Annotated in this window: 57 protein-coding genes and 10 pseudogenes (1 of these 67 only partly in view); 34 read left to right on the top strand and 33 right to left on the bottom strand. The window is 49.0% G+C overall.

Annotated features, from left to right (window positions below; genetic code table 11):
- Positions 1–798 (bottom strand): ArdC family protein (locus SPG90_RS20665; RefSeq protein WP_322408296.1); only part of this gene is annotated, 798 nt, incomplete at its 3' end.
- A gap of 444 nt (positions 799–1,242) precedes the next feature.
- Between SPG90_RS20665 and SPG90_RS20670 the strand changes: the two genes are divergently transcribed.
- The 7 genes from SPG90_RS20670 (at position 1,243) to SPG90_RS20700 (ending at position 6,225) form a co-directional block, all read left to right on the top strand.
- Entirely contained in the window at positions 1,243–1,512 is a 270-nt protein-coding gene (locus SPG90_RS20670) for a hypothetical protein (protein WP_322408297.1), read from the top strand.
- Positions 1,513–1,542: 30 nt separating this feature from the next.
- Complete coding sequence (locus SPG90_RS20675) at positions 1,543–1,824, top strand: type II toxin-antitoxin system RelE/ParE family toxin (protein WP_047626394.1); 282 nt, start codon at positions 1,543–1,545, stop codon at positions 1,822–1,824.
- A complete protein-coding gene (locus SPG90_RS20680; RefSeq protein WP_047626395.1) occupies positions 1,824–2,126 on the top strand; it encodes a HigA family addiction module antitoxin in 303 nt (100 codons plus the stop codon). Before SPG90_RS20675 ends, SPG90_RS20680 begins: the two co-directional genes overlap by 1 nt.
- Before the next feature lie 1,664 nt (positions 2,127–3,790).
- Complete coding sequence (gene parM / locus SPG90_RS20685) at positions 3,791–4,750, top strand: plasmid segregation protein ParM domain-containing protein (RefSeq protein ID WP_047626439.1); 960 nt, start codon at positions 3,791–3,793, stop codon at positions 4,748–4,750.
- 43 nt (positions 4,751–4,793) lie between these two features.
- Positions 4,794–5,180 (top strand): plasmid partitioning/stability family protein, encoded by a 387-nt coding sequence (locus tag SPG90_RS20690; RefSeq protein ID WP_049001901.1) that lies wholly within the window; start codon positions 4,794–4,796, stop codon positions 5,178–5,180.
- A gap of 206 nt (positions 5,181–5,386) precedes the next feature.
- Entirely contained in the window at positions 5,387–6,010 is a 624-nt protein-coding gene (gene parA, locus SPG90_RS20695) for a ParA family partition ATPase (RefSeq protein ID WP_322408298.1), read from the top strand.
- Positions 6,007–6,225, top strand: coding sequence for a plasmid partition protein ParG (locus SPG90_RS20700; RefSeq protein WP_232101232.1), 219 nt, complete (start codon positions 6,007–6,009; stop codon positions 6,223–6,225). Before parA ends, SPG90_RS20700 begins: the two co-directional genes overlap by 4 nt.
- A 221-nt stretch (positions 6,226–6,446) precedes the next feature.
- Here SPG90_RS20700 and SPG90_RS20705 read toward each other — a convergent pair whose 3' ends face one another.
- The 3 genes from SPG90_RS20705 to SPG90_RS20715 all read right to left on the bottom strand — a co-directional run bounded on the left by SPG90_RS20705 (position 6,447) and on the right by SPG90_RS20715 (position 8,786).
- A complete protein-coding gene (locus SPG90_RS20705) occupies positions 6,447–6,977 on the bottom strand; it encodes a GNAT family N-acetyltransferase (protein WP_268206397.1) in 531 nt (176 codons plus the stop codon).
- Positions 6,978–6,981: 4 nt separating this feature from the next.
- Positions 6,982–7,251 carry a DUF1778 domain-containing protein gene (locus SPG90_RS20710; protein ID WP_064790902.1) on the bottom strand — a complete coding sequence of 90 codons (270 nt, stop codon included), beginning with the start codon at positions 7,249–7,251 and terminating at the stop codon, positions 6,982–6,984.
- Between the two features lie 617 nt (positions 7,252–7,868).
- A complete protein-coding gene (locus SPG90_RS20715) occupies positions 7,869–8,786 on the bottom strand; it encodes a RepB family plasmid replication initiator protein (protein WP_050511221.1) in 918 nt (305 codons plus the stop codon).
- A 705-nt stretch (positions 8,787–9,491) separates the two neighbouring features.
- Here SPG90_RS20715 and SPG90_RS20720 point away from each other — a divergent pair.
- Positions 9,492–9,884, top strand: coding sequence for a hypothetical protein (locus SPG90_RS20720; RefSeq protein ID WP_322408299.1), 393 nt, complete (start codon positions 9,492–9,494; stop codon positions 9,882–9,884).
- Between the two features lie 24 nt (positions 9,885–9,908).
- Positions 9,909–10,307, top strand: coding sequence for a hypothetical protein (locus tag SPG90_RS20725; protein WP_322408300.1), 399 nt, complete (start codon positions 9,909–9,911; stop codon positions 10,305–10,307).
- Positions 10,308–10,383: 76 nt separating this feature from the next.
- On the opposite strand, the gene SPG90_RS20730 is transcribed toward SPG90_RS20725, so the two are convergent.
- The 7 genes from SPG90_RS20730 to SPG90_RS20760 form a co-directional block, all read right to left on the bottom strand.
- Positions 10,384–11,304, bottom strand: a complete 921-nt coding sequence (locus SPG90_RS20730) for a hypothetical protein (protein WP_322408301.1) — start codon at positions 11,302–11,304, stop codon at positions 10,384–10,386.
- Between the two features lie 44 nt (positions 11,305–11,348).
- Positions 11,349–11,966: a hypothetical protein gene (locus tag SPG90_RS20735; protein ID WP_322408302.1), complete on the bottom strand. Its 618-nt coding sequence runs from the start codon at positions 11,964–11,966 to the stop codon at positions 11,349–11,351.
- 70 nt (positions 11,967–12,036) lie between these two features.
- The gene (locus SPG90_RS20740; protein ID WP_268206402.1) at positions 12,037–12,522 is read right to left on the bottom strand and encodes an ImmA/IrrE family metallo-endopeptidase; all 486 of its coding nucleotides are present in this window, start codon (positions 12,520–12,522) and stop codon (positions 12,037–12,039) included.
- A 235-nt stretch (positions 12,523–12,757) separates the two neighbouring features.
- The gene (locus SPG90_RS20745) at positions 12,758–13,606 is read right to left on the bottom strand and encodes a Replication protein repL (protein ID WP_322408303.1); all 849 of its coding nucleotides are present in this window, start codon (positions 13,604–13,606) and stop codon (positions 12,758–12,760) included.
- A gap of 5 nt (positions 13,607–13,611) precedes the next feature.
- Entirely contained in the window at positions 13,612–13,845 is a 234-nt protein-coding gene (locus SPG90_RS20750) for a hypothetical protein (protein ID WP_322408304.1), read from the bottom strand.
- Positions 13,842–14,045 carry a host cell division inhibitor Icd-like protein gene (locus tag SPG90_RS20755; protein WP_322408305.1) on the bottom strand — a complete coding sequence of 68 codons (204 nt, stop codon included), beginning with the start codon at positions 14,043–14,045 and terminating at the stop codon, positions 13,842–13,844. The genes SPG90_RS20750 and SPG90_RS20755 overlap by 4 nt, the downstream gene beginning before the upstream one ends.
- Before the next feature lie 435 nt (positions 14,046–14,480).
- Complete coding sequence (locus SPG90_RS20760; protein ID WP_156118182.1) at positions 14,481–14,666, bottom strand: hypothetical protein; 186 nt, start codon at positions 14,664–14,666, stop codon at positions 14,481–14,483.
- 640 nt (positions 14,667–15,306) lie between these two features.
- Here SPG90_RS20760 and pifC point away from each other — a divergent pair.
- Together pifC and SPG90_RS20770 are read left to right on the top strand one after the other, a co-directional pair.
- Entirely contained in the window at positions 15,307–16,395 is a 1,089-nt protein-coding gene (gene pifC, locus SPG90_RS20765; protein ID WP_322408345.1) for a transcriptional repressor PifC, read from the top strand.
- A gap of 1 nt (position 16,396) precedes the next feature.
- Positions 16,397–18,622 carry a KAP family P-loop NTPase fold protein gene (locus SPG90_RS20770; protein ID WP_322408306.1) on the top strand — a complete coding sequence of 742 codons (2,226 nt, stop codon included), beginning with the start codon at positions 16,397–16,399 and terminating at the stop codon, positions 18,620–18,622.
- Between the two features lie 49 nt (positions 18,623–18,671).
- Here SPG90_RS20770 and SPG90_RS20775 read toward each other — a convergent pair whose 3' ends face one another.
- The 3 genes and pseudogenes from SPG90_RS20775 to SPG90_RS22395 all read right to left on the bottom strand — a co-directional run.
- Positions 18,672–19,571, bottom strand: a complete 900-nt coding sequence (locus SPG90_RS20775; protein WP_322408307.1) for a nucleotide-binding protein — start codon at positions 19,569–19,571, stop codon at positions 18,672–18,674.
- The gene (locus tag SPG90_RS20780; protein ID WP_032650491.1) at positions 19,561–19,851 is read right to left on the bottom strand and encodes a hypothetical protein; all 291 of its coding nucleotides are present in this window, start codon (positions 19,849–19,851) and stop codon (positions 19,561–19,563) included. The genes SPG90_RS20775 and SPG90_RS20780 overlap by 11 nt, the downstream gene beginning before the upstream one ends.
- A 128-nt stretch (positions 19,852–19,979) precedes the next feature.
- A pseudogene (locus tag SPG90_RS22395) lies at positions 19,980–20,117 on the bottom strand (hypothetical protein); the annotation flags it as partial.
- Positions 20,118–20,189: 72 nt separating this feature from the next.
- On the opposite strand from SPG90_RS22395, the gene vapB (SPG90_RS20785) reads away from it, so the two are divergent.
- The 3 genes and pseudogenes from vapB (SPG90_RS20785) to SPG90_RS20795 all read left to right on the top strand — a co-directional run.
- Positions 20,190–20,420, top strand: coding sequence for a type II toxin-antitoxin system VapB family antitoxin (vapB, locus tag SPG90_RS20785; protein ID WP_039032651.1), 231 nt, complete (start codon positions 20,190–20,192; stop codon positions 20,418–20,420).
- The gene (locus SPG90_RS20790) at positions 20,417–20,848 is read left to right on the top strand and encodes a type II toxin-antitoxin system VapC family toxin (protein WP_322408308.1); all 432 of its coding nucleotides are present in this window, start codon (positions 20,417–20,419) and stop codon (positions 20,846–20,848) included. The genes vapB (SPG90_RS20785) and SPG90_RS20790 overlap by 4 nt, the downstream gene beginning before the upstream one ends.
- Before the next feature lie 78 nt (positions 20,849–20,926).
- Positions 20,927–21,067, top strand: a pseudogene (locus tag SPG90_RS20795) (integrase core domain-containing protein); the annotation flags it as partial.
- A gap of 194 nt (positions 21,068–21,261) precedes the next feature.
- Here SPG90_RS20795 and nikR read toward each other — a convergent pair.
- From nikR to nikA, 6 genes are read right to left on the bottom strand one after another with little or no spacing between them, the layout of a single operon-like run.
- Positions 21,262–21,663, bottom strand: a complete 402-nt coding sequence (nikR, locus tag SPG90_RS20800; RefSeq protein WP_322408309.1) for a nickel-responsive transcriptional regulator NikR — start codon at positions 21,661–21,663, stop codon at positions 21,262–21,264.
- Between the two features lie 11 nt (positions 21,664–21,674).
- The gene (gene nikE / locus SPG90_RS20805) at positions 21,675–22,475 is read right to left on the bottom strand and encodes a nickel import ATP-binding protein NikE (protein WP_252009714.1); all 801 of its coding nucleotides are present in this window, start codon (positions 22,473–22,475) and stop codon (positions 21,675–21,677) included.
- Positions 22,472–23,236: a nickel import ATP-binding protein NikD gene (gene nikD, locus SPG90_RS20810; RefSeq protein ID WP_252009717.1), complete on the bottom strand. Its 765-nt coding sequence runs from the start codon at positions 23,234–23,236 to the stop codon at positions 22,472–22,474. Before nikD ends, nikE begins: the two co-directional genes overlap by 4 nt.
- Positions 23,236–24,069, bottom strand: coding sequence for a nickel ABC transporter permease subunit NikC (nikC, locus tag SPG90_RS20815; RefSeq protein ID WP_322408310.1), 834 nt, complete (start codon positions 24,067–24,069; stop codon positions 23,236–23,238). The genes nikD and nikC overlap by 1 nt, the downstream gene beginning before the upstream one ends.
- Positions 24,066–25,010 (bottom strand): nickel ABC transporter permease subunit NikB, encoded by a 945-nt coding sequence (nikB, locus tag SPG90_RS20820; RefSeq protein ID WP_322408311.1) that lies wholly within the window; start codon positions 25,008–25,010, stop codon positions 24,066–24,068. The genes nikC and nikB overlap by 4 nt, the downstream gene beginning before the upstream one ends.
- Positions 25,010–26,581: a nickel ABC transporter substrate-binding protein gene (gene nikA / locus SPG90_RS20825; RefSeq protein ID WP_416208405.1), complete on the bottom strand. Its 1,572-nt coding sequence runs from the start codon at positions 26,579–26,581 to the stop codon at positions 25,010–25,012. Before nikA ends, nikB begins: the two co-directional genes overlap by 1 nt.
- A 239-nt stretch (positions 26,582–26,820) precedes the next feature.
- On the opposite strand from nikA, the gene SPG90_RS20830 reads away from it, so the two are divergent.
- Entirely contained in the window at positions 26,821–27,489 is a 669-nt protein-coding gene (locus SPG90_RS20830) for an epoxyqueuosine reductase QueH (RefSeq protein WP_252009723.1), read from the top strand.
- 444 nt (positions 27,490–27,933) lie between these two features.
- On the opposite strand, the gene zigA is transcribed toward SPG90_RS20830, so the two are convergent.
- From zigA to SPG90_RS20850, 4 genes and pseudogenes are all read right to left on the bottom strand, one after another.
- Entirely contained in the window at positions 27,934–29,157 is a 1,224-nt protein-coding gene (zigA, locus tag SPG90_RS20835) for a zinc metallochaperone GTPase ZigA (RefSeq protein ID WP_322408312.1), read from the bottom strand.
- A 425-nt stretch (positions 29,158–29,582) separates the two neighbouring features.
- Entirely contained in the window at positions 29,583–29,813 is a 231-nt protein-coding gene (locus SPG90_RS20840) for a hypothetical protein (RefSeq protein WP_322408313.1), read from the bottom strand.
- Between the two features lie 187 nt (positions 29,814–30,000).
- Positions 30,001–30,369, bottom strand: a pseudogene (locus tag SPG90_RS20845) (ABC transporter permease subunit); the annotation flags it as partial.
- Positions 30,362–30,562, bottom strand: a pseudogene (locus tag SPG90_RS20850) (DUF4225 domain-containing protein); the annotation flags it as partial. The pseudogenes SPG90_RS20845 and SPG90_RS20850, both read right to left, overlap by 8 nt.
- Positions 30,563–30,687: 125 nt before the next feature.
- Here SPG90_RS20850 and vapB (SPG90_RS20855) point away from each other — a divergent pair.
- The 3 genes and pseudogenes from vapB (SPG90_RS20855) to SPG90_RS20870 form a co-directional block, all read left to right on the top strand.
- Complete coding sequence (gene vapB, locus SPG90_RS20855) at positions 30,688–30,918, top strand: type II toxin-antitoxin system VapB family antitoxin (protein WP_322408314.1); 231 nt, start codon at positions 30,688–30,690, stop codon at positions 30,916–30,918.
- Positions 30,915–31,042 (top strand): annotated as a pseudogene (locus SPG90_RS20860) (VapC toxin family PIN domain ribonuclease); the annotation flags it as partial. The gene vapB (SPG90_RS20855) and the pseudogene SPG90_RS20860, both read left to right, overlap by 4 nt.
- 1,179 nt (positions 31,043–32,221) lie before the next feature.
- Positions 32,222–32,376, top strand: a pseudogene (locus tag SPG90_RS20870) (IS3 family transposase); the annotation flags it as partial.
- Between the two features lie 52 nt (positions 32,377–32,428).
- On the opposite strand, the pseudogene SPG90_RS20875 reads toward SPG90_RS20870, so the two are convergent.
- Positions 32,429–32,655 (bottom strand): annotated as a pseudogene (locus SPG90_RS20875) (LysR family transcriptional regulator); the annotation flags it as partial.
- A gap of 1,243 nt (positions 32,656–33,898) precedes the next feature.
- Here SPG90_RS20875 and SPG90_RS20880 point away from each other — a divergent pair.
- The gene (locus tag SPG90_RS20880; protein ID WP_111966120.1) at positions 33,899–34,282 is read left to right on the top strand and encodes a VOC family protein; all 384 of its coding nucleotides are present in this window, start codon (positions 33,899–33,901) and stop codon (positions 34,280–34,282) included.
- 61 nt (positions 34,283–34,343) lie between these two features.
- Here the strand turns inward: SPG90_RS20880 and SPG90_RS20885 are convergent, their stop codons facing one another.
- Positions 34,344–35,057, bottom strand: coding sequence for a biotin--[acetyl-CoA-carboxylase] ligase (locus tag SPG90_RS20885; protein ID WP_322408315.1), 714 nt, complete (start codon positions 35,055–35,057; stop codon positions 34,344–34,346).
- Positions 35,058–35,418: 361 nt separating this feature from the next.
- Between SPG90_RS20885 and SPG90_RS20890 the strand changes: the two genes are divergently transcribed.
- The 3 genes and pseudogenes from SPG90_RS20890 to SPG90_RS20900 all read left to right on the top strand — a co-directional run bounded on the left by SPG90_RS20890 (position 35,419) and on the right by SPG90_RS20900 (position 36,713).
- Entirely contained in the window at positions 35,419–35,754 is a 336-nt protein-coding gene (locus tag SPG90_RS20890; RefSeq protein ID WP_248163003.1) for a hypothetical protein, read from the top strand.
- 79 nt (positions 35,755–35,833) lie between these two features.
- Positions 35,834–36,351: pseudogene (locus SPG90_RS20895) on the top strand (helix-turn-helix domain-containing protein); the annotation flags it as partial.
- Positions 36,352–36,494: 143 nt separating this feature from the next.
- Positions 36,495–36,713, top strand: a complete 219-nt coding sequence (locus tag SPG90_RS20900) for a hypothetical protein (RefSeq protein ID WP_042718081.1) — start codon at positions 36,495–36,497, stop codon at positions 36,711–36,713.
- Positions 36,714–37,006: 293 nt separating this feature from the next.
- Here SPG90_RS20900 and SPG90_RS20905 read toward each other — a convergent pair whose 3' ends face one another.
- The 4 genes from SPG90_RS20905 to SPG90_RS22400 form a co-directional block, all read right to left on the bottom strand.
- Positions 37,007–37,483 carry a GNAT family N-acetyltransferase gene (locus SPG90_RS20905; protein WP_322408316.1) on the bottom strand — a complete coding sequence of 159 codons (477 nt, stop codon included), beginning with the start codon at positions 37,481–37,483 and terminating at the stop codon, positions 37,007–37,009.
- Positions 37,484–37,891: 408 nt separating this feature from the next.
- Positions 37,892–38,800, bottom strand: coding sequence for a kdo(2)-lipid IV(A) palmitoleoyltransferase (lpxP, locus tag SPG90_RS20910; protein WP_322408317.1), 909 nt, complete (start codon positions 38,798–38,800; stop codon positions 37,892–37,894).
- Positions 38,801–39,000: 200 nt separating this feature from the next.
- Positions 39,001–39,273 carry a hypothetical protein gene (locus tag SPG90_RS20915; protein WP_322408318.1) on the bottom strand — a complete coding sequence of 91 codons (273 nt, stop codon included), beginning with the start codon at positions 39,271–39,273 and terminating at the stop codon, positions 39,001–39,003.
- Positions 39,274–39,352: 79 nt separating this feature from the next.
- On the bottom strand, positions 39,353–39,589 hold the full coding sequence (locus SPG90_RS22400; RefSeq protein WP_416208406.1) for a YnfU family zinc-binding protein: 237 nt from the start codon (positions 39,587–39,589) through the stop codon (positions 39,353–39,355).
- Positions 39,590–39,682: 93 nt separating this feature from the next.
- On the opposite strand from SPG90_RS22400, the gene SPG90_RS20920 reads away from it, so the two are divergent.
- Positions 39,683–39,916, top strand: coding sequence for a hypothetical protein (locus SPG90_RS20920; RefSeq protein ID WP_004132711.1), 234 nt, complete (start codon positions 39,683–39,685; stop codon positions 39,914–39,916).
- Between the two features lie 19 nt (positions 39,917–39,935).
- On the opposite strand, the gene SPG90_RS20925 is transcribed toward SPG90_RS20920, so the two are convergent.
- The 3 genes from SPG90_RS20925 to cspF all read right to left on the bottom strand — a co-directional run bounded on the left by SPG90_RS20925 (position 39,936) and on the right by cspF (position 49,132).
- Positions 39,936–48,518 (bottom strand): GH36-type glycosyl hydrolase domain-containing protein, encoded by an 8,583-nt coding sequence (locus tag SPG90_RS20925; protein ID WP_322408319.1) that lies wholly within the window; start codon positions 48,516–48,518, stop codon positions 39,936–39,938.
- A 155-nt stretch (positions 48,519–48,673) separates the two neighbouring features.
- Positions 48,674–48,844 (bottom strand): YnfU family zinc-binding protein, encoded by a 171-nt coding sequence (locus SPG90_RS20930; RefSeq protein ID WP_305955329.1) that lies wholly within the window; start codon positions 48,842–48,844, stop codon positions 48,674–48,676.
- Between the two features lie 75 nt (positions 48,845–48,919).
- A complete protein-coding gene (gene cspF, locus SPG90_RS20935; protein ID WP_001446195.1) occupies positions 48,920–49,132 on the bottom strand; it encodes a cold shock-like protein CspF in 213 nt (70 codons plus the stop codon).
- A 292-nt stretch (positions 49,133–49,424) separates the two neighbouring features.
- Between cspF and SPG90_RS20940 the strand changes: the two genes are divergently transcribed.
- The 11 genes and pseudogenes from SPG90_RS20940 to SPG90_RS20990 form a co-directional block, all read left to right on the top strand.
- Entirely contained in the window at positions 49,425–49,643 is a 219-nt protein-coding gene (locus SPG90_RS20940; protein WP_012543040.1) for a cold shock domain-containing protein, read from the top strand.
- 300 nt (positions 49,644–49,943) lie between these two features.
- Entirely contained in the window at positions 49,944–50,171 is a 228-nt protein-coding gene (locus SPG90_RS20945) for a hypothetical protein (RefSeq protein ID WP_182947006.1), read from the top strand.
- Between the two features lie 572 nt (positions 50,172–50,743).
- Positions 50,744–51,148 carry an H-NS family nucleoid-associated regulatory protein gene (locus tag SPG90_RS20950; RefSeq protein ID WP_182947058.1) on the top strand — a complete coding sequence of 135 codons (405 nt, stop codon included), beginning with the start codon at positions 50,744–50,746 and terminating at the stop codon, positions 51,146–51,148.
- Positions 51,149–51,227: 79 nt separating this feature from the next.
- A pseudogene (locus SPG90_RS20955) lies at positions 51,228–51,362 on the top strand (arsenical resistance protein ArsH); the annotation flags it as partial.
- 163 nt (positions 51,363–51,525) lie between these two features.
- Positions 51,526–51,765 carry a type II toxin-antitoxin system antitoxin RelB gene (gene relB, locus SPG90_RS20960; protein WP_182947005.1) on the top strand — a complete coding sequence of 80 codons (240 nt, stop codon included), beginning with the start codon at positions 51,526–51,528 and terminating at the stop codon, positions 51,763–51,765.
- 242 nt (positions 51,766–52,007) lie between these two features.
- A complete protein-coding gene (locus SPG90_RS20965) occupies positions 52,008–52,274 on the top strand; it encodes a DUF1778 domain-containing protein (protein WP_014172304.1) in 267 nt (88 codons plus the stop codon).
- Complete coding sequence (locus SPG90_RS20970) at positions 52,262–52,747, top strand: GNAT family N-acetyltransferase (protein WP_182947004.1); 486 nt, start codon at positions 52,262–52,264, stop codon at positions 52,745–52,747. Before SPG90_RS20965 ends, SPG90_RS20970 begins: the two co-directional genes overlap by 13 nt.
- Before the next feature lie 183 nt (positions 52,748–52,930).
- A pseudogene (locus SPG90_RS20975) lies at positions 52,931–53,097 on the top strand (ISNCY family transposase); the annotation flags it as partial.
- A 242-nt stretch (positions 53,098–53,339) separates the two neighbouring features.
- On the top strand, positions 53,340–54,527 hold the full coding sequence (locus SPG90_RS20980; RefSeq protein WP_322408320.1) for an ABC-three component system protein: 1,188 nt from the start codon (positions 53,340–53,342) through the stop codon (positions 54,525–54,527).
- Positions 54,528–54,529: 2 nt separating this feature from the next.
- On the top strand, positions 54,530–55,030 hold the full coding sequence (locus SPG90_RS20985) for a three component ABC system middle component (RefSeq protein ID WP_322408321.1): 501 nt from the start codon (positions 54,530–54,532) through the stop codon (positions 55,028–55,030).
- On the top strand, positions 55,027–56,619 hold the 5' portion of the coding sequence (locus SPG90_RS20990) for a DUF3732 domain-containing protein (RefSeq protein ID WP_322408322.1). It continues 354 nt past the right edge of the window; only the first 1,593 of its 1,947 coding nucleotides appear in the window; it begins with the start codon at positions 55,027–55,029; its stop codon lies beyond the right edge, outside the window. Before SPG90_RS20985 ends, SPG90_RS20990 begins: the two co-directional genes overlap by 4 nt.

Genomic DNA, 56,619 nt, shown 5'->3' on the forward strand with positions numbered 1-56,619 from the left:
CTCCGCGATCAGCTCCTCAAACGCATACGCCTCAGAGCCAAACTTATTGCCTTTTTCGCGATTGAGGCGGGACGCGGCCCCCGTCCAGTGAACCAGCTCATGCAGGCCGGTCGCGTAGAAGTTCGCCGCGTCCGCAAAGCGGAACCGCTCCGGCAGGATGATTTCATCAGTGGCCGGACGATAGAACGCCTTTACGCCCTGCTCGGTGATTTTTGCCCCGCTCCGGGTTATCAGGGCTTCCGCCTGCGGCAGCGGGTCAAATTCCGTCACCGGCTGCGGCACGCTCTTAATGGCCAGCCCGTCGATCTGCTCCACATTAAACACGGTAAAGCTTTTCAGCATCGGGATTTTTTCGATTTCCCCGTCCTCGTCCTCTTTCTCCAGTGTCTTGAAAAAAATGGCCGTCGTGCCGTGCTCACCCTTGCGAACCTGACCGCCCAGCTCCTGCGCCTGTTTGTAGGTCAGCCAGCGAGAGTCCTGGAATCCCTGTTTGGCCGCACTGCACCACAGCAGCATGATATTAATCCCGCTGTAGGCCGTGCCGGTGCTGAAGTTGGCCGGTAATCCCGCCGCTTCGCCGTTGCGAACCCACGGGCACACCCACGGCTTAACACCGCTTTCTAGGGCGGCAATGATGCCATCCGTGACGGTCTGGTACAGGTCTGTTTTTACCGCGCCCGCGCGTGCTTTGCCCCTGGAAAATTTCGTTTTTGAGGAGCCTGACTGCTCCAGCGGGGATACGCTGGTCGCCTGTGCAGCTTTAGGGGCTGTTGTCTGGGTGTGCAGGTTCATCGTCATGGCTGTTTCTCCGTCAGTGTGAATTTCGTCTTCGTATCGCCTGACGGTTCGGCCTGCCCGGAGTCGTTCTGGTCAGCAGGGGCGCGCAGCGTGCCATTTACCCTTGCTGACCAGGTTGTGACGGGGGACGATTACCGGAAGCTGATGCGCAGGAGAAAGTCTTCACAGGAGAGAATGACGATGTGCACACCCGGACTTACAGCCCCTTTAGCTGCACGGGTGAAACTGCCCTTCAGCTCAGGGAGTACGGGTAAAAAAGCACTGACGACATCAGTGCTGCCTTTGTACGCGTGGTGTTACACTACCGCTGCCGGTCAGTACGCCCTTCCTGAAACCGGGGGCGGTTTGTTTTCGGGGACGTTCTGACCGGCACTCCCCCATCACTTGCAGTAGTTTCACCGTCCTTTATGCCGTATATATACACAGCATAAGGAGGTGAATCTGATGCCACGACGCTATGAAATTGACGCTGCCTGGCGTGCGGCCATCACCCGCGAACAGGATGGCCGTCAGACCGTCACAACCGCTGCCTTTGTCCAAGACCTGCACAAGTTCAACTGGCACTGGACGCCCCGCCGGGCGAACCAGCGGATAGAAACGTATGTGTCGGTCTACATATCTTTTAAGTACATTTTTTCTTTTGGCTTTGCACCTTCCTCAGTATCACAAGTTATTTTCAGAAAAGTGTTTCTCAAAGAGAAACATGTGCTATAATGTTTCCTGTCGAGAAACAGGGAATCAATAATGATAAAAAGTTTCAAGCACAAAGGGCTACAAAAGCTCTTTGAGAACGACGATCCGAGCGGAGTACAGGCAAAGGATGTGGAGAGAATAAAAATCCGTCTCCTGATGTTAGACGAAGCGACGACAACAGAAGATTTCCGCGCCTATCCAGGGTTCAAATTTCACCCACTGAAAGGCGATAAGAAGAATCTTTATGCGATCACCGTTCGGGCGAACTGGCGAATCACCTTTGAGTTTATCGATGGTGATGCCTACATACTGAATCTGGAGGACTACCATTAATGACGATGTTCAACCCCCCACACCCAGGGGGATTGATTACCGAATACCTGGAGGATAACGAAATCAGCTTACGCGCCCTTGCCCGTAACCTCGACGTTTCCCCTTCTGCGCTGAGTAAAGTCTCGGCTGGTAAAGCGGCGATCAGTCCTGAAATGGCACTGAAACTTGAGGCCGGTTTAGGCATTGCAGCTCGACTCTGGCTGGCAATGCAAGCGACCTATGACCTTAGCCGCGCCCGTAAGGAGATCGACCTCTCCCATGTGGTGCCGGTTACAGTTAAAAGTGACGTAGCCGTACACTAATATAAGCCCTTATTAGAGCTTCATCACTGCTCATAGAGGAAGCTCCGCTAAAGCGGGGCTTTTTTATTCACGCAAAAGATTGGTTCATTGCTGAGGCTTTGGATTTTGGCTGGTCGAATGCTTTAGAAACCGGCGATGATCTTGGAATTTTGCTTCACTTAAATGTGAGCGTTCCTCAGTTCGCACCGCAGGGTCAGCTCCCACCAAGTATGTAAGATTGCGTCAAATATTCGAAGCCGCAGCAGCAGTTTTTTGTAAAAAAACGCTCTATTTAACATATTGTACGTTGCGAGAACCTGTGGTTTTTCCCAGATAAATGCATTTCACCCGTTTGAGAAAGTCGATATCCATAGCGCTGGCAGTCTCTGCAACGGTGTAGTTATGGCCAGGGCCACTTAAACGGATTCGCGTTTAAATGATGCATTGAAACTTCTTCTTTTCATTGAGGCTACTGTCATGTCCAGAGATGAGCATATTACCTTTGTTAAGGTGGCCAAATTATGTGGATCACTAAAGTTAGGCGCCAAAAAATTCTCGATGCCGATACGTCCCTCCCCTTCTCCGCGATTCTTAAAATGCTCAGATGACTAAGCAGAGGGCCCTCAAGAAAGTGCCAATTGCGGTAACGGCAACATTCCTCATTACGGAGAAATGTGCGTACCCGATCAACAGGACATTGCAACGGGAAAATGAATGAAGGTGTGCGATAGCTCATTATTGAATCAGATATCGAGAAACTAGATGTTGCTTATAAACTCAAATCATCTCGTACTCACAGGCTCCTTTGCTTACGTGATTTCACGATTCTATAATCATATAATCTCATACTCATTTAATCACAGAATCATTTACTGCAGCCTACACTTCGTAACGGACACAAGCTTGTTTGCCAATTACACTGATCGACCATAATAAACAAGTATGTTGGGTATTCTTTCATTTACACATGCGTGTTTTAGTCGACCGCGCAAGGCATAACGTCAGTAGGGTCTCGATTCGGTAATAAAAAGCATCGTTTCTGTGATGCGAGCAATCTCTGAAATGTATTACCCTAAAGAATAGTGACGCGCTCACATAATCATATGATTATGTGAGCATATCAACAATGCCTTCTGATGCACTGACAGATGTAATGCTGTAAGTCACAGAATTAGTCATAACCAGGCCGGATGTATTGAGGATAGCCGCCCATAGCTCTAACTAAACCACAGAGCATGGTATCACCAACTCAGACTCCCCCTTGACCACTTATTCAGAACCATGCCCTTGTGGCATAGCAACTCAACGTTATGCAAAGTTGCCGTAGTTGTGCTCAGGTAATTTATTCCCAAACACTAAGATTGGCTTTTAACCACGGGATAACCTACGCAACATGTAGCGGCAGAAAACTACCGTGGCCAGAGCAAATCAAATCTTTTGATGCTATTGCATCCGAACAGCTTCCTACATATTCCCGCCATCTCATAGAGTAAGTGATTTACAACACAATCACTTTTACGCCGCAGATATGCCGCATGAAGTGGGTTCAAGAAAGAACCAATCCGCAAATATGACGCAAGAACAGATGTACAGCACTGGTAATGTTTGCTAAATTACAAATCATACTCAAAATTGCCGCACATATGACGCAAATGTGCGTATGTAAAATTTTCGGGAGTGAAACGATGAAGATTTTTATGGATGATGGCTCTACCAACATCAAAATGCTTTGGACTGATTCTGACGGCACCGAACGCCGACACATTAGCCCTAATAGTTTCAAACGAGGCTGGTCTGCAAGTTTCGGTTCAGGGAAGGTTTATAACTACGTTCTTGATGGCGAGAAATACTCTTATGACTTGGTTAGCCCTTCAGCTCTTGAAACGAACAATGTCTCGTGGCAGTACAGTCCTTTAAACGTTATTGCTGTGCATCATGCGCTTCATACCAGTGGCATTGCTCCTCAGCCAGTTGAAATCGTAGTGACTCTGCCACTAGCAGAATTTTTCGATACAGATGCGCAACCGAATATGGATAACATCAACCGCAAAAAAGAAAGCCTGATGCGCGCGGTTGAGCTTAATAAGCAAGCAGGTTTTATAATAGAAAAAGTAACGGTTCGCCCTGAGTCTATCCCAGCAGGTGTTGGTCTGGCAGACGAACTAAGCACATCTCATTCTATGCTTATCATCGACCTTGGCGGCACGACACTGGATGTGTCATTGGTTGTGGGCAAAATGACGGGAATCTCTCGTGTCTATGGTAACTCGGAACTGGGTGTGTCACTGGTAACATCAGCCGTTAAACAGGCTTTGGCTAGCGCAGAGACAAAAACATCCAGCTTTAACGTCGATAATCTGATCATTAATCGTCATGATGATGCTTATCTATCCGATAATATCAACGAGATTGAAGCTCTCGATGATGTCAAAAAGGCCATGACTCAAGCCATCTCTCGCCTGCAGCGCCGCGTCCTTGACGTTGTAGCAGACTTTGATGGTTATACACATATTATGGTCATTGGCGGCGGAGCACCGTTAATTGCGGACGCAATTCGCGATAACACTTCTATCCGGCAGGATCGCTTCTTCGTTTCGAACGACCCGCAGTTTGACTTGGTCACCGGGCTGAAGGCTATAGGATAAGAAATGAGGGGCTAAAAGCCCCCCTTTTTTAGAGGAGGTCAACTTGACGGATAAAACTGAGCGTAAGGCTCCTGGACGTAAAAACACGTCTGCAGCAGAAGTACGTAAAGACATTCGTTTCTACCTTCGCCCGACAAAAGCTGTTAATGAGCAATACGCCGCTGACAAACTCAGCGAGTTGCCGGGTGAAACCCAAGATCACATGCGACAGTTTTCTCTTGCAGGTCTGGCGCTCGCTGAAGTCGATAGCCGACTGCCAGCAGTTTTGGCTTCAATGCTCAAGCCGGGAGTAACTGGTACAGAGATTGAAGCGGTTCTTAGAGCTTTCCTCAGCATGGACCTATCGCTACAGCCACAAGTAGTAAAATCCGAAGAGTCTTCCAAAACGATCGGCTCTGCCAGGAACCTACGCAACTTGCTCCCAGACTAACCTCCAGCAGCTCGTCCAAGGGATGCCCCCTATGAGTAAAAGATTATATGATTACAAAATCATATAATCTTTTTATTCCATGCACACATGATTCCATGTTGCTTTGCTCATGCTCGCCGATTAATATTCACACACACAGTGTGATTATGTATGCAAACACTCAAATGATTACATAATCATATAGTCAAACAATCATGTGAGGGTGTATGGCTAAGATTATCGCGATTCTGAATGGGAAGGGCGGTGTAGGTAAAACGACGTCGACTATCAACATTGCTACGGCTATCCAGCGCAAAGGGTTCTCTGTTGCCGTCGTAGATACTGATCCCCAGGGGAGCATCAGTAACTGGTTCGATGAAGAGAAGTGTGCATTTGACCTGACCGAAGCGGCCAGTGAGAAAGAGGTCTACCAGGTACGCAAATCCTTAAAATCATATGATTATGTAATCATTGACGGTGCAGCCGCTATCTCCGCCATTTCTTCTGCAGCGGTAATGGTTTCCGATTTGGTCGTTATCCCTGTGACCCCATCGCCACTGGACTTTGCTGCATGCGGTGCAATTCTGGCAGTTATTGAGGCTCGTCAGGACTTACAACCGGTGGAAGCTCGCTTCCTCATCACCAAGAAAATTCCGCACAGCAAAATGCTTTCTGTCCTTAAAGACTCGATCGAAGACACTGGCGTCCCAGCCTTCAGAACGTCTATCTCTCAGCGTCAGGCTTACGTAAAAGTTATGCTCGATGGCAGTACCGTATTCGATACGGATGACGGCGCAGCAAAAGGTGAGATTGATGTACTGACGAACGAAATTCTGGAGATTACTGCATGAGCAAGCCCGCTATGAAAATGAAACTTGGCCAGAACCGTGCCACGCCAGCCGCCGTTGACGCCGTAATGAAGCCGTCAGTCATCACTAAACGACTGCAGATGAACATCCCTGAAGATCTCCATAAGGAGTTCAAGAAGGCTTGCGTCGATGATGACGTTGAAATGACTGACGTTGTCACTCAACTGGTAAGGGACTGGCTAAAGGGCAGGGCATAAACATATGCTCACATGAGTACATGAGTATTTAATCATAGAATTCTATGGTGTTATGACTTTGAAATGACGGACGTCGTAACTAAGTTGGTAAGGGACTGGCTGAAAGGCAGGGCATAAAACATAATCTCACAAACACATAATCATATGATTATTGGATTATAGAATTCCTGAATCTTATGCTGTTAAGATAAAACAAAAGCCCCGACTAGCGGGGCTTCTGTTTATTCGTCTTGGGCTTCGAATAATTCTTCTATCGATTTGGTTGGATAGAAGAGGGCGTTACTATTTTCGCGCTTGAGCAGGATGAAGCCAAGGCCAAGGTAGAATTTTTTGGCGTCGTCGCTGAGAGCTTCAACAAACATTCCATGTATTCCTACTGCCTGGGATGCGTGATACACAACCTTCATGGCATGTGTTACAAGCGTTTCTCCATACCCTTGACGTTGAATGCTACTGTCAATTGCCAAACGCGCCAGCGTTACACTGGGAACGTTTTTATAGGGCACACGTTTTTGCTGAGTCTTGCTCGGGAAATACTCTTTTTCGAAGCAGCTCCCAGACAATGTGTAGTACCCCAAAACCCGAGGTTTTTCCTCTCTCGTGACGAGCACATAACCATGCAAAAACTTGCCAATGTGTTGGCGTTTCAGATGGTCTGTGAGAAAAGTATTAAGATACTCTTCACCGCAATCGAAGTTGCTTACATCATACTCAACTTCCTCAGAAAAAATTTCTACCTTTAAACCTCGCATGTTATCACTCCAAATTCTGGAGACGCTTAGCAGCTTTTTTCAGTCGGTCGTTCGGTGCTGGCGGGTTACTGATCGCTTCCATAACCGCGTTCCATGACTCCTCGTTGAGGGTCAGGCGGCGGTGCTGGTTAATAATTACCGCTGCACGTTCAGAGGCAGTGCTAACCATGAACTGTGAAATTGACTGGTTAGTCATTGCCGCGGCTTCTTCGATCATGCTCTTATCGTCTTCATTTAATCTAAGATCGATGCGCTGTTTCTTCAGTGCTGACATGGTCATTCTCCTCGAACACCCGTGATGTAAAAAGGGCGGTCAACTCCTTTTTACGTGCGAGCCGATTGCTCTTAAATTTGTCTAGGCTTATCACCTGTAAATTGCCAGAAATCAAAATATGTACGGCATTTTACCGTACATAGATAATAAGGGCGGTAAATGGAACTATCAACTACAAGTTGTATTCAAAGGCAGCTATCGTACGAAATGTTGTAGTTGCTGTGACCAGATCCCCGTTGAAGTAAATACCCAAAAAACCTCATTAGAACCTTAATGAACTGGAGATTTAATGGGATGTGTGATTTACGAAGGTGCTCGCAAGTTTTTTCGGAGTTGAAGTGTGTTTGTAAAGCGGTTGTGTTTGTAATCCGGATCACAGAGAGGCATGGAGCAGAAGTGTGTTTATAAATCGGATCGTGTTTATAAAGCGGATCGATAAACACAAACGTTGAGCGTGCTTATAAACCGGATTTTCAGACAGCGGGGGGAGAGCTAAAGAGATGGATATCACTGCATTCGTGTTTATAAAGCGGATGACAAGGCTATTTGAAGGGCTTAAAAACCCTCCCTACTAAGCCAAAACGTGAGGTCATCCGCCTTATAAACACATGTTTGGGTTACTCGTCTTCGTCTTGGTTTTTCTTATCCGCTTTATAACCACCTGGCACTGTCTTGATATCCGGGCGTGGCGTCCGGCTAGCTATGAGTAAGTGCCATTCACCGTCACGCTTCACAACATCACCATCAAGGTAGCCAACAGCTTTCAACTCATCTATCGCCTTGTTAATAACCCGGTTCTGCTGGTTATTAGGTGAAGTAAGCATCAGACGCCGCTTTATACGAGCAAACGAAAGAGGAATCGGCTTCTCGGGCAAACTTTCCAGGAACGTATAAAGAGCCTGTGCAGTACCTTTGTTGGCCAACTGCCGGAGTATAAACATCTGAATAAGAACCTGCCGATCAAACTGGTAGAGCTCCCAAAGCGACTCATCCGCAATGAGTACCATCGTGTCTTTTACTTCATCCCACTTACCACGACTTAACAAACCGGACACGACACCTTGTTTATCACTCTCGGACGATAAGCGGATCGTCGTCCCACGCAAGCGGGCCAGAGAGTCCGCCAGACGCGTTCTAAGGCTTTTATCCTTGTCCTTGGGGAGATAACCGCAAAAGGTCGCGAACTCGCTAAATGGAAGCTCTACAGTGTTTCCATTGAGGCCATATTTAGAGAACGCGAGGATAATCCCAACCCAAACCTTAAAATCAGTCTCCATAGACAGACGTGGGCCACTGATCCGAATGTCGGTATAACCTTCAGCCCGGGCCAGCTCCAGGCTTTGAAGTTCTTTGCTGGCATCAATGTTGATATTACCGGTATCCTTACCCTTGCGTTTCAAAGAGGGTAAGAATAGCCCGAGGCGCATCAAAGCAACTGGTTGGACGGTAGCGTTTTTTGTGGGGATGAGTTTCTTATTTTCCCCAATGACCTCTAACACTGTTTCGAGAGAAAGTTCCTGTTCTTTCTTAGACATAGAGCGTATATCCACAGGTGCGAGCGGCTACGATCTTGTTTCAGCCACGGATCCGGTTTGTAAACACAGTAAAACCGATTTATAAACACGTTCACCCGCTTTGTAAACACATTAATCCGGTTTACAAACATATTTATCCGCTTTATAAACACGTTTATCCGGATTACAAACACAAAAAATGGCTCTCAGACCAGAGCTGGCGCGGCTCTCAGCGTACCGGGATCTATTTGGTACTATTAGGATCAATTTAGGATCTTTAAGGGATCTGATTATTGGATCTACATTGTGGATAATGTGAATAACTACAACGTAACCATAGGAAACATCTAAGAATGTTCTGCATACCTAACCGATCTCCCTCATCACGCCAACTGGCTAACAGTGCTCTCTTCATTAAACGTAACTGAAACGAAGCCAATTTTCCTTAGGGAAAGCGCCTGCTTTAGGTTACAAATTGACCCATCTAATTTTTTGACCGTTCATCTTTGTTAGAATTCCTTGGCTTTTATTTTTAATGTTTTTCAACCACAAACAACTACTTCTGGGCGCTGTAGCTTTAGCCTTACCAATCTCCTAAGCTCTATCAGCACCACTCCCCCTCGACATCAGAGCTGGACAAAGAGTGGCGAGCTATTTTCCATCTCAACTTGAACTGGCTGAAGGAATGCAACCCTACTGCCAGAAACAGAAAATAGATGGTGACCTTTGTCTTCTTGGATACACCTCAACCTTAACGGCGAAAGCAATGCAAAGAGCTGGATACTCTGCAATATAGACACGCTCGCTCTAATTGCTAACAACGGATATGGACTTTTCGAGGCTTACGAAAGGCCAGGGATGGGTGAAATCCTAATGCCGCTTACAAGTCTTTATACGATAGATGGAGGACAAGAATTTCATATCAATCATGGGTTGACCACAAAGAAAGATACATCTGCGTTCGCAAAGCTTTATGCAAAAGAATACGTAAAAAAGCCAAAAGCCATCGACAAAACCTGTGTCCAAAAGATGATCCCGCACTTCCGCAAACAGGCTGACTCTCATGGGGCCTACATGGCCGATGATATCTTCGCTGTCCAGACTGAAATTGGTTCCTAAAAAATGGTTAAGGAGAATCAAAAGATGGAAAAAGTAGCAGTTTTAACAGTGTTATTGAGTTCCTTTGTAGCGGTTTCTTCGTGGGCAGAGGCAAGTGAAAATGTTTATAAGTTTGCCTGCGGAAACAAAACGCTTTCGCTTTATAAGAGTAGCAATGCGATGTTTGTCGACAAGACTAAAGCGGATGTTCTGGAGATTCGAAGTGTCACTAATGGCGCGGTCGTCAACTTCAGGCTTTACGCCGAAATGGGTGGATCCTATACCCAGTATCAAATGTCTATTTTCGATGGGAATGCCAAGCTAAATAGCCAATGGCTTACAGCTTATAATGATCCACGTAGAGCCGCTAACGTGACCAACTGCAGCATCATGAATCCTGCTAAGGGAAAATGCCTCGCACGAAATCAACACTGGAGAAGATAGGGTCCTGGGAACTGGAGTAAAGCTCATAGAAACAACGAACTCTGCACATAGGCGGAGTTCGTTTCGTTTCATGGCGTTAAATTTTTCCTATCTTTGAATTACTTATAAATGTATTCGCTAATTCATTGATATCTGCAATTTTCACGTTGATGTATTTTAAAAAAATAATCATTTCATCATTGCTTAAAAATGGATGATTAGTAGTTATATTCACTGGTACTGCATGTAGCATTCTGCTTGTAAATGTATATATATAATCATAATCTTCAGCATGATTTGTTTCAGTTGCGTAGTCTTTCCAATTCCAATATCTTAAGAGTTGCTTTACATCACTTGAAACTGAAGAATTAAACTTTTCAATATCCTTTTTAACTGTTTCTAAAGATGATTCCACTTCTGGGAGTTGATTCTTTTGTATTAAATGAGCCTGAAAGCCATATCCATTTGTTCGCGCTTGCGCGGCGTGTATAGAGAACTTACGTGAAGCCATGTTATCAATGGTATTGAAAACATCAGGAGTGAGTGCTACTCCAAACTTTTCTTTTAACTCAGGATCTTCAATTTTAGAGTATTCAAGTAGTTTGTCATGATGTAGTTTTCGTTCCTTTTCTTCCATTTCATGTAAAAAAACAATCTCTCTATTTAGTTGTTCTTTCAACCCTGTCCAATACTGAAGTTGGTCCCTAAGGAGTCGACCGTAATACTCTAAACCGTAAACAGAATCTTGTGCGATTAGGGTTAATCTAATGCTCAATTCTAAAATATATCTAGATGTAGAAACTAAGCTAAATGTTTCAATTGCATTAAAATTATTCTCCGTAAGTAAAATGAGCTTAATTATGGAGTCATTGAACGCGAAGTGACTCCAGTGATCTCTATCGAAAATTTCAAATTCAATTGTCGAACTTTGGGCATTAAAAATATTGCGAGTGGCTTCTAAATCATTTCTTTTACTTTTTATTTCTTGAACTAATTGGTTGATTGTTATATCGCTCAAAATATATCCTTATCAAACCCCGCAAGAGCGGGGTTAACTGTGTTTTATTTAGAGAACTTATCTTTAAGATATGAAGCTATAACCGAAATTAATTCGCTAAGGGGGGTAGCTAACTCTAAAGAGGTCTGGTTTGACTCATCTTTAGATGTATTATCAGTTGGATGGCGGAATGCTGATTTCAGCAAAGTGAGTATGAGCGTTAAGCCTACACCCAAAATGAACGCCACTAGCATTATCAGGGAGCTAGCGGAAAACCAATCAGCATTAAGATTGGCGACAGCCTCAGTTATTCCTCTTGAAGGCCCTGGGACACATTTTACTGGAATGACGCAATGCGAAACATCAGGTGAAGTTGAAGTGAGCACGGTAACAATACTTTGCTTGGCAAGCAGTAGTCCATCTCCAACTTTCAAGGCAAAGAAAAGCCCACAACTTAAGAAGAAAATGGCAAAGAACATCATGACTGCAAACAAGCAGTAACGCATTACTCGACGTTCTAAATCATTCCTTTCCTCTTGCCGCAGATATTCATCTGAAGGTGGGGAAAGGGGAGTCGGAACAACTGCTTTCTCTTCTTCTTTATCTGCTGGTTTTGTTGGCGATGGTTGCGGCTCCTGCGCCCCTGGCGCGGAAAAATCTACGGGATCTGTTGGGGCTGACATAAAAAAATCACCATCATTTATGAGTTCATGATGGTGATTTATAACGCTAAATCATTACAGTGGGAAGAGATTAGTGAGTTAGTCCAATCTCTCTCAGTCTCCATTGCATAGCAGCTTCTGAGACGTTGAAAATTTTAGCTAGACCAAGAGCTGTGGTTACGCCTTTACGCGTAATGTAGAACCGTATTGCCTGTTCAGGCATCAGCAATTGAGCAGCAAACTTGTTGGCATGAATTTCACGAATATCCATTGCGCCGCTTGAGTAGTTCTCAACGATATCGCGATGCTTTTCACCGTCTTGGGTATGGCCAAGAACATGGTGGCCTAACTCATGCGCGATAGTGAAGCGCTGACGGTTAGGATGGTCTTTAGGATTAAAGTAGATACGCGGTACTTTATTTTTAAGCACAGCAATACCGCTGAACCCAGTGTTATCGAACTCTGAGTCCTCAATTGCTTCTACACGGGCACCCCATGCTTCAGCGATTTTCTGGGGATCTACTGGCAGCAGGCGATCCCAATAACGATTGAGCACAGATTCAACTGCATTGTTCATGGTTGCCTCCTACGTTAAGTGGGTTTCAGAAAACGTGGTTACTTCAAAATGAAGAACACCAACGTTCAATTCTATTAGAAAGCAATATTATCATAACCAGTTACTACAATCTGTAGTTTTTTTTCTTTACAATTAAAGCCTTTGTCAAGATCTATGCTTTAAATATAGGCCAAAAGAACGCTGTCTGTATGTCTGATGCTGTTGGTTGTTATTCCGCATTTGAACCCTTTCGGCACTATAGGCGGCGTTCCAACTGCCTTAATCTGAGAGCTTCCATCGCATCCTTCAGCCGCCCTGTACGAGGCTCATTACTGAAGTCACTGCTCCCAGGCAAATCGTTATCCCTCCGATGCTGCAGGTATGCATATTTTCGCGCTTGGCGCTCAATTACTTCATGCTGCTGGTTGCGGTACTGGTTGACCAGCTGAGTGCGTTCGTTAGCTGCGGCAGCTTTTGACGCAGCTATGGCATGCGACAGTTGCTTGTTGGTGACAACCGGCGACAGCATTTTCGGCTTACCCTGAATATCTCTTTTTGTTGTTCTTGAAGATGTTCTCTTATTCTTAGCTCTGTCATTTTGACAAGGGGAGGGGTGCTCATTTTGACAGGGGGGGCACAAAGCAAAAACCTGATCTACCAGCTGCTTCAGCTTACGCACCGGTGACGAAATCTTTAGCCCTGCGCTTATCAGTTTTTCCTTCACGCGCGACACGAACGCCAGAAAGCCTGGTGTAAACCGGTACAGATTAGCCTTCCTCGCGTTTGTACGTTCATCAACAACGACGGTACAACTCAAAAGACCGCGACTAACCGCCTCACGGAAAGCTCGCAGGACCGTTGAAACGCTGTAGCCAGTTTCCTCTGCGATCGAACGGTGCGATTTGTGAATGAAATAGTCGCTGGTGCAGGCAGCAAGATTAGCGCATTGTGCCAGAATGTGCCCAGTGCTGCGCGACAAGCGAGAATGCCCGACGACAAACGCCAGCTCGTAGCCGTTAAAGGCTGCTGAATTAGTAGCTCTGCTCATGTAAAACCCAATCTTCAAATCAAAAGCACTCAAGCCCCTGCCATAGGGCAGGGACATGTCTATTACTGCGCGGAGAAAACGCTACAATCGCTGCTACAGTAGTAGTCCGGATCAGATTTGAAGACGCAGATGACCATTTTGCTGACAAGAAACCGCTCAACATAGCCGTATGCGCCCACTCCACACCAGACAAAAGGGTTTTCAGGCAGAACAAAGCGGTTAATAACCACGATGAAAAAAGTTCTGAAGAAATTATGTCCTGAAGAGACAATATGGAAACTGTTGAGATCAATCATGCGGTAGTCCCCTGCGTGAACCAGTAGTTCACTGGTGGGCGCTCAGGCGAAAAGCGGGAAGAGAAGATGCACGGTGAGTCAGGAAGCTGTGAACGGGCTTCAGATTCGGTCTGAGCAATGACCAGGTGATAACGACGTTTCTGGCAGGAGTAGAAGCGCCAGATGAATTCTGGGTGAGTTTGGGTAGTGATAGTAGCCATGAGTGGCATCCTTTCTTTTGCTTTAAAGGAGTCACCACCTGAGTTTCCACGCTCAATAGGGCGGTGACGCTGATGGGGGTGGAAAAACCGGCGCAAAAGGGAACCGGCCCGACCGAAGTCGGCCCCACCAGCGCCACCATAGATTTTATACGGTGATTATCGATATGGCTGTGCGTAGTGGAAGACACAAAAAAAGACGCTTGGCGTCTGTGTCGCCTCTTGCTTATTCCGGGTTTCCACGCCCGTCCGTAGATTTTGCTACGGCCAAAAAATCATAAACGCTACAATCAGTTGGATTCAAGTAGTTTTTTTCTTCCTTCTCCGAGCTTCATACAGGTTTAATCCATAATTCAGCTCTTCACTTCATCGAGATAAACCAGCCAGCCATGTTTTTTATTATTAATAAATCCCGCAACCACTTATCTCATGACGTTCTCAGAATCCGTCCTTCATTCGCCGCTGCACAGAGAGCCAGGTGAGCTCTTCCAGCCCGTCAGGGACGATCCGTTCCGGATTGGTGTATATGGCATTTGCATCCCCGGTCAGCCACCAGGAGCCGGTGGCCCGGATACGTTCGGCCACCGTCAGGCCGTCCCAGGTAACAATTAGCCAGGTGTTCACGCTCCGCTCATCCGGAGGGCGGAGCCAAAGCCGTTGATGGCCCAGTGCGGTCAACGCACGCCAGACAGTTTCAAGTGAAACCGGGACGCGCTCGCTTTCATGGAAAGATGTGTTCATGTGTAACAGTCACTCTTGGTTATTTTTTTGTGACATCCATGATGATGATCGTTGTTAAATTACCCAGTAGCAATCATTACCTGTGTGATAGCAAGCCAGGATATTGCCACATCATTAAATTACCGGAAGCGCGGTTCTTGGTGATCCGACTTTTCTGCTATCTCATAGTTTCCGGAAGTGTAGCACGCTAACGGAATAAGCAAAGGGTAGCTTTGTGGTGTTTAGAGGTAGGGAGTGGGGGAGGGGAGGAACACAACATATAGAATTAATATCATCTGAATGAGTGGCACATATTGTGTTTTGTGGATACAGCGCACCGGGGTGGTTCGGTAAGATCCGGTACTGTAGGTTTTCGGATCTACGGAGAAATGAGAGGGGACAGGCATTACTGTAGCGCCGCACTCATCACTTTCAGTAATTCATATCGCATCACAAATTACAGAATTAAAACAGATTAAATTATAGCTATTTTTATAAATGCTAGGTTAGCATGAATGATAAAACAAAGATGGAAGAAACGATGATGCTCAGCCAGCTTAACCTGCGTTTTCACAAAAAGCTGATCGAGGCGCTGAAAGTGCGCGCCGGTCGCGAAAATACTTCGGTCAACGCTCTGGCCGAACGCTTCCTCGATGACGGCCTGAAAACGGTCGCGCCCGGCGACGGGTATTTTCAGCTGGTCGCCGATCCGGAAGCCACCGTCCGGCAGCTGTACCGGCATATCATTCTCGGCCAGACCTTCGGCACCGCTCCGGTCTCCCGGGATGAGCTGCGCTTCATCCTGGCCTGTGCCCGGGAGGCCTTTATTGGCGGCCGGAACAGAGTGGCCACGCTCCCGGCTCTGGATACACTGCTCGATATCACCCGCGACCTGCTGGCCTGGCAGCTGGAACATGACCGTCCGGTGGACGGTCACTACCTGAAGGGGATCTTCCGCCTGGTCGGGGAAAACTGGATGGAAGAGTTTGACGCCTTCCGGGCAGCGCTGCGCCCGGTCGTGGATCAGGTGTATGCCGAACACCTTCTGCGTCCGCTGGAGAGCGACTGCTTTAATCTCGCAGATATTCCCGACAGTGCGCTCGCTGGGATTTTCACCTTATCGCGTCTGAAAGCCGTTTTCCCGCTGATGCTGCGCGGACTGGACTGGAGCGTGGAAAAGGCCAGAGATCTGGCGCAGGAACTGCGGCCGGTTATTACGGCCGTCACGCAAACCATTGAGGCCGGCACGCTGCGCATTGAGATCCGCATTGACGGCCAGCATCCCGGAGAACGCCCTGGTGCCTGGTACACCACGCCCCGTCTGCACCTGCTGATCACCGGCCAGGACTTTGTGGTGCCGTACGGCTGGGAGACCTTCTCCGAACTGCTGGGCCTGTTCACCCTATATACCCGGTATCCTGAAGCCCTTGCGCATGGTCACCAGGGGGAGCGCGTGATGTTTTCTCCGCCCGGCCACGTATCAAAAGAGGGATTTTTCGGGATAGACGGCCTGCGGATTTTTATGCCGGCGGAGGCCTTTGAGACGCTGGTCCGGGAGCTCACTACGCGATGCGCTGAAGGCATGCTGGCGGAGGCCCTGACCGGGCTGCGCTGTCTGTACGGGGATCTGTAATATGAAAGTACTGAGACAACTGTGGAACCAGAAAGGGCTTGATGCGGCAGTTGAGGATGTATCTGAGGATCGTTACGGTTTCAGTAACATCGCAGAAAATATATCCCGGTCCATCCTTTCCCTTCCACAGGAGGCTTCAAATGTTGTCGGAATAGAAGGAGCATGGGGATCGGGTAAAACAAGCCTCCTGAACCTGATCCTGAAAAAATTTACCCAGAACAAAGACGGGTACACGCATGTGCTGCATATTTCCCCCTGGCTGAGTGGCGGCAGTGCGGTTGAAGCGCTCTTTCTTCCTGTTGCCACGGTTATCCAGCAGGAAATGGAAAAACGCCATCCTCCGAAGGGCTTCAAAAAGCTCTGGCGTAAATATCTGTTGTCACCGGAAGCGCAGAAAGTGATTGAGTATGCTCAGGATACTTCATCGCGCGTCCTTCCGCTGGTTCAGTATATCGGGCAGTTTTCCAGCATTATCAACTGGATAGCCGGAGGGATAAAGGTATTTTCAGACAGCCGTCTGGCTGTTGATCAGAAAACAACGACAAAGCTTCGGGCTGAAATTGCAGGGCAACTGGTCAGTCTGGATCTGAAGTTCATTATTGTCATGGATGATCTGGACCGACTGGAGCCATCCCAGGTGGCGGAAGTGTTCAGGCTGGTCCGTGCAGTGGCCGATCTGCCTCGCTTTACCCATATTCTTTGTTATGACAGGCAGATTATCACTCATGCCGTCGAGCATGCGCTGAATATCAAAGACGGCAGCCGTTACCTGCAGAAAATCATTCAGCTCAGTTTTAAACTACCCCGACCTGAAGCCTTTGACCTACGCAATGAATTTCGTCAGCGGGCTGAGGAGCTGTATCAGCAAATTAATAATCAGCCGCAAGATTCCGGAATGGCAAGGGATCTCGCCGCGGTGACTGATACATATGGTGCCGCACTTTCGACGCCACGCGAGATTCATCAGGCCATTAATTCCCTGATTTTTCTGTATCCGGGGATGCGGGATTTTGTTTATTTCCCTGATTTGTGCCTGCTCCAGCTTATACGGGTGAAAAACCCGGCCCTGTATGACTGGGCAGAGCATTACCTGACAGAACGGTCCGTGATTGAAACCGGCCAGGGCATGCTTTCTGACGGAGAAAAGGCTGACTTCCGGAAGGGGCTTATCAGGTGTATGAAGATGTTGAGGGCTTCGAATGCTGACTCATATCTCAGTCTCGCCGAATGGCTCCCTGGTATCAGCGGACATGATGATGAACATCTGAATCTGTTCGAGCCGGTCAGTGAAGATTTTCGTCACATCCAGACGACAGATAAACGACTCAGCAGCCTGACGCACTGGCGTTATTATTTTTCCTTCTCCTCACCTCAGAATGTTCTGCCCCCTGAATTTTTTAGCCAGCTTTTTGAGCTGGCTGGCGTACCGGAAAAACAGCAGCAGCTCTCTGAATTGCTCCTCTCAAAAATCAACAGCGTGGGTAGTCTGTCCGGAACCTGGTTCGAACATATACTGAGCAGACTGACGCCGGGCCTGATAAAAGAACGCAATTTCGAAGAATGCGCAGGGCTGGTTCGGTTTTTCTTCGATCACACCGATGAGGTAAGCACTCGCTTCCGGCTCCGTAACCCATGGTTTTCCCTGCGTGAAACCGGCATTAATCAGGTTGTACGGAATCTGCTGAAGCATATGCAGGCTATTGACGAGGCCAGAACAATCATGCGGATGGAAATGCTGATCGTTACGGGCGCTTCGCCATTCTGGATAGCCGATTTTATGCGGGGACTTATCTGGGAACACGGTCTTGCACAAAATGCGGTGCCTTCTGCCTCTGAAACTTTATTTAGTCGTGATATTACAGAACGGTTGCGTGACAGGTTTGCTGAACGTATGAATCAGCCAGAACTTCAGCAACAACTGCTCATGCGCAAGTCTATTCTCGGATATCTCTACGCATGGAGGGACATGAGCTCAGTTGAAACGGTGAAGCAATGGGTCAGAGAAATGGCTTCCACCGATGAAGGTCTTGTTGACCTGTTGATACGTTTACAGACCAGTGTCTTTAGTTCTGACAAAGGGGCATATCGCCGGATTGCACGTGACCAGGTCAGCCCGTTCTTTGATGACTGGTCTGCAGTCGAAGAAAAGCTGAAGGGGATGCTTTCCGGCAACGAACTGACGCCAGAGCTGGAAGCGCTCAAAACTGCGCTGGAAAATGACGACTGACCCAAAATGAAGGCCGCTTAGCGGCCTTTTTCTTACAAAATAAAGTGGATCAGGCGCTTAACGCTTTTTCCTTGTCAAAAGGAACACCGGCATATGACAGCTCACTCAGCAGCTTGCGTTTCCATCCACCATGCCCGTCAAGCTCGGTATAGAGAACCCCGGCAAGATCTGAAGGGATTTCGATATCTCCCTTCCTCAGTACAAGTACCTTCCCGCGTCCAAGCTTCCCAGCGAAATATCCGAGCTCATACAGGACGTTCTGGCGTGCACGCAGACGTGTGTTTTCAGATGCCAGGGCACTGCCGCTATCGTCGGGCGTCATCAGCACGATGGCAAAGCTGACATCCCCTGACTCCGCTTCAAATTTCTCGATTACCGTCCTTGAGCCATCAGGACGTTCAGAGAGAATGATTTCCTCCAGCCCTATCCGGGATATAAAGCGGGCAACAGACTGAAGGGCATCATTATCATGGCCGTGAACAATAAAAATTTTGCGCGAGACCTGACGTATTACTACCGGATCAGGCTCGGATTCATTCTCAACATACAGCTGGTAGTCACGAACAAAAGTTACCAGTAGCGAGGAGGTGAACTTACGGACAGATTCAATAATTTTTCGGTCATAGAAAAACGTATGGCAAAAATTGAATGCGAAATTATCGTTAACGGACATTTTCCTGATTAATAAAAGCTTCAGGCCTAAAATTTCACGCGGTTCTTCAGGCCACTGCAGGACGGCGGAGCCAGCCATACTGGATTCGGTTTCATGACTTTTCGCCAGAAAGGCGTCAAGATCGACATCACATGTCAGGCGTTCGTTAACAGCCTGTAGATTAGCGTCGTTCAGCAGCCGGGCCAGTTGTTTCAGTGGTTGCTGATAGTTCTGTGCATCAGCACGCTGCAAATCATACACACAATTTTTGAGTGACTGAAAAATGTCAATTGCCATCCTGCCCGTTCTCCTGTCTTTGCTGTTCGGCACTATCCAGAATTTGCTGACGCAAATCCTCTTTCATGGCCTCGATCATGGGACTAATCATCGGATTATCGGCATACCGTGAGGCTCGCTCATCCAACATGCTGTACGCTTCCTGAATCGCAGTTTCAATGCTGACAGGATCGTTTGCATCAAAATTTACCGGATAACTACCATTAAGGGTTTCAGCCGCTTCCTCAACTTCTTTCAATTGTTTCTGCAATTTATCTATACCTGTAATTTTTACGCCCAATGTAGCCTCCGCATCAGTGAAGTTCCTCTGCCAGTTATAGATAACATTTTGAAAAAGGGAAGGAGTGGAGACAACTTAAAATTCATACGATTTTACTGAGATCCGGAACAACCTTTTTTCGGATCTCAGTGGAAAAACAGAGAACTGTGTATAGGCTTGACATATCCATATGCTTGGCATCTGCATAGGTATGGCATAGGCATTTACTTACCATCTGCATATGCTGCAACTATACATATGCTGAACATCTGCCTATACTGGCCATATGTACACACCCGGTGCAATGAACACATTTAGCATATGTGCAACATATTTATCTAGACTCGGGAGAGGACACTATGAGAACCGTATCCATTTTTAAAAACGGCAACAACCGCGCCATCCGTCTCCCCCGCGATCTGGATTTTGAGGGGGTGAGCGAGCTGGAGATCGTCCGGGAAGGGGACAGCATCATCCTGCGCCCCGTCCGTCCGACCTGGGGCTCGTTCGCGCAGCTCGAAAAGGCCGATCCGGACTTTATGGCGGAGCGTGAGGACGTTGTCACCGACGAAGGACGATTTGACCTGTGAACAAAACCTATATGCTGGACACTAACATCTGCTCTTTCATCATGCGCGAGCAGCCGGAAGCCGTCCTGAAGCGCCTGGAGCAGGCAGTGCTGCGCAACCAGCGCATCGTGGTTTCGGCCATCACCTACTCCGAGATGCGCTTCGGCGCCACAGGGCCGAAGGCCTCCCCGCGGCACATCGGGCTGGTCGACGCGTTCTGCGCCCGCCTCGATGCCATCCTGCCCTGGGACCGCGCCGCGGTGGATGCGACCACGGATGTAAAGGTGGCGCTGCGCCTCGCTGGGACGCCGATCGGCCCGAACGACACGGCCATTGCCGGGCACGCCATCGCTGCCGGCGCCGTACTGGTGACGAACAATGTGCGGGAATTCGAACGGGTACCGGGTCTGATGCTGGAAGACTGGGTTAAACAGACAGGCGGTACTTAAAGGTAATAAATGTCCGCTCCGTGCCATAAGCGGAAGTTGCTAATTTCAGACTATATTGATAAACGGGGAACTGCTCACAGGAAAACGATTAATGACTGGCGGTAGGATTATAACGAGTGTCGTCCACATTCATCGATGAACTACCAGACTCCGGCTGAATTTGCGGCGGGCTGGCGAAACGGGAAATATGAAGAAAAACCAACCGACATTACTAACTGAAGGTTGTATCTAATCCTGGGGGCAGGTCAGAGTCTACGTGGCGGCCATCTTAACTTAGCCCAGAACGGATATTACAACTTTGCTTCTACATAGATTGCCAAAACTAAATTCAGATGTCCGGGGTAGAGCAAAGTTAAGATGGCCGCTCTGTGCTGTGAGTTCATCCATAGGATCATTTCTGCAAAATCTTAAAGTCATTTTATATCAGGTAAGCACTGCAAATGGCCGCGGCGCACACCGCGTTGGGAGATGACATCATCGGCAAAGTGCTGAATATCGCCTATATCCCCCTTCAGTACGGTGATTTCCAGGCAGTCGTCATGGTTAATGTGTACGTGCAGCGTGGAAACGGACAAATCGTGATGATGGTGCTGGGTGGAAACAATCCGGCTGGCCAGATCGCGTTTCTCATGCTCATAGACATAAGTCAGCACCGCAAAACCCTGAACGCCGTGTTCCTGCGTTGTCTCCTGCGCCAGGGCGTCGCGTAGAATATCGCGGATGGCTTCGGAGCGGTTGTTGTAGCCACGGCGCTGGCTCAGGCTGTCCAGCGTTTCCAGTAAATCGTCATCGAGGGTGATGGTGACACGTTGCATCTGATTTGACCTTACGCTATGGCGCGACGGCGCCCGGGAAATGCGGGAAGTACCGCGTTTTGTAATACACGACCGGCGTCTGACGAAAAGGTTAATGTCTCGCCCACGCGTTGCGTCTCCACGATTTGTCCTTCTTCCATCACCATAACCCGATGGCAAAAGCGCTCGACCAGGCGTAAATCGTGGGTGATAAACAGGCATGCGGTGCCAGACTGCTGCTGCAGTTTTTTAAGCAGACGGATGACGCTTGCCTGAAGGACCAGATCGAGGTTCGACACCGCTTCATCCAGAATCAGGAGCTTCGGCTCCACGACCAACGCGCGCGCCAGACAGACGCGCTGAAGTTGCCCGCCGCTCAGCTGCTGTGGCCGCTTGTCGAGCACGCCGTCATCGAGATCCACTGCGTGGAGAATTTCGCTGGCCCGCATCAGTTGTTCTGCTCTGGTCAGCGACAGTAAATGGCGCATGGGCTCCCGTAAAATGTCACGCACGGTTTTACGTGGATTTAACGCGCTGACCGAATCCTGAAACACCATCTGAATTTCCCGGCGAAACGTCTTCTGTTTTGCACCGTTGAGTTGCGAGAGCGGCTCACCCCGCCAATGGACGCTTCCCTCCGTTGGGGATTCGAGACCCACAAGCAGGCGTGCCAGGGTACTTTTCCCGCAGCCGCTGCGTCCCAGCAGGGCAACGGTTTCGCCACTTTTCAGCTCCAGAGAAACGGCTTTCAGTACCGCCTGATGCGGATGTCTGCCGCGAAGCCCTGAGTGGGCGTAATGATGTGAAAGCGCGGATACGCTGAGTAATGTCATGATGTCAGCTCCATACCGTACAGGGCGAGATGGGCAGCGACCAGACTACGGGTAACGGTGTGCTGTGGCGATCTGAACAACGTGTCGACATCGCCCTGTTCCACGATGCTGCCGTTATCCATCACCGCCACTTCATCTGCCAACCGGGCGACCACGCCCATATCGTGCGTCACCAGCAGCATGCCCGGGGCACGGTTTTGCATGATGCCTGCCAGCAGGTCAAGAATGCACGCCTGGGCCACCGCGTCCAGATCCGTAGTGGGCTCATCGGCAACGATAAAAGGCGCATCGCACAGCAGCGCCATGGCAATCATCATCCGTTGCAGCATGCCGCCGCTCATCTCAAACGGGTAAAGCTTCAGAACGCGTTCTGCATACTCCAGTCCCACGGCCTCAAGCGCGTTGATGAGCGTTGCATCGTTAGCAGGTTTGCCCAATGCCCGGCAGGTTTCTCGTGCATGGGTCGCCATGGTATGCAGCGGGTTAAAGGCACTGCGCGGGTTCTGCATGATGGTGGCAACCTTGATGCCACGCAGTTTACCGGGGGTGACCGGCTGACCATCGGCCAGAATCATCCCTGCGGTTTGTCGTACACCTGGGGGCAGAACGCCAAGGGCCGCAGCACAGGTCAGTGATTTACCGCTTCCGCTGCTGCCAACCAGCGCCAGCACGCATCCACGTTTAAGCGCTAAAGAAACGCCATTAACCAGCGGCCCCCCGGCCTGTAAGGTTATGTTTTGCAGTTCAATCTGTTGTGGCATCAGTGGGCATGCTCCGTAACCAGATGAGGATCCAGGCGATCGCGCAGCGCATCCCCCACCATATTAAAGGCCATCACGGTAATAAACAGTGCCAGTCCCGGCCAGAACATCTGCATCGGCTGAGTCCAGATATACTGGCGCGCGTCGTTAATCATTACCCCCCATTCAGCAGTGGGCGCCGTCACGCCGAGGCCGAGGAACGACATTCCGGCGACGTGGAGCATCATGTGACCGATATCCAGCGTCGCCAGTACCAGCAGCGACGGGATCGCCGCACCGGCCAGATGGTCAATAAACACCCGGACATGCCCCGCCCCGGAAAGCCGCGAGGCAAGTATGAACTCACGCTGGTGCAGCGACATCACCAGGCTCCTGACCATGCGCGCATACCACGCCCAGTGTGAGAGAGCGATAGCGATAATCACATTGGTGAGTCCGGTTCCCAGAACGCCGACCATAAAGAAAGAGAGGATCGAGGTCGGGAAGGTCATAAACATGTCTGCCACACGCATGATGGCCTGATCGACCCGGCCGCCGATAAGACCCGCGCTGCCGCCTGCGATGAGCCCCAGAGTGAGTACCAGCAGCAGGCAGAGCAGGACCGAACCGAGCGAGACGCGGGTTGCCGCCAGCAGACGTGAAAAGATATCGCGCCCCAGATGGTCAGTACCCAGCCAGTGCTGGCTGTCGGGCGCGAGCAGGCGTGACGGTAAATCAATAGCCTGCGGATCATAAGGGAGCCACCACTGGCTGGTGAGCGCAATCACCGCCAGCAGGACGATAATGATCAAAGCGATACGTACAGACCAGCGTGAAGAGAGGAAAAATTTCACTGATGCGCTCCTTCATGACGACGGATGCGCGGATCCAGCGCGGCGCTTAACAGGTCCACAATCAGGTTACAGACCACAAAAACGATAACCATCATCAGGGTAAAGCACTGAATCACCGGGTAGTCGCGGTTAAATATCGCCGAGACGGCATATCGCCCCACGCCCGGCCAGGCAAAGATGTTCTCGATAATCATCGTGCCGCCAATCAGTTCGCCGATATGCATCCCCACGGCGGTGATCATGGGCAGCAGGGCGTTACGTAAAATATGACGACGTTCGGTTTGCTTCTCGTTCAGGCCACGAAGCCGCGCCCAGGTCACATGGCGCTGTCCGGCAACGTCCAGCATGCTTGCGCGCAGCAGACGGGCGTTAATCGCCAGCGACATAAAGGCGATCGATACCGCAGGCAGGAGAATGTGTTGCCAGCCGCCATAACCCATCGCAGGCAGCCATTGCAGATAAACCGAGAAAAACATCACCAGCAGGAACGCGAGCCAGAAGTTAGGCATCGATACGCCGAGGAAAGCGATAATGCGCACGATAAAATCCGGCAGGCGATCGCGGTGACGTGCCGCCTGGATGCCGAGCGGGACAGAGGTGAGCAGGATCAGTACCAGCGCAGCCCCTGCCAGCTGTAGCGTGGCGGGTAAAAAGTTAAGTATGTCATCCAGCACCGGGCGCTGGGTGGCAAATGAGATGCCAAAATCCAGATGCAAAGCCTTCCACAGCCAGCTGCCGTACTGCACAACAAGCGGTTGATCCAGCCCCAGCATTACGCGGGTGGAGGCGACCATCTCCGGCGTGGGGGGGAGGTCAGACAAGCGCAAATAGTCGAGCGCCGGGTCGCCGGTTCCCATGCGTAACATCAGAAATATAATGACCGAGGCGGCGAAAATCATCGGGATCAGCAGCGCAATGCGCCGCAACGCGTAACGCATCATCAGGGTTTCACCGGGGTGATCTGTTCGAACGGAATGTCAGAGGCAATCGGCGCGTAAGGAATGATGCCCAGTTCCGGTCTGGCCACCACCATCGTAGAGACATAGCTGATGGGCAGATAAACCGCATCGTTATGCAGACGCGTCAGAATGTCGCGGTACAGTGCCTGACGCTGCGTTTCGTCAGTGGTTTCCAGTACCTCGCCAATCTCTTTATCGATCAACTTCTTATCGGTAAGTCCCTGTTGCGCCTGAAAATCGGCGTGCGACGGCACGCGCATCGAACTCATAAAGGCATGGGGATCGTACGGTGCCCCCCAGGTACGGTTGAAAATCATGCCAAAGCGCCCGTCACGCTGGCGGGCGAAAATGCTGCTTTCTTCCTCGCCGATGAGCACGACGTCCACGCCTGTCTGGCGCATATCCGCCTGGATGATTTCCGCCATTGATTTGTTCAGCGCATCGGTACCAATAAACGACAGCTCAATGCGCAACGGCTGACCATTTTTCTCCCGAATCGTTTTGCCGGCAGGTAATGTCCAGCCGGCCTTATCCAGCAATGCCTTCGCCTGCTGAGGATCGTACTGGCGCGGTTTCAGGCCAATACTGGCGTAGGGAACGGTGGGTGCGAACAGCGTATCGGCAACCTGTTGCGTGCCGTACAGGGCGTTGTCGATCAGTGATTTTTTATTGACCGCATAGTTCAGCGCTTCACGCACCAGTAGCTCGTTGGTCGGTGCCTTTGCAGAATTAAGCGCCAGCATCACCGTTTCTATGGGTTGGGAAAGCTGGGTACGGTAGGCCGGGTTCTGGCTGAAACGCGCGAAGGTGTCGAGCGGAAGCAGCCCTTCATTGCCATACAGCAGGTCAATGTCACCCGTTTCAAAGGCGACGGCGCGGGTGGTCGGATCCGGGATGACGCTAACGGTAATCTTTTGAAGCTGCGGCTTTTCACCCCAGTAGCGCTCGTTTCGCACCAGTACATCGTACTGATTAAGTTTCGACGCTTTCAGCAGCCATGGCCCGGTGCCAATTGGCGCTTTAATACCGTGCATGGTCTCATTGTCTTTAAATTGCGACGGCGCGATAAAGCGGAACGGCCGCGGTAGCGCCAGCTCCTGCAGGAAAGGGTAATAGGCGTTTTTCAGAGTGATTTGCAGCCGGTTATTGTCGAGCGCGGTAACGTCAGCGATCTGATTCACCAGCTCCAGCCAGGCGTGACGCTGGCGATTATCGAGCACGGCGCGGAAGTTCTCGGCTGCGGCATTGGCGTCAAATTTTTCACCGTTAGAAAAGGTCACATCGTTGCGCAGGGTGAAGGTCCAGGTTTTACCGTCCGCCGAGTGAGTCCAACTTTTTGCCAGCCAGGGCTTAACCGAGCCGTCCGCCTGGTATTTCACCAGCGGTTCATAAACCATACTCTGGGCAAACATCTGGTTTGGTGTGTACAGATGGGGGTTAAGCGGTCCCACGTTTACCGGCCATGCGGTGGTTATTTCAGTGACGGGGTGTGCATTTGCAAAAAAAGAGGCGAAAGTACACAGCACCACAAACGAGCGGCTTAGTCTGGCCAAAATGGCAACCTTATGGAGTATAGATTCAACTAATGAGTATGATGATTTTATAAATTCATCATATTTATCAGTTGAGGGAGATCAAATAGCATTAAGATCTGATGGTTTCAGGAACAATAATAGATAGTTATTGGTTGATGACCCCGATGCAGCTCCTGTAGACAAAGGTGAGTAACGGCCACCTTCCGTGTTTTAAGTGCTACAATTCCCGAAATATATTTTTGCTGAATGATTGGCCAATGCATATGACTGACTTTGAACGACCAAAATTGCAACTCCCTGTAGGTGCAGATAAATTGCTCTTGCACTCATGCTGCGCCCCTTGTTCTGGAGAGGTAATGGAAGCCATCCAGGCATCGGGCATTGATTACACCATTTACTTCTACAACCCGAACATTCATCCGCAGAAAGAGTATCTCATCCGTAAGGAGGAAAATATCCGTTTCGCAGAGAAGCATGGCGTCCCGTTTGTTGATGCAGATTACGATACAGACAACTGGTTTGAGCGTGCAAAAGGTATGGAGTGGGAGCCTGAACGCGGTATCCGCTGCACCATGTGTTTTGATATGCGCTTTGAGCGGACTGCGCTTTACGCCGCTGAAAATGGCTTCAACGTGATCAGCAGCTCACTGGGCATCTCTCGCTGGAAAAATATGCAGCAGATCAACGACTGCGGTCAGCGAGCCGCCGCCCACTATCCGGGTATGGTTTACTGGGACTATAACTGGCGCAAACAGGGCGGTTCCTCACGCATGATTGAAATCAGCAAGCGTGAGCAGTTCTATCAGCAGGAGTACTGCGGTTGCGTTTATTCGCTGCGGGACAGCAATCTGCACCGCAAATCCCAGGGACGTCCTCTTATTAAACTCGGTAAGCTGTACTACGGAAAAGAAGAAGAGCAAGACTGATTTTAATGTCACGCCCTTTGGGGCGTGGAAGTGCTCCTATATTGTCATTCTGATCACACGTCGGTTTCACGTTGCGCAGCTTGCGGTCGTTGTTATCTCCGACATCGTTTTACTGGCCGGGGTATGGCTGTCCTTTTTTATCGACAGCGTCCCCCAGCGATAGTTGTATTTACCGCTGTCTTTATCGTCGTGTTTTTGATGGTTATGGTTAAAAAGAGACCCCAAATAGGATATAGCAAGTCCAGATCAGGCTGATTTAAGGTACATTATTTTCCCGCATAAAAGCCTGAGGCTCCACTTCCCATGAAACTTGACCATTTAGTGTGCTGAGTGCATTCTTGCCTAGACATATATCTTTATAGTCACAGTCTTAAAAGTGGAGCTGTGATTTCAACGCTTTTGCGATTATTTCTTCACATCGCCCTTCTACAGGGTTACTTCATCTTAACCTTCAAACCAGGATTCAATAGGATCAGGGTATTGAGACCAGAGATGTGGGCCTTCTGCCATCTCTTTGTCGGTTAACAGCGCTGCACCCAGTTTTGCGCGCAGTTCAGCTTCATTCATCTCTATCCCGATAAACACCAGCTCCTGGCGGGCATCGCCAATGCCATCGACCCAGTTTGCCTCGATAAACTTCAGCGACTGTTCATCTTCCGGCCAGCGATCTCTGGGCACGCTTGCCCACCACATTCCGCCGAGTCCCTGTCTTGCTACTCCTCCCGCCTGTGACCAGCTACCGGCGAACTCCGGGCGACTCGCTAGCCAGAAATAACCTTTCGATCTCACTACACCGCCAAGTTCATTTTCCAGAAAATGACAGAAGCGAGTGGGATGGAAAGGACGGCGGGCACGGAATACAAAACTCGTAATGCCATATTCCTCGGTTTCAGGTGTGTGTTCGCCACGCAGCTCTTTTAACCACCCAGGGGACTGAGCCGCTTTATCAAAATCGAAAAGTCCGGTATTCAGCACATCGTCCAGAGGAACCTGTCCGAACTGTGAAACAATTATTTTTGCCTGAGGATTGAGAGACACTAAAATAGCCATCAGCTTCTCTTGCGCACTGTCGCTAATTAGGTCAACTTTGTTGAGGATCAGCACATCACAGAATTCGATTTGATCAATCAGCAAGTCGACAACGCTGCGCTTATCTTCCTCTCCCAATGATTCTCCCCGGGACTGAATGCTGTCCGTTGAACCATAGTCTTTCAGAAAATTGTACGCATCGACAACGGTGACCATGGTATCAAGACGCGCAACGGCAGAGAGGCTTTCGCCTTCATCGTCGGCGAAGGTAAAGGTCTCTGCGACAGGCAAAGGCTCAGAAATACCGGTCGACTCAATAACCAGTTGATCAAAACGGCCCTCCTTCGCCAGCCGGTTTACCTCCAGCAGGAGGTCTTCACGCAGGGTGCAGCAGATGCATCCATTGCTCATTTCGACCAGTTTTTCATCCGTCCGCGAAAGCTCTGCCCCACCGTCTCTCACCAGCGCAGCGTCAATATTGACCTCTGACATATCATTGACGATAACGGCGACACGTCTGCCTTCCCGATTGTTGAGTATGTGATTGAGCAGGGTCGTTTTCCCGGCCCCCAGGAAACCCGACAGTACGGTGACAGGTAAACGGGGATCTTCAATTACAGCGGCTTTCTTATATGACATTGTTAACATCTCCTACAGCGATCGCTCTGAATCAATGCACAGGGACAACGTGCGGTGTTTCTTTTTTTGAATAGGCCGGATTTCACGCATCAGTCGGTACTGTCATCATTGGCTTATTTAAGTAATGTTATAACATAACAATAATAACGTTACTACTTCTCGCCATCAGCTATCTGTGCGTTTCCTGGTGCAAAGCAGACCAGATGACAGAAGGTACGCTGCGTGGAGATGTGTGAATGAAATGTGCAGAATGTGCGGGAAGCATTTGGTGCGGTAAGTCAGCCCGAAAAGGGTGAAATAAAGGACTACGCGGTAAGGTGGCGTGCAGGTGAAAGGCAGCAGCAGGCCATCACATTCTTGGCCTGCTGCACGTCAGGAACAGATTCAGGGCCTGAATCTTGATAAACCCAGGCCTTAACAAGGGGTTAAAGGTTAGCGGCACGCAATGAGTTACAGAAAGCGCAGTGACAGCCAGCGATCGGAATGATCTTTGTTATGTCCGTATTGGCCGCTTCAGAAGGAATAGCATGTCCCTTGTTTGCGGCTGAACTGACGTTCGCATTTTGCCCCGCGGGCACTGGCGATACAGAAACAAATGCTGCTGCATGGAATGACGTGACCAGCAGCGTAGCGCCGACAATACTTAACACTTTCATTTTTGCCCCCTTGTTTAACTCAACGTCTCAATCTAGCTTTGCCCGTTCTTCGGTACCAGCATATTTTCGATGAAAAAGTGTGCAGAGTTATTTCAAAAAAATCGCTGCCCAACCTTTTCGACAAAATAACGTCTTCGCAGCTGTTCTACGTTGCCGCCATGGTGAGAGCAACGTATTGAAACCTTTTTTATTTTTTTTGACCTGTCAGACCGGCCAGACTCACGCCCATTACAGACAAAACGGCAAGCGCTACCGCAGGAGCCAGAACGACCCAATAGGCGCGTTCCAGATAAGGCATTCCTTCCGCAAGTACTCTTCCCCATTCCGGCGCCGGCGGTGATGCGCCCAGCCCAAGAAAACCCAGTGAAGCTAAAGCCAGGGCGATCCCCGGTAAGCGCAGCATCGCATGGCGAAACAGAGGGCCAATCAGCGCCGGGAAAATGTAAAACAGACTCTGACGCAGCCAGCCAACACCCAGAACAGGCAGCATGTTGATATAAGGTATGGCACGAATTTCTGTCGCCAGCGCAGCGGTATGTGTGGCAAGAGGTGCCCAGCCCCTGCTGCCAGCTGAAGCCCAGAAATTCAGCGCTCTCCATCGAGCCGTCAGCGAATATTCCCTCCGTCTGCTTATCACCGAGGAGGTTGTGCGCGGCTTACCGTGAAATCGTGTTAAAGCCATTTACGACAATCACCGCGCCGGCCACCACGCCCACCGGCGTTATTGAGGACATCATGACGATCCCACCAATCTGCATACGCAACCCCTATACATATGCAGTGCATCTGCCAATACCAAGGATATGCACATACCCGGTGTGCGACCATCATTCCGGAGATGCTTCGCATATCCTTCAACTCGGGAGAGAAATAAATGAGAACCGTATCCATTTTTAAAAATGGCAACAACCGCGCCATCTGTCTCCCCCACGATCTGGATTTTGAGGGGGTGAGCGAGCTGGAGATCGTCAGGGCAGGGGACAGCATCATCCTGCGTCCCGTCCGGCCGACCTGGGGCTCGTTCGCGCAAATGGAAAAAACAGACCCGGACTTTATTGCGGAGCGTGAGGACGTTGTCACCGACGAAGGACGATTTAACCTGTGAACAAGATCTATATACTCGACACCAATATCTGCTCGTTCATCATGCGCGAGCAGTCTGAAGCGGTACTGAAGCGCCTGAAGCAGCGGTGCTGCGCGGCCACCGTATCGTGGTCTCGGCCATCACCTAATCCAAGATGTGTTTCGGTGCTACTTGCCCAAAGGCCTCGCCACGTGCAGCTGGTTGACGCGTTCTAACAGACAGGCTGAACTTTCGGGCTGGAAGAGTATGCAACGATTTTGATATGTAAACTGAAGGGCAATTTTAAAAGGGAAAAAAAGACGAGGGACTCTACAGGCGACATCACATCCCTCGACAAAAGATTCTCAACTGATTTTTAATAGATGAGAACGGGATGGAGAATTTAGGATTTTGCTGTATAAAACGCAACGGCAAAATGTAAAATTTTAGTTAAATGGCTGCAATTTAATCTATAGCAGTTGCCGTATTTCGGTTTGATCCCTCAGTTGATTACCTGGTAAATTATGGCAATGGTGAATCCCCCTATGCGGTGGGGCGTTCCAGTCAACTGCTGTCTGCAGGTATGCACGCGGCTTTACTGACCAGGGGTAAAGTCACCGGGAGGCACCCGGCACCATGACAATAACTACAACCAGTTTGAAATTCCTTGAGGGCCTGCTGTAAAACGCAGGCCTTTTTTTATGTTTTTGCAAACTGCTGCTACGCTTTAAGTTGTGGGAAGTAACTGAATGCCTGACGGTTATTCATAACCGATAGTGAATCAGCCGATACAGCTTAATTCCTTTGCATAGGTCTTACTCACACCTACCTTACAAATAGTCAACTCATTAGCCTGCCGTCAAAAGCGGGCTTTTTTTTATTCTTAATACAGCCCCAGCGTACAGCTGGGTGAGAGTTTGTATCGAAACTACTGGCATTTCCTGCTGCGCATCGGTACTGGTTCAGGAGGCTTATTGACGGTTACTCACCCTTCTAATCAATCTCTATTTCCAAATCAAATCAGGCCGTCGAAGAACTGCGCGAGGTGAATGATGTCCAATCTGCGCCACTCATTTTCGAACAGTTCATCAGCGAGAAAGAGAGTAATGCGCTGATGGCGGTGGTGGATCCGGGTGGGGCTGGTCCTGATGTCACGGTGTTTTGGCAGATAGAGCTTAATACAAAGAACCAGGGATGGCTCGTCCTTGAGCACACGCGTATTTCTGAACGACGGCTTTACCTGACATAGCAAAGCACCATTAAATTGTAGAAAAAACTCATCGTTAAACAAGCGAAGCGCTGCTTTGTCACAATGCTCCGCAGCACGGCTGCCCAGATATGGTGAGGCGATGTAACATATATCTGGAAAGGCAAACGCTGTGCGTATCTCGCCGTGGTTCTCGACCTGTTCGCGATAAAGCAGTGTGCAGGGTAATGTCGTTCTCAACAAACAGCAGACTCACCATGAAAGCGCTGGATATCAACCGGGAACCTTCTGGAGTAGCCAACTGTTTGCGGGCATATAGCTATCCTTCACTGCGCAGAGATCTTAACCCCGGCCATCATCAATTGCCGCATCGAATATTTTTACAAGCTCGCCGCTCTTCAGATAAGGAGCGATTAGCGGCTCACGCATGAGCGCGAAGCCCAGCCCTGCCGTACGCCTGCCAGTGGCAACAGCCTATCCTCAAAGAGCGGCCCTGCGCTTAACTACCTGCGCACAAACTGTTGATTCCAGGTCGTTCGATCCTTGTCGCGCAGCGGCGGCCTCTGTAACAGTTAGTTTCACTGTTGGTTTAGTGATCTGTATATGAAACAGGCTCGATCTGCATACACCGCTCATTATCAGTCCCAGCGCTGCTCTTAAATCCACACGACACACGTGATTGGTGTGAATCCTGGAATTATCAAATCCATACTGTGCCATTAATTGGATGACTGGTTCCTGTTATCTTCTATCCGTCCCCAATTACATAACAGGAATATACATGAACCATACAACCACAGCCTGTGTCAGGTTCTGGTGCGTGTTCATGCCAGCGGTGTCAACCCGAGTGATTATAACTTCCAGTTTTTTTCTACCTACACTTAAATCATGTAAATTACTGGAATCTATATGATGCTGATTGGGTATGCGCGGGAATCAACATCTCGGGCTGCGACGTTATGTCCTGATGCTTACAGGTGGCTCCTGGCATCATCTCTGGAACACCAAAAAATAATGCAAGGTTAAGTCATGCAGATGAATCCGCTTCTTCGGCTCATAATCGGCCTAACGGTATTAATGGCCATTTTATCTCTTTATCGGGAGGATAAAGGGCTCGCCTGGTTGGATTTGCTGTGGAATCGCTGAACATTCTTATTGCTACGAAATAATCCATTATTAACCCATAGCTGTATGAACGAAACACTGTCATCATGCTTCTTAGGTTCTTCAGTAACTGACTAAGCTGTACTATCCAGTTTTACTGTCACAAGGATGTATGTGGGATGTTATCTATGACGATGTTATTTTAACTATCTGCCTTAACTGCAGACAGAAAAATATGAGGTCATCTCGTTTATATGAAAGTAATAAATTACAGCGTATTGATTTATATGGAATTTAACCCAGAGGACTGTGTCCTGGATAGTACAATTGTGGCGTTTTTGCGTTCAAGAGGTTATACATCTCTTTCATCCTCTTCTGTTCATACATGTGCGGTCTTTGCCGGACATGAAGACCAGGTCATGTCAAAATCTGAATCCGTAAATGACGGTGCGGGGTATCTCAGAAAGAGACTGCAAAAACTGTTTAAGAAGGTGATGCAGGATCATCATTTTTCCTGCCAAATTTCACTTGTCATTTCACCCACTGATGTGACCACAACCTATATTCCGCGAAAGCGCGGTGGGCTAAGGTGTTAAAAGAAACATCGGGATTTCCCGTGGCAGATTCAAATCAGACGTGCCATCAGTGATGAATGGCCGTATCTTATTGGAAGATCCCGTCGGTTTTTGAACAAACGAAAGGCTTATCAGTATGATTTCTCATTTAGACCATTTTGTTCTCACAACACGTGATATGCAGGGTTGTGTCGATTTTTATTCAGACGTACTCGGTATGTTAGTTGTTCGATTCGGAGCGGGCAGGACAGCACTGAGATTTGGTCAACAGAAAATCAATATCCATGAATACGGCCGGGAAATAGAGCCAAAGGCGCATCTGCCGGTGCCAGGTTCGCTGGATTTATGTTTTATTGTTCATGGAACAATCGCAGAACTGCTTGCCCACCTCAATGCTCACGACGTTAAGATTGAAGAAGGGCCTGTAAGAAGAACTGGTGCCAGCGGGGAGATTGAGTCCGTTTATCTTCGCGATCCGGATCTCAACCTCATTGAACTGTCTGTTTACCTTAACGGCTAAGCGGGCGTTGCAGGCCTGTTTTGTGGAGCTGGTCAGCCATTGTAAGGCCTACTCAACAGCATCAGTTATGGAACAATACGTCTCCGTAATTCCACGCCTTCACCACACCATCTGGGGTTTCAAGCAGTATCCGGCCTTCCGTATCAGTGCCCCTGCAGATACCGGAAACTATCTGCGTTTTTCCTGCATCCAGTGAAATCTCAGTCATTTGATTAAGCCCTTTCATTCTCCCTTCATAGGAACTCCGCAGCACGCTGAATCCATATGTTTTCCAGAGGGAAAAATAGTCATCCCAGCGATGCAACAGGCTTTGGAGGACATCCGTAGTATCTTTATCCGTGAAGCCAGCCAGTCCCGCAGCGATGTTTTCCAGACCCATATTATCGGCAGTCATGTTAATGCCAATTCCTACATAAATGGCTCTTGGATCGGCTTCAATCAGTGTTCCACTAACTTTTGCTCCATTTATCAGGATATCGTTCGGCCATTTTATCTGCACGTCAGCATCACGAATAATAAGAGACAGCGCATCATGTATGGCTATCCCTGCGACGAGAGAAAGCGTAGGTAGTGATGTCCTGTCATCCGGAAGAGGAACAACAATGGTGACCGCGATATTCCCTGGTGCCGAAATCCATTTGCGGTTGTATCGCCCTTTACCGGCAGTCTGCTCGCGTGCGGAAAGCGCGAAATTCATGTTCCCGGTATGCTGGACAATCCGTCTCGCTTCATTATTAGTACTGTCCACCGAGTCAATTGTTATCAGCTCTGTCATTCTCATCTGTTCCGATAATTACCAGGTCGCCAATCCTAACAAACTCACCTGAACAGTGAAACATAGGTGACATGACTGGTAACAAAGGTCATCAGTACCTCCGGTGATTGGGGATAATGGGTTAAGAATGTTTGCTGCCAGAAAATGAATACTTTGCGCGCAACTTTGCTTCATCAAAAGGGGTAAGCCAGTATTTAACAACCTACGAAGATTTCTGTTGCTGCGGGGGAGGGGGTTAAAAAATCTAATCAGTTATGATTTATGGTTGTCGTTGTCGTTGTCGTTGTCGTTGTCGTTGTCGTTACATTAGCATTGCATACTGGTTATACTTGTCCTCTGTTTTTACTAACACAATACCTGAATGTTAAAGAAACTATATTTCGCTCTACCTATCGTTGCTATGGCCGGTGCTGTCGTATTTTGGCTTCAACCTCACTACTCGACAGAAGAGGAAAGCTACTACCGCTCGGTCTTCTGTACCATTGATCATAACGATCAGGAAATGTTCTTGCGTGACATGGAGAAACTTGTGGAAGGAGGAAATTCAGAATATGCGCTCCGTCAGTATCACTATATTCCTGAGCTCGGTGAAAAAATGTTCAATACCTGGAAGAAGCTTAGTATCCAGGAAAAAAATGCTTTAAGGGAGGATTCTCAGAAGTGTCTCGCTATCATGAGCGAGAGACAACGATTGTAAGTACCGTGTTAACGCCAAGCTGTAATATTCCCTTTGAACCATTCTAAAATGTCCCCAGGAGATTTCTGGGGGAAATTTCATGATCAAAGAGACAGTTACTATGAGCCATAAGGAACTCGACTGGCTTCAGATTATTCAGGAGCCAGTTAGCCGTCACATCAACTAGGAACAAGCTGCGGTACGTATTGGGGTCTCAATCCGTCAGGTTAAACTCCTGGTGCATCGATACAGAAATGAAGGTCCTGTGGTCTTATATCTCGCAGACGTGGAAAGCGTCCAAATAACGCTTTTACGCCCGCATTTAGAACGACGGTAATATCACTCCTCAAAGACCGCTACGCTGGTTCTTGACCAACTCTTGCCTGTGAGAAATTGCGCGAGATACACGGCTTGTGTTTATTCGTAGAAATTCTCAGAAAGTGGATGGTAGGGGAGGGAATATGGCGTGAACGCCGTCGTAAACATGCCCGAATAAATCAGCGCCGCATGCGACGTCCATCCTACGGTGAACTGATCCAGATTGAAGGCTGGCCTCATGACTGGTTTAAGGGAAGGGGGGCCAAATGCGCACAGATAGTTTTTATCGATGATGCTACCAAATTTGATGTTCGCTGAAAGCTGGTTGGTCCCAGGCGCAATGCCTATTGTCAGCTTGCAGGTAAAATAATAACAGAAGGTCTATCCAATGCGTGTTATAAGCGAGTATGAAAACCTCCACGCTGGTGGTTGAGAGGTATGGCATGAAATTACGAATCACAAGAGCAATCGGCCTCAGCAAGTTCTCGCCACGTTGGGTTAAGGTTATCTGTTTACGGTTAGCAAAAAATGATATTGAGCGCTCCCTTAATGCTCTTCTGGCCAACATTGATGAATCTGAGCTCTCTCCAGAGCAAGTCAAAGCGTTTAGGGAATGCGTTGACAGGATTAACTTGGCACGGGGTAAGGGGATGCAGGCGTGAGCACTTTTAATTAAGCATGTCTCGATGTTGCTTTGGCAATGATGGCTTTTATCCAAAAAATTTGGCCGGCGAAATGTAGTCTAAGTGTTTGATAAAAAGTAAGCCCAAATTGTATATGCGCAGCGTGTTTGCTGCGCAAGTATTGCCGATAGGCAAACATCAGCGGAGCTTTCGAAAGCCAAATATGAGCGAATGAAGGCTGATGGGAGCGCCTTGGGATGAAACTGTCCGCTATGTGCGAATAGCAGATCGGGTATCAACTATTGGTATGGGTTTTAACACGCGTCAGTGTCTCAGTCTTTAATCGATTTACTCATATTGACACCTGTAACCCCGAATCCGCTGGTTTCATAAACATGCCGGGCACGAACATTATCACCTGCAACACGCAATCTGATCTCTTTAATCCCCTTTTCCTGCAGATACCCTTCAAAAGCACACAGAGATTGTTTGCCAAGTCCTAACCCCTGGCTGGAGTTGAAAATATGAAAATCGTAGATAAAGACAGTGCGCTTAGTCGAGTCTGGTTTGTACCAGAGATAACCTACATGATTGTTCGCCTTTTCCGACTGAACAACAATACACATTAACACTTGCCCGAGCGTGTTAACTCCCGCGGGAAGCAGTTCCGAGATCTCCTGCTTCGCTCTGGCGAGAGAATCATGAAGGGATAACCCGTAATTTGATTCGATTTCACATGCATAATCATTCACAAAGTATTCGACATAAGCAGGATACTCATCTCTTGTCATCGGTCGGAAAGAAATCACATTGTGCCTCTCAATTTATAGTGTTGGAAATATTAGTAACGATGAAGTCCTCCATCGTCAATAGCGTTCATTTCTGAATAAGGTGATGGATATAAAAGGATTAAGTCCACGTTTCGTACAGTGCGTAGTTCATTGTGAGGGTGAAAGGCCCCTTTTTCTCGTTCGACGTGACTTTCTCCGACTGATGCTTGCAATGTCTGCTCCTGGCACAGAGCGGACGATCTAACTGAGCTAAAGGTCCGCTGAGAGCGAAAAACGGATCTTCAAATCCGAATCGGTTCAATTGATTAACCTTGGCTGTCAGTCAAGCCATCGTTAACATGAATCCGATCGAAAATTCCTTATCGCATTTTTACAAATACGCAGTGGCAAGAAAGATAGATTCTGGCTCATGACAAGTTGAATTGTTCATTTGTATAAAGAGACTTCGCCTTCAGGACGCGTTTTGAACCTGCGATGCATCCACAGGTATTGCTCAGGGGCACGGAGAATTTCACGCTCGATGATCTTGTTCATATAAGCCGCTGCGGCGACCTTGTCCTCCCCTGGATAGCCTGACAGCGGATTGCTGATATACATGTGATAACCTTTTTTATCGCTACGTCGAATCATGCTAAGTGTGAGCAAGTCTGCACCTGCGAGTTTTGACAGAGCATACGTTCCGTTCGTCGTGGCTGCTTTTTTTACCGAGAAAAAAGGTGCAAAAACGCTTCCTTTAGACCCATAATCCTGGTCTGGTGCAAACCAAACGGCTTCACCTGCTTTTAGCGCATGAACAAAACCTGATAAATTACGTCGATTAATCATAGCCTTATTTGAACGCATACGCCCTTTTGTCTGTACCCATTCCATTAATGGATCATTGTGTGGGCGATACGTTGCCATCATAGGATGGCATAAACCCATTACTCTTCCACACAACTCAAGAGACATAAAATGAATCCCGACAACCATTACTCCTCTTGTCGCACCGGTCAGGTTTTCAAGCCCTTCGACATCAAACCATTTTTTGACTCTCGCATCGCTCCAGAACCAGGCCATTCCTGTTTCCATCAGTCCCAGCCCGAGAGAAACAAAGTTTTTATTGACCATCTGGCTCCGGGCAAACGGTGTCATCTCGGGAAAGCACAGTTCGATATTTTTAATCGCAATCCGTTCCCGGCGTTTCAGAAAGGGTCTGGATATTTTTCCAAGGCCAGAGCCCAGAATATGTAAAACCGGGTAAGGAAGTTGAACAAGAAGCCACAGCAGACCCAAACCAGACCAGGTAAGCCAGTGACGAGGATGAAGTAAATTATGAGTAAAAGTCTGTGCCATAAATTTCCTTAATGCTAATGAAGGTTATAACGCAAAAGGAAAACAATGAGGCAATTCGTCTTTAGCGATACATTTTGTTTCAATAATTTAAATCCATCTAAGTCCAGGAAAAAATATTTTCCAATGACTGGTGGATAATTTAAAGAGCCAGGGGTGATTTTAAGCCAGCAAATTTATTTTGTTATAAATCCATGGTTTTATCATTGATACTCAAGGAATTGTCTTCTTGATTCATCATCATCAAGGTACTCAAAAGAAAGAAGCCGAATTTTGGTAAGTTTATAAAACCACTCACAATCGTTTCGTTGAATAATTTCGTCTGGTTTGAAACATATCCCGGATGCCACCCGAATAATCGCATATTTACCATTACTAAACCTGACCCGGTGAATACAGAAAGGTTGACCGGCCTGCCCGTGACAGTTGTTCGACAGGATATGTCCTTCAATAAAAACAGTTTTTTTAGATTTCATTATCATACCCTCGACAACTGCAGTACAGGAGGAACGTTGTCATTTTCCGACATCACTGACGTTACGTGGCAGAAGCCGTTTAGCCGCCGATACACCAGCATTCTGAAGGTCTGAACAACAGTCCGCAGGCAGGGCACTCAAGAACCGCATCTTTTCTTAGTTTACCTGCTTTCTGATCGGCTCTGTGTGCACATACCGGGCAGGCAACATGAACCGGTCTTTCTTTAAAATACCTGAGCCCCTTTGTATAAGACATAAATAATTCTCTGAGGAATAGAGTAATTATTATACGCTTTAGTATGAAAATAACTGGCATAAGTTATGTTAAGTTGTGTCTGAATCAGGATATCAGATATTGAAAATTGAACGTCTTATTTATGATACACTACCCTTCCATGAGAAATTTAAGATGAAATCAGAAGACACCCTTGACTGGTATCCGGCACAATTACCGCCTGTGAAAATTATTCTTGGCGAAGCCGTGCTGGCTGTGGGTAAACAGGGCCGACCGATTAATACCCGCACCTTGCTGGAATACCTTCAGGTCATGCAGGACAAACAAAAAAGGCGGGATGACAAAATCGCCATGCAGACTGCGATTGATGTTCTCAGGGATAATCAGCGCATTAACGGCAGACGTTAATGCACCTCCGGGATCAGTGTCAGTTCTGAATGATCTCAACCGTATGGTTTTGTCCATCATCCTTCAGCGGTATTCTGTCATCAGGGAGGAGAACACCATCCAGCGTCACGCAATATTCTGCATCGCCGCGTGAAACGCTAATCTGATAATGGCTTTCACCATATTGATATGCCATAGAAAAAGACGACCACTCATCCGGTAACCTGGCATGAACACTAAAGTCAGTGCCGGAACGTTTTATCCCCAGTAATTCCTCGGTAAGTAAACGCCAGGCCCAGGCTGCTGAACCGGTATACCAGCTCCACCCTGCACGTCCGGTATGGGGAGCGACGCTGTAGACATCAGCACTCATGACATAAGGCTCAGCTTTATAAATCCCGACAGAGTCCGCATTCAGGGTATGATTTATAGGGCTGAGCATTGACCAGAGTTGCCAGGCTCGTTCGGCATTCTCCATTCGGGCAAAGGCCATCACTGCCCAGATGGCGCCATGCGTATACTGCCCTCCGTTTTCCCGCACGCCGGGCAGGTACCCCTGTATGTAGCCCGGATTTGGACCGTGTCCGTCGAAAGGAGGCGTTAACAGTTTGATCAGCCCTCCTTCGTTATCCACAAGGTGCTTATCGAGCGCTTGCATGGCCTTTGCGCACCGTCCCGGGCTCGCGGCGCCGGACAATACAGACCAGCTCTGCGCAATCGCATCAATCCGGCAGTCCTGTGAGGTTTTCGATCCCAGGAGAGTACCATCGTCAAAATACCCGCGCCGGTACCATTCCCCATCCCAGGCGTGGGCTTCGAGATTACTTTGCAGGCGCAGAGCCTGTGACCGGCACATCGCGGCGACGCTTTCATCCAGCCTGCGCTCCGCCAGCGCTGCAAACCGCTGCAAAATGTCGTACAGGAAGAAGCCCAGCCAGACGCTTTCACCTTTGCCTTCGATACCCACCCGGTTCATCCCGTCATTCCAGTCACCAGCCCCCATCAGCGGCAGGCCATGCTCCCCGAAGCGAAGTCCATAGTGGATAGCTTTGACGCAGTGTAACCAGAGTGTCTCTTCGGTGCCGCTGATGACCGGCGTGTCATAGACAGACTCTTCACAAGGCTGAAGCGAGCGTCCCTCCAGATAAGGAATGCGTATTTCCAGTGCATCCATATCCCCCGTCGTTTCAACATAGTGGCAAACAGCAAGCGGCAGCCAAAGATAGTCATCGGAACAGCGGGTACGCACACCGTTGCCGTGTGGCGGGTGCCACCAGTGCTGCACATCCCCCTCGATAAACTGCCGTGATGCACAGAGTATTATCTGTTCACGCATCCGGTCCGGAGCAGCGTGGCTCAGAGCCAGCGTATCCTGCAGCTGATCGCGAAAACCAAATGCACCGCCAGACTGATAGTAGCCACTCCGGGCCATAAGACGGCAGGCGACCGTCTGATACAACAGCCAGCCATTAATCAGTAAATTTACGGACGTGTCAGGGGTGTTAACTACGATTTTATCGAGAACATTGTGCCAGTGATTATGAATCCGGTTCAGCTCCTGGCGGACCGTATCCTCGTTCATGTAGCGGGCCAGCGTCTCCTGAGCACAAACATCATTCTCCTCTGCGCCGAGGATAAAAATAAACGTCCTCTGGTCCCCGTCAATTAATGTAACCGCCGATTGCACCGCTCCGCAGGGATCCAGACCGGCCCCCGTCTTACCAGAAAGCTTTTGCAGTTTCATGGCCGAAGGGGCGTGAAGGGAACCATTACGCCCAATAAACTCCCGGCGATCCCCTGTCAGAGAACAGTCATTACCGCTGACGGCAAAAAATGCAGTTCGGCCGCCACCATTATCACCATAAAAGTTATTCGCAAGCACCCCGCAGCCGCCGGGCGTTCTGGCCACATGTGTCACAATGTGAGGGGCTGAGCGCGTTCGTGTTTCTCCGAGCGTCCACTCTACATAGCCTGTGACGGAAAGTTGACGTGTCCGTCCCGAAGAGTTGCTGAGCGTCAGGAGCACCAGTTTAACCGGATCTTCTTCAGCAACCAGGACCGTCAACTCGCTGTCTATACCACTCTCACGATGTGCAAAAACGCTGTAGCCAAAACCATGGCGGGTCAGGTAATCACCGTGTCCGCGAACAGGTAAAACCGTCGGCGACCAGCACTCCCCGCTCTCTTCATCGCGCAGGTAAAATGCCTCGCCGCTGCGATCGCTCACCGGATCGTTCTCCCACGGCGTCAACCGGTATTCATGGGCATTCTCATACCAGGTATAGGCCTGCCCTGCCTCTGAGATCACACTGCCAAAACGAGAATTTGCCAGTATGTTCGACCAGGGAGCCGGTGTAAGCGCATTTTCCCGAAGGACGATCTGATACTCCCGCCCATCCTGAGAAAATCCACCGTACCCATTGAAATGGCATAACTGACTGGTATCAGGGCTCCAGTCCGTATGTTGATTACGCTCGCGCACAGCACGCGGAATTAATGCCCTTGCCGGCGATTTCAGGGTATGAATACGCTGGTTAAGCTGCTCATTAATACCCCCTGCGCGGTCATCAAGATAAAGACAGGCCACGCTCATCAAAAGCAACTTATCCTCAGCGGAGAGATGCTCACCGTTCCGGACAAAAAGCCCGCCCTTTTTATCCAGCAGACTGGCTTCAGACCCTGCATAAATTAACTCCATAATCTGATTTTGTAATCCCTGCTGGTAGCCGCCGGGGCTGTTATTCAGGATAACCAAATCAACATCCAGCCCTTTCTGTCTCCAGTAACGGTGTGCCTGAATCAGTGTGGTCACTGAGGTGATACTTTCCTCGCTGGTTATACTCAGCAGCACTATCGGCAGATCCCCTGAAATTGCCCAGCCCCACAGTCCGGACTGGCCACGCCGGTTGCGGCCGATCGCCTGGCCTTCGGCGCGCAGCTCCTGGACAGGGTAAAGCACAGCGCTGGCGAGACTATTGAACAACGTGGCATCATCTTCACTGGCGTTCATCTGGCGCAATACCACCAGACTGTGAGACCAGGCCAGTTCAAAGACGCGATCGGCGATAGGGTAATCGCGATATTTCTCCAGCAACGCCAGGCTCTGCTGACGGGTCTCGCTGATGCCATAAATGATATCAATCGTAACCGGCTGCCCCGGCTGCAGAATGATGGCGTTGCGAATTGCCAGTATTGGATCCAGCACCGAGCCCGACGTGTTGCCCAGCATCCCTCCCGTCTCTATTGCCTGTGCATTCGCAGGGTTTCTGCCACGTCCAATAAACCTTGCCCTGTCCGTTTCAAACGACACGTTATGTCGGTTATCGCCGTGCACCACCATCATGTGAAACAGGCAAGGGCCAGGTTCATCCGGTGAGCGCGGGCGCCGGTGGCAAAGAATAGCGTCACGCTCAGGAGCCAGCTCAGTCTGAATAAACAAATTGCTGAATGCCGGGTGTGCCAGATCGCTGGCATCAGGTGCCAGTACCACTTCAGCATAGGTTGTCAGCTCCAGAGAGCGAGGCTTGCGACCACGATGAATCAGTGTGAGCCGTCGCAATTCAACATCATCCTCCGGAGAGATCACCACCTGAGTTTTGACGCTGAGTCCCCCTAAGCTGCGTCTGAATTCTGCCCCCGCATCGGTGAACAACACTTCCTCGTCTTGTCCGCTGGTGTAGCCTGTTGGTTGCCAGGTATTGCTCCACACATCTCCCGTCTGGGTATCGCGGATGTAGCAGAATGCTCCCCAGTTATCACGGGTGGTATCACTGCGCCAGCGCGTTAGTGCAATATCATTCCAGCGACTGTAACCACCGCCGCCCGCGGTCAACATCAGATGATAATGGCCGTTGGACAGGAGTTGAATATCCGGGGCGGGGGTATCCACGCTATAGAAAATACGGGGTGCATAGCGAACGGGTTTGACCATGCCCTCATGAGATTCAAAATGACGGCGCGGACTGTACAGATCGACCGCATCCGGCACGCGCTCCTGTAACAGCAGACTCGCTGACCGGAATACCGTGCTGGACATAAAGCGTTCAGTCATGGGGGCATCAAGCAGCACATGAGCCAGCGCCTGAAATGCCATACCCTGGTGATGCGCCATCCAGGACTGTACCACCGCATAGAGCTGACCGGTTGCAAGACGTGAGGGGGTATAGTCCAGCGCTTCATAAAAACCGTATTCTCCGCATGCACCATTTTTTTGCAGCCTGAACAGGTTCTCGCAGGCTCTCTGTGGGGAAACCATCAGCGCCAGCAGCGTGGCGTAAGGAGCAACAACCATGTCATCGGCAAGTCCCCTGCGTAGACCGAGCCCCGGTACGCCAAATGCCTGATACTGATAATTATGCTGAACATCAAAAGCATGATAGCCAGACTCTGAAACACCCCATGGTACCCCGCGTTCTTTCCCCCAGTGAATCTGGCGCATAACCGCCGACTGACTCATTTCATCGAGCAGGCTGCCGGGCCAAGTGGGCATCACCAGATTCGGCATCAGATATTCAAACATGGATCCGCTCCATGACATCAGGGCAGTTTCATTATCAATCGTGGTAAACAATCGACCCAGCGCGTACCAGCTTTTAAGAGGCAGCTGATTAGTCGCAATGGCAAGAAAACTGGTCAGGCGGATTTCAGACGGCAGGAGATCGTAGTGGCTCTTGTCAGGCATATTGGTGTCACAGTTATAACCGACGCTGAGCAGACTGGTTGCTTCACTGTACAGAAAAGCGAAATCCATCCGGGTATGCTCATCCAGCCGCTGTTCCAGCTCGGTGATAATATTGAGTCGAATTCGGGCCTGCTCCGCCACTGACGCCGGAGGCGTTCCTGTACCGGTTAATGTCGGACGGGCAAGCTCGCTCAGCGTCGGCAGCGTCTGTTCATTCCAGGATGCAGGCAACCAGCCAAGCAACAGAGACCACTCATGGCAAAGCTGAACCAGTTGATGCTCCAGATGTCCAGCCCAGCGCATCTGAAGAGGAGATCCCTGATGACATACGCTGGTCAGATGGTTGCACTGGGTGCGCATGCTTTTCAGTTCGCTGAAAAGCGCCTGCGGAGAGAGCGACACCGCGTTCAGGCAATGCTTGCGCAGCAGTCTCAGGCTGTCAGGTGGGTTCTTACCCCACTGTTTTTCCAGAATATCCAGCGTATCGTTCAGTCCTGCCAGTATCTGTTGGTTGCTTAAAACAGGCTGATGACGCATGGCGGACAGGCCTGCACGCAGGGTCAATAAATGCCCGGCCATATTGCCGCTGTCGACGCTGGAGATATAGCGTGGACTCAGGGGGACCAGCGTACGGGTGTCATACCAGTTGTAGAGATGGCCCCGGTAGTGCTCCATTTTATCCATCGTGTCGAGCGTGAGCGACACGCGCCGGAGCACCTCTCCGCCAGGCAGGTAGCCAAAGTCCCATGCCGTCAGGTTAGCCATAAGTGAAAGACCAATATTGGTAGGCGAAGTTCGGTGTGCCACCGTCGGTTGTGGTATTTCCTGATAATTATCAGGCGGAAGCCAGTTCTCTTTTGCTGTGGCAAATGTTTCAAAAAAAGCCCAGATTTCACGGCTTGTCTGGCGTAACAGCTGTTTTTGTTCCTGATTAGGCGAAAAAACCTTACGCACGGGCTGGCGACTCAGCCAGCTCATCAGCAGCGGTGCCACACACCATACCAAACCGATCGGTAACGCAATCCCCAGCAGCTGCGGGGCAAATTGTCGGGTCAGTATTGTCAGCGCCACGCCACCGGCAACGTTCAGCCACATCGCCTGATAAAAACGTGCAACAGTGGGTCTGGCCTGACTGCTGTCCTGGCTGTGGCTGACCCACTGGCTGAGGTGACGCCTGCTTATCCCCAGTCGCCATAGCGTCACGGCGATCGCTTTCAGCGAATATCCGGCTTCGTGCGGCAGTATCGCAAAATTAAGGCTGATACCTGACAGACGCTTTAGCGCGCCCGCCCCCACCAGTAACAGATGCGGCTTCACGCGGCGACGCAGAGGTTTATGCAGAAGGTCGTGGCTAATGCAGAGGATGGCTGGCAACAGCCATATCAGCAACAGTATGCCCAGCCAGTAAACCGGATTGGGTACCCAAAGCAGAGCGAAGAACAGCAATATCAGTAAGGAGGGGGCGACCAGACTGCGACGTAGATTATCGAGTAATTTCCAGTAAGAAAGCGCGGTCAGCGGATTCCTGACCCGGGTTCCATCGGCTTTTCTGACGCGTGGTTTTAGCCAGTTAAGCAGTTGCCAGTCACCCCGGATCCAGCGTGAACGTCGTGCAACATCCGACAGATAATTATTAGGGTACTGTTCGTACAGTAACACCTCGCTCAGCAGACCCGAACGTGCATAGCATCCTTCAAGCAGATCGTGGCTGAGTACCAGATTTTCCGGGCAGATGTTCGTAGTGGCCTGCATAAAAATATCAACATCGTAAATCCCTTTGCCCACAAACGAGCCTTCCCCAAAGAGATCCTGATAAATATCCGAAGACATCATCGAATAAGGGTTATTGCCCGGTACGCTGCTGCGCAGGGCTGCGTAACGCCCCTGACCGTTGCGTGGTATCTCCTCCGCAAGACCGGGCTGTAAAATACCGAATCCTTTGACAACCCTCTGGCGTACCGGATCATACTCAGGCGTATTCAGCGGATGCGCCATCGTCGCGACGAGTTTGTGTGCCGTATCGCGCGGAAGCACCGTATCGCTGTCCAAGGTAATGACGTATTTTATGTGACCCGGTAAAAGGTGGGCAGGCATCTCTGCAACGCTGACGAATTGCGTTCCGGGATGGCGCAACCAGCTGTTCAGTAACGCCAGTTTTCCCCGCTTGCGTTCATAGCCCATCCACGCTCCTTCCGAGGGGTTCCATTCAGGCTGGCGATGTAACAGATAAAAACGTGGTCGGCCGGAGGGGTAGCGGCGATTAAGCGCCTGCGTATCGGCGATAGCCTGTCTGAGCAGCGCGTGACTTTCCGGGGAGGGTTCATTTTCAGAATCAGCAAAATCAGTGAGCAGCGCGAACCTGAGATTTTCGTTTTCATTCCCCAACCAGCAGACTTCAAGACTGGTGAGGAGCTGGCTGAAACTTTCGTGGCTGGTCAACATGCAGGGAATGACTAACATGGTAGCACTGTCAGCGGGAATACCGGCTGAAAAATCCATCCCCGGCAAGGGTCGAGGAACGCGAAAACGGGTGGTTGCATCACTGAGCAAATCGCTCATTAACTGAGTTAATGCGATAATCAGAGGTAATATCACCGCGATCAATAGCCAGTCTGCGCCCTGCATGGCGGTTTCGTGCATTATTGCTGCGGTCGTTGCGGTTGTCAGCAACGCCAGGCTTCCAAGCCATGACAGCAGGGTTATTCTGTTGAAACTGTGCCGCAAGCGTATGAGCCTTGAGGCGTCTGCCAGGAGATGAATATCCAGCGCCTGTCGACCTTCGCCCGCAAGATAATAACCAACATGATGTTCCGGTGTATCAGGCGCTTTTTCCTCTGAAAACGCCAGCGCCTTCTCAGCAACCTCAGGCTCGCTGAGACCGCTGTCTCTGGCCAGAACCTCAACTACGTGCCGGTAATGATCCCGGGTATTGAAGTGCATCCGGGGATAGATGCCGGCAGGATCATTGCGTAATGCCTGTTCGACAACGCTTATCGTTTCGGCGAAATCAGCCCAGTCCGTTTCACTCAATAAACGCAGGCCCGCGATGCTGTTACTGACGGACAGCTGGCTGGCGGCAAGCTGCTGATTGAAACTATGTATGAGAACGTCAGTGGTGATCCCCTGTTCCCGAAGGCACTGATCAACCCAGGTCAGAGGTAACGACAGCGCGTTGCCATGCCCCTGCAGGCGGCGCACCAGCTCTGCGACAAACGCACTGGTTAACGGAGGTCGGGAGCGCGCCATATCGGCAACCACCATGATTAAATCACCAGGCGCACTCTCTGCGCATTCGACAATCCTTGTTATCCACGTATCAGCAAGGTTTCTGTCCTGCTGCGCTTTTATCACTTCCATACTGATACGACGAAGATTTTCAATCAGCGCCAGGCGCAGCATTCCCGGTAACGCCCAGACTTCACCCAGCGTCAGCGGCGTCACCTGTTGATAGGCAGTGAGATAGCTGGTCAGGCTGGCGGCATCCCAGCGGCCATCGCCGTGAGCAATGGCCTCTGATGCAATATGATAAATTCGTGGGCAATTCAGCGGCGATACCAGCGACGGAAGACCTTTGCCAAAGCTTTTCGGCAGATGCTGGCGGACAGTGCGGATTTGTTCCTCAATCAGATAATAATTGTCCAGCAGCCATTCACCGGCGGGCATGATACTGGTCTTTTTACCCGCGTTAAGCTCATAGCAGTTTTGTGTAATGACGGCCTCATTGTCGCCAAGCCGTTTCAGAAGATAATAAGGATGCTTATCCGGTGATACTTTATGAGTCCGCGCCAGCTTCTGGCCGTAGCGTTCCATCTGGACGGTCGAAAAGAGTTCTGACCGCGGCGAGCTTTCACCGGCAGGATCGTTCGCCGAAAACGTTATGTTTTCGGCAGCATTCATCAGAATACGGGAGCGGTTAAACCACGCTCTTGGGTTCATTTTCATAGCATTGCTCTGATGCGACGTTAGCGCGCAGGAGCAGTTGCGAAATCAGTTCAGAAACGTTCTCTCAGGATGGGCGTCAGGCATCAGGGATTTAACAGCTGCCGGAATCTAACATAAGTATAGGACATGAGCTCTGTTCTGCGGTTTTGGTCGAGCTAGCGTCGGGAGATAAACAGAGCCTTACATCCGGGGCAAAGCATGGTCTGGTTGAGCCGGATTTTTGACAACGGTTGTACTGATTTTAAGCCACAAACAGGACAGGCAGCAGTGGCAGTAGACGCACTGCTGAAGAATTTCATTGCGTAATTGATAACAGACATAACCATTAACCTTTCAATGAATGAGCTTCACCGTACCACATGTGGTTAAGTTTTAATCTATCTATTTTGACACACTGAAAATCAGGAAAGATAAATGTTCGCAGCCACAGGCCCCCTGAGACCGTTTATCCGGCAAAACTCTATGCGGCTTCCAGGGATGAGTAATTCTGATTCGCGAGAGTTAACGGCTGAAATGTGAAGCAGAACGTCTTTTCGTCCATCAGATGGGATGATGAGGCCTTTACCACTAAGAATATCAAAGCTTTTGACAATTCCTGTCATTTTATGGGACAAGTCAATTCCTTATTGAAAACACTTAAATACTATACATTGAAAATGGCATTCAGCCACTTTTATTTTCCTTACTGGACCTCTGGACGGCTAAAAGATAATTTGCTTATATCGATTCCCTGTGCCTTAATGAATCCCATCAGTTCGATGTACTAATAAAAGTTAGAAATTTTCCGGGCAGTTCTCATTACCAGGCGCTATCGTTGATATCCCCTCTCTTGAGTCCATACGTTTAATCTTATACGTTTAATCTTATACGTTTACTATCAATACAATCATGTATAACGGAGTCAGTATGACCTCTAGAATTATGGGCCTGGTTAAATGGTTTAACGAAGACAAAGGTTTTGGCTTCATCTCTCCTCTTGATGGCAGCAAAGATATCTTTGTCCATTTGTCTGCACTTAATGGCGACAACTTTAAAACTTTATTTGAAGGTCAGAAAGTTGAATTCGCCATTCACCGCGGAGACAAAGGGCCTGCTGCTGCAAATGTAACACTTTGCGATAAATAAATCATTGTGGGTCTGCGATAACGATGAGGGATTATTCCTGAGTAGACAGATCCATAACTTAAATCAGATGAAAGTCGTTTATTCTTAATATCTGATCAGCATATTTTTCACAATTATGAGTGCGCTGACCGATGTAATGGAGTGCAGGACTACTGCATAAAAATTTTAAAAGCACAAACTAACTGCTTGTTAAATAAGAAGTGCGTAATTAGCGAGGCTATCTCCGAAAGCACCACGTAATAGCTTTGACCTTAAAGACATCTGCCAGTTAACACCCACGAGAGAACAGGGTAATAGAATATGATTAAAGTCCTTGTTTTCTTTAATGCTGAATCCTGTAAAGTCATGACCGTTCTGGAAGGTATATCCTCTATCAGGCAGGAATATCCAAACGGTGAAGAAACGCATCTTCGGATTATGTCTGCAGATTTTCCTTCCTTAACTGGCGATCATCGCATTGTTTATGTGGCTACTGACAGGGAGTTAACGTCACAGGAGATACTTTATGCGGCCAGGAAATATTTATAGCATTTTTGCTATGCTCTCTGCTTCACGTTTAATTGCATGCTTACGTTATTTATCAGAATCGAACAAAAAATGAGTTAAAAACATTTATGGCCTGCTAACAGCAGGCTTTTTTTACATTACACTTTTTAGAAACACCTCTATAAAGATAGAGTAATTCGCTATCCTCTGAAAAAATGCAGGTGTCTATCCCCTGCGTGCCATCTTGCCATTTGTGAAAAACCTTGCTAAGTGGCGGCGCTAATTCACTAAATGTCTCTGCTGATTTAAAGCTCATCAGGTATGACTGAAGCAATAATTTATGAGGGTATAAAAAGGCTCTCCGGATGGCTCCTGGCATCATAGTTTTAAGTACCTTCAAAAATGCAGGGACATTTCGTAGGAGTTAGAATTTAGTTCTTGCACATTCTTCTTAGTTTTGTCTTGCGATAAGAGATTTATATCAGTAGTCTAAACCTCGTTAATAACAATATGTACCATTCGGATTAAAATGCTCAGTAAGAAAAATCGGGTTGATGAGCAACCGTCGACATTGGTATTTGCTGAACAACGAAAAAACTTTAAAAGGTCTCTTTATGTCAGATGCTCTTACACTGTTAAACAATATCCGTACCTTACGTTCTCAGACTCGTGAAATGTCATTAGATGTACTGGAAGATGTTCTGGAAAAGTTTAAAATTATTCTTATAGAACGGCGAGAAGAAGAGACATTACGTCTTGCAAATGAAAGTCAGCGCCGCGATAAAGTGGAAACACTTCGTCAGATGATGCTTGATGAGGGTATCGACCCCTCCGAACTTTTAGCTGCTATTGGCTCTCCGGGTAAGGCTAAAAGGACGCGCTCCCCCCGCCCCGCGAAGTATCGATATACTGACGAAACTGGAGAGTCAAAAACTTGGTCAGGTCAGGGGCGAATGCCGAAGCGGATCTCAAATCTTATTGCTGAAGGTGGGGAATTAAAAGATTTCGAAATCAGCTAAAAAGAGCCGGGTATAACCCGGCTCTTTTTTGTGTAGGACTCAAGTTGCCTTAGATAATAGTCGAGAAACATTTAGTTCTGTCGATGTAGCCGAGAAGCTGTTTAAAATCACAGTGCTGCTTAAGAGACAAACCGGTTATCTTGCAGATCGTTACAGCGAGCAAAAAGAGAGCCATCAGGAGCTTTTATCCCCACTCAATCATGACAATATATAATGTATGTTCTTCGTGAATCCATACTGCATGAGCTTAACAACGTCCGTTATTGGCTGTGATCACCTTTCTGATATCTCGTTTTCTGACTTCCTTCGTGACTTGTCCTAAGCATTTAGTAGTGCGATACTTGTAATGACATTTGTATTTACAAGAGGTGAGGGACATGGGTAGCATAAATCTGCGTATTGACGATGAACTTAAAGCGCGTTCTTACGCTGCGCTTGAAAAAATGGGTGTAACTCCCTCTGAGGCGCTTCGTCTCATGCTTGAATATATCGCTGACAATGAACGTTTGCCGTTCAAACAGATACTCCTGAGCGATGAGGATGCTGAGCTCGTGGAGATAGTGAAAGAGCGTCTTCGCAATCCTAAGCCAGTACGTGTGACGCTGGATGAGCTCTGATGGCGTATTTTCTGGATTTTGACGAGCGGGCACTAAAGAAGCGAGATCTTGACGCTCAGGGCACGCATCTCCAGGGGCGCATTTGCCTGTCGGCGTGTGGTTCGCGGGACTATAGGGAAGAGAAAAAACGTTTAGTAGGAGCAGAGGGATTACAGGTACCTCTTGGTGCGAGTGTATAGCGTTTGCTATACGCTATCATTGTGATATGCTTGTAAAGCAATTGCTATACAAGGAGCACACTCATGAAATCAGATGTTCAGCTCAACCTCAGAGCCAAGGAGTCTCAAAGAGCACTTATCGATGCTGCTGCAGAAATCCTTCATAAATCACGTACAGACTTTATCCTTGAAATGGCATGCCAGGCTGCTGAGAATGTGATCCTCGATCGTCGCGTATTCAATTTTAACGATGAGCAGTACGCTGAGTTTATCGATATGCTCGATGCGCCAGTTGCGGATGATGCTGCCATCAATAAACTCCTGGCAAGGAAACCTCAGTGGGACGTGTAACAGTACCGGAACCTTTATCCAGCTCACATCAACTGGCTGAGTTCGTCAGCGGGGAGGCCGTTCTCGATGACTGGCTTAAACAGCGAGGGTTAAAAAATCAGGCACTTGGTGCTGCCAGAACATTCGTTGTATGTAAAACAGGCACGAAACAGGTTGCCGGTTTTTACTCCCTGGCCACCGGCAGCGTTAACCATGTAGAAGCGACGGGAAGTCTCAGGCGCAATATGCCAGAACCAATCCCGGTAATCATACTTGCTCGACTGGCTGTCGATGCCTCATTTCGTGGACAAGGGCTGGGGGCTGATTTACTGCACGATGCAGTATTGCGCTGTTATCGTGTGGCTGAAAATATAGGCGTTCGTGCAATTATGGTTCATGCGCTGACAGAAAAAGCCAAAGGGTTTTATCTTCATCATGGTTTTAAGGCATCGCAAACCCAGGAACGGACTCTGTTTCTCAAGCTTCCGCAATAGATTCATTGGCAAGAAAGGTATGTGGCTGGCAATAAATTATTGATATTTAATGGTATATTTACTTTATTTAACATAATCTTTGTTATGCGAAGTCATGATATAACTGCAATATTCTGATGTCATTTAGTGATGTCACTTTTTCGGGCATAAAGTATTCAATCCTCGGGCCATGGAGACATCAGGATGCTTGTGACCATGTCAGATAAAGAACTCAGCCGGATCAACGTCATTCAGTCAGTTATTGAAATGCGCATGCGCCGTCGTGATGCAGTTCATCAGCTTGCTCTGACCGAACGTCAGACACAGCGTTTAATGAAAACTGCTTTCGTGAGTCTGGCGCTGCTCATCTTTATTGATGAATGAACTTAACCACTATATCGTCATCTAGGATGATATCGTTCGGCGGCTGACAACTCACCTCGCAGCTTAGAGTCTTAGGGATACAGATACCGGTAAGAAGTATCAGCAGATCTAACGAATGAATCTTTAACTGATTTCCCACCCCATTTTTTAAGAATAGCACTCATTGACAGTGGAAAAGCATCGGCATTTCAGTTAGAAATTATTATCGCTTATTTAATGGAGTTACAGTATGAGTAACGCGTATGAGGCCAGCGCATCGGCTACTGGCTATCTGTATCAGTGCCGCTACGCGTTGCTAATGGGCCTGGAGGCTACGCTGGATTCTCCAGAGCTGAGAATTTCAATCGAAAAATTCGACGATATAGCTTTTGAGATGAATGGGCAGCCGGTACACCTAGTCCAGACAAAACATCATAAAGCCAGAACGGGAAAGCTGACTGACGGAAGTGCCGACCTCTGGAAGACACTTCTTATATGGATAAAAAACGCCGAATCCAACGGAGGAAATTTTCTAAAATACCGTCATTTACTAATCACCACTGGCGTAGCCCCCTCAAAGTCGGCGGCTTCCCTCCTACGTACGAAAGATCGTGATGAAGCCAGAGCTGATGCATTGTTGCTTAAAGTGGCATCCAGCTCGACTAACAGAGTACTCAACAATGCTTTCAGCGCATATACATGCTTACCAATGGAGTCGCGGCATGCACTTTTGCGATCGATACATGTTCTTGATAGCTCGGCTTCCATCACGGATGTTAAAGAGGACATTCATCGAGAACTACACCGGGCAGTAGGAAGACAACAAATTGAAATCTTTGCGGAACGTTTGGAAGGTTGGTGGTTCGATCAGGTGATCCGCATGCTGAGTGGCCAAGGTTCGGACAACCTTCCCGTTCTGGCCATTGAATCTCGCATTGATGAATTGCGTGAGGAGTTTCGCCGTTCATCACTTCCCGTGGATTATCGCGCCTCTTCACCGCCTCAGGAAGTAATCCCCCTCCTTAACAGTCACCCTTTTGTCTACCAGCTGCGCAAGATAAATTTGGGGCCTGCCCGTATTGAGTATGCCATTCGTGATTATTACCGGGCATCAGAGCAGCGCTCAAAGTGGTTAAGAGAAGAACTTTTAATTAATGACGAGCTTAAAATGTTTGAGCAGGTGCTGATAGAGGCCTGGCAGCCGCGTTTTGCAGCACAGCAAGATGATTTATCAGCTGACAGTAATGAAAACGAACGAATACGTTTAGGCCGGGAACTGTTCACGTGGGCTGAGCAGCAGGCTTGTTTTCCACTAAGGAGCCTTCGCGAGCAATTTCTGACGCATGGCAGCTATCACATTCTGGCAAACCGCTATGCCGTTGGCTGGCACCCTGACTACATGCAGGATCGCTATGATGAACAAAAAGGAGAAGACTGACAATGCAACCGTGGTCCTCCCGCCCTGTTGAGGAAAGCTACCTCTTCAATCCAGCGTTCTGCGGCTTACTGATTGCCAGCACATCATCAGAATTCACTAAGAAAATCGGCGGCCCTTTACCCTTTGCGCTGGCCTTTCTGATCCTGCCGATAATTCTGCATCAGAAAACCCGTAAAGCTTTGCCGGCTACAACCATCACCTCACTCATGGCATGGAGCCAGGATAACAGAGAGATCATGATCAACTTTCCCGACAGAGTCAGACGGCTAAGCGGTATCACCCGAGAGAGCATCCTGTTTGGTGCAGGGCAAAACGCTCTTTGGCTGGATGAGAATGGCAACATCAAGAAAGGGAATAAGCTGCTGGCCCCAACTGCAAAAAGAGCGCCGTTGCTGACCGGGGAAACCGAAGAGTGCATTGAGCGTTCGGCATTTCTGGGGCGCTGGCTTGCTAGCGCGGGCACAACAGCAACTATCTATGCAGCGTGGGGAATAACACCATGAGTTTACAGATAGCCAGCATCGTGATTTACAACCATGAGGGCGAACGCCGTGAGATCCCCTTTTATCCCGGACGGCTGAACATTCTAACCGGTGCCTCTAAAACAGGTAAATCCGCTATCATTGATATTATTGATTACGTGACCGGTCGAAGCGAGTGTTACGTAGCCGACGGCATTATACGTAAGTGTACGCAGTGGTACGGTATTCTTTTCCAGCTTAATGAAAGCCAGATTTTCATTGCGAGGCGGAATCCGGAACCGGGCAAACTATCTCACGGTGACATTTATATTGCCCGTGGCAGTGCGCTGGAGATTCCTGTCTGCGCCGCGCTCTATAAAAACACCACGGTCAGTGCTATTGAGGCGTTTCTGGGGGCCGTCATCGGTATTAATGAAAACGAACATCGACCACCTAGTCCGACGCGCCCCTCGCTTGAAGCAAATTTCCGTCATGCGCTTCTTTTTTGCTTCCAAGATCAGAATGACATTGACAGTAAGCAACGGCTGTTTCATAGGCAAGATGATGGATTTATAGCACAGGCTATCCGGGATTCCCTGCCCTATTTTCTAGGCGCCATGGATGAAGACAGACTGCTCCAGCAAGCACGACTGAACGATGAACGAAAACTGCTGCGTCAGCTTGAACGGCAGGTTAAGGAAGCTGAATCGCTGGACGACGCGACGTTTCCGCGAGCCAGAGCACTGCTCGAAGAAGCAAAGATGGCTGGGCTTTCTGATGACAGGATAGTGGCCACAAGCTATGAAGCATGTATAGCGCTGCTACAGGGCTTCAGCGAACGGGGTACATATTCAGATGCCGTAACCGTAAGCGATCATGATGACACCCTTACACGGCTGCGTGCTGAGCGTCAGGGGATGCGATCGGAGCTTGAAAGGTTGAATCGCGAAATTCGCGAGACCCGGGCCTTTACCTCTGAATCATCTGGCTATGAGCGTGAAGCACGGGAACAGCGTGCGAGACTCAGCGTAGTCCACCTGATAAAGTCATCAGGCGATTTGCACCACTGTCCGCTTTGCCAAAGCCAGCTTGAAAACGCCCCGCCTTCTGTTATCCAGCTGAGCCATTCGCTCGCTGAGCTGAGTCAGCAACTGGAGGCGGTTGAAGCAGAAAATCCACGACTTCAGAAACGCCTTGTAGATCTCCAGATACAGGAAAACGCACTGCTTGACAGGCTTCGTGAGAATCAAAGAAGCATAAGCAATTGTATCCAGCAGACTGAGTATCTCCGAATCCAGCAGGAAAACTTCATGCTGCAGGCGCGAACACTTGGAAAAATCGCTCAGTATCTTGATACCGTCAGCGATGTAGGCCAGCAATCGAGCCTTCGCACCCGTCTAGAAAATCAGCGACTAACTGTCAGACTTCTGGAAGAGCGGCTGGATCCCACTGCTGTACGAGAAAAGCTCGCCGCCTTTCTGAACATAATCGGTCGTTACATGACTGAGTATTCAGAACAACTTGACCTGGAACATCAGGGCAGCAACCTGCGTTTAGATATACGCAGACTCACCGTCGTCGCGGATACCCTTGACGGACCAGTCCCCCTTTTCCGAATGGGCAGCGGAGAA

The sequence above is a fragment of the Enterobacter sp. D2 genome (assembly GCF_034427575.1).
GTDB classification, from domain to species: domain Bacteria; phylum Pseudomonadota; class Gammaproteobacteria; order Enterobacterales; family Enterobacteriaceae; genus Enterobacter; species Enterobacter cloacae_M.

Excerpts from the sequence above, each read along its gene's own strand:
- SPG90_RS20670 (WP_322408297.1), top strand. The coding sequence starts at position 1,243 with ATGCCACGACGCTATGAAATTGACGCTGCCTGGCGTGCGGCCATCACC.
- SPG90_RS20675 (WP_047626394.1), top strand. The coding sequence starts at position 1,543 with ATGATAAAAAGTTTCAAGCACAAAGGGCTACAAAAGCTCTTTGAGAAC.
- SPG90_RS20680 (WP_047626395.1), top strand. The coding sequence starts at position 1,824 with ATGACGATGTTCAACCCCCCACACCCAGGGGGATTGATTACCGAATAC.
- parM (WP_047626439.1), top strand. The coding sequence starts at position 3,791 with ATGAAGATTTTTATGGATGATGGCTCTACCAACATCAAAATGCTTTGG.
- parA (WP_322408298.1), top strand. The coding sequence starts at position 5,387 with ATGGCTAAGATTATCGCGATTCTGAATGGGAAGGGCGGTGTAGGTAAA.
- SPG90_RS20700 (WP_232101232.1), top strand. The coding sequence starts at position 6,007 with ATGAGCAAGCCCGCTATGAAAATGAAACTTGGCCAGAACCGTGCCACG.
- SPG90_RS20705 (WP_268206397.1), bottom strand. The coding sequence starts at position 6,977 with ATGCGAGGTTTAAAGGTAGAAATTTTTTCTGAGGAAGTTGAGTATGAT.
- SPG90_RS20710 (WP_064790902.1), bottom strand. The coding sequence starts at position 7,251 with ATGTCAGCACTGAAGAAACAGCGCATCGATCTTAGATTAAATGAAGAC.
- SPG90_RS20715 (WP_050511221.1), bottom strand. The coding sequence starts at position 8,786 with ATGTCTAAGAAAGAACAGGAACTTTCTCTCGAAACAGTGTTAGAGGTC.
- SPG90_RS20725 (WP_322408300.1), top strand. The coding sequence starts at position 9,909 with ATGGAAAAAGTAGCAGTTTTAACAGTGTTATTGAGTTCCTTTGTAGCG.
- SPG90_RS20735 (WP_322408302.1), bottom strand. The coding sequence starts at position 11,966 with ATGTCAGCCCCAACAGATCCCGTAGATTTTTCCGCGCCAGGGGCGCAG.
- SPG90_RS20740 (WP_268206402.1), bottom strand. The coding sequence starts at position 12,522 with ATGAACAATGCAGTTGAATCTGTGCTCAATCGTTATTGGGATCGCCTG.
- SPG90_RS20745 (WP_322408303.1), bottom strand. The coding sequence starts at position 13,606 with ATGTCCCTGCCCTATGGCAGGGGCTTGAGTGCTTTTGATTTGAAGATT.
- SPG90_RS20750 (WP_322408304.1), bottom strand. The coding sequence starts at position 13,845 with ATGATTGATCTCAACAGTTTCCATATTGTCTCTTCAGGACATAATTTC.
- SPG90_RS20755 (WP_322408305.1), bottom strand. The coding sequence starts at position 14,045 with ATGGCTACTATCACTACCCAAACTCACCCAGAATTCATCTGGCGCTTC.
- pifC (WP_322408345.1), top strand. The coding sequence starts at position 15,307 with ATGCTCAGCCAGCTTAACCTGCGTTTTCACAAAAAGCTGATCGAGGCG.
- SPG90_RS20770 (WP_322408306.1), top strand. The coding sequence starts at position 16,397 with ATGAAAGTACTGAGACAACTGTGGAACCAGAAAGGGCTTGATGCGGCA.
- SPG90_RS20775 (WP_322408307.1), bottom strand. The coding sequence starts at position 19,571 with ATGGCAATTGACATTTTTCAGTCACTCAAAAATTGTGTGTATGATTTG.
- vapB (WP_039032651.1), top strand. The coding sequence starts at position 20,190 with ATGAGAACCGTATCCATTTTTAAAAACGGCAACAACCGCGCCATCCGT.
- nikR (WP_322408309.1), bottom strand. The coding sequence starts at position 21,663 with ATGCAACGTGTCACCATCACCCTCGATGACGATTTACTGGAAACGCTG.
- nikE (WP_252009714.1), bottom strand. The coding sequence starts at position 22,475 with ATGACATTACTCAGCGTATCCGCGCTTTCACATCATTACGCCCACTCA.
- nikD (WP_252009717.1), bottom strand. The coding sequence starts at position 23,236 with ATGCCACAACAGATTGAACTGCAAAACATAACCTTACAGGCCGGGGGG.
- nikB (WP_322408311.1), bottom strand. The coding sequence starts at position 25,010 with ATGATGCGTTACGCGTTGCGGCGCATTGCGCTGCTGATCCCGATGATT.
- SPG90_RS20830 (WP_252009723.1), top strand. The coding sequence starts at position 26,821 with ATGCATATGACTGACTTTGAACGACCAAAATTGCAACTCCCTGTAGGT.
- zigA (WP_322408312.1), bottom strand. The coding sequence starts at position 29,157 with ATGTCATATAAGAAAGCCGCTGTAATTGAAGATCCCCGTTTACCTGTC.
- SPG90_RS20840 (WP_322408313.1), bottom strand. The coding sequence starts at position 29,813 with ATGAAAGTGTTAAGTATTGTCGGCGCTACGCTGCTGGTCACGTCATTC.
- vapB (WP_322408314.1), top strand. The coding sequence starts at position 30,688 with ATGAGAACCGTATCCATTTTTAAAAATGGCAACAACCGCGCCATCTGT.
- SPG90_RS20880 (WP_111966120.1), top strand. The coding sequence starts at position 33,899 with ATGATTTCTCATTTAGACCATTTTGTTCTCACAACACGTGATATGCAG.
- SPG90_RS20885 (WP_322408315.1), bottom strand. The coding sequence starts at position 35,057 with ATGACAGAGCTGATAACAATTGACTCGGTGGACAGTACTAATAATGAA.
- SPG90_RS20890 (WP_248163003.1), top strand. The coding sequence starts at position 35,419 with ATGTTAAAGAAACTATATTTCGCTCTACCTATCGTTGCTATGGCCGGT.
- SPG90_RS20900 (WP_042718081.1), top strand. The coding sequence starts at position 36,495 with ATGAAATTACGAATCACAAGAGCAATCGGCCTCAGCAAGTTCTCGCCA.
- lpxP (WP_322408317.1), bottom strand. The coding sequence starts at position 38,800 with ATGGCACAGACTTTTACTCATAATTTACTTCATCCTCGTCACTGGCTT.
- SPG90_RS20915 (WP_322408318.1), bottom strand. The coding sequence starts at position 39,273 with ATGAAATCTAAAAAAACTGTTTTTATTGAAGGACATATCCTGTCGAAC.
- SPG90_RS22400 (WP_416208406.1), bottom strand. The coding sequence starts at position 39,589 with ATGCCAGTTATTTTCATACTAAAGCGTATAATAATTACTCTATTCCTC.
- SPG90_RS20920 (WP_004132711.1), top strand. The coding sequence starts at position 39,683 with ATGAAATCAGAAGACACCCTTGACTGGTATCCGGCACAATTACCGCCT.
- SPG90_RS20925 (WP_322408319.1), bottom strand. The coding sequence starts at position 48,518 with ATGAAAATGAACCCAAGAGCGTGGTTTAACCGCTCCCGTATTCTGATG.
- SPG90_RS20930 (WP_305955329.1), bottom strand. The coding sequence starts at position 48,844 with ATGGTTATGTCTGTTATCAATTACGCAATGAAATTCTTCAGCAGTGCG.
- SPG90_RS20940 (WP_012543040.1), top strand. The coding sequence starts at position 49,425 with ATGACCTCTAGAATTATGGGCCTGGTTAAATGGTTTAACGAAGACAAA.
- SPG90_RS20945 (WP_182947006.1), top strand. The coding sequence starts at position 49,944 with ATGATTAAAGTCCTTGTTTTCTTTAATGCTGAATCCTGTAAAGTCATG.
- SPG90_RS20950 (WP_182947058.1), top strand. The coding sequence starts at position 50,744 with ATGTCAGATGCTCTTACACTGTTAAACAATATCCGTACCTTACGTTCT.
- relB (WP_182947005.1), top strand. The coding sequence starts at position 51,526 with ATGGGTAGCATAAATCTGCGTATTGACGATGAACTTAAAGCGCGTTCT.
- SPG90_RS20965 (WP_014172304.1), top strand. The coding sequence starts at position 52,008 with ATGAAATCAGATGTTCAGCTCAACCTCAGAGCCAAGGAGTCTCAAAGA.
- SPG90_RS20980 (WP_322408320.1), top strand. The coding sequence starts at position 53,340 with ATGAGTAACGCGTATGAGGCCAGCGCATCGGCTACTGGCTATCTGTAT.
- SPG90_RS20985 (WP_322408321.1), top strand. The coding sequence starts at position 54,530 with ATGCAACCGTGGTCCTCCCGCCCTGTTGAGGAAAGCTACCTCTTCAAT.